51 protein-coding genes and 1 tRNA gene (2 of these 52 running past the window's edge) are annotated in these 56,217 nt (G+C 62.6%); 26 read left to right on the top strand and 26 right to left on the bottom strand.

Annotation, left to right across the window (positions count from 1 at the left end; all coding sequences use genetic code 11):
• A protein-coding gene (aroB, locus tag ACTJKM_RS03860; RefSeq protein WP_058325862.1) for a 3-dehydroquinate synthase crosses the window boundary here: on the bottom strand, positions 1-681 show its 5' portion. The gene continues 453 nt to the left of window position 1, outside the view; only the first 681 of its 1,134 coding nucleotides appear in the window; the start codon lies at positions 679-681; the stop codon falls past the left edge of the window.
• On the bottom strand, positions 674-1,264 hold the full coding sequence (locus ACTJKM_RS03855; protein WP_057254744.1) for a shikimate kinase: 591 nt from the start codon (positions 1,262-1,264) through the stop codon (positions 674-676). The genes aroB and ACTJKM_RS03855 overlap by 8 nt, the downstream gene beginning before the upstream one ends.
• 235 nt (positions 1,265-1,499) lie before the next feature.
• On the opposite strand from ACTJKM_RS03855, the gene ACTJKM_RS03850 reads away from it, so the two are divergent.
• From ACTJKM_RS03850 to ACTJKM_RS03830, 5 genes are all read left to right on the top strand, one after another.
• A complete protein-coding gene (locus tag ACTJKM_RS03850) occupies positions 1,500-1,649 on the top strand; it encodes a hypothetical protein (protein ID WP_113399023.1) in 150 nt (49 codons plus the stop codon).
• Positions 1,646-2,602 (top strand): site-specific tyrosine recombinase XerD, encoded by a 957-nt coding sequence (gene xerD, locus ACTJKM_RS03845; protein ID WP_058321072.1) that lies wholly within the window; start codon positions 1,646-1,648, stop codon positions 2,600-2,602. Before ACTJKM_RS03850 ends, xerD begins: the two co-directional genes overlap by 4 nt.
• 64 nt (positions 2,603-2,666) lie before the next feature.
• A complete protein-coding gene (locus ACTJKM_RS03840; protein ID WP_058325863.1) occupies positions 2,667-3,620 on the top strand; it encodes an acetyl-CoA carboxylase carboxyltransferase subunit alpha in 954 nt (317 codons plus the stop codon).
• 363 nt (positions 3,621-3,983) lie between these two features.
• On the top strand, positions 3,984-5,423 hold the full coding sequence (locus ACTJKM_RS03835) for a L,D-transpeptidase family protein (protein WP_058325864.1): 1,440 nt from the start codon (positions 3,984-3,986) through the stop codon (positions 5,421-5,423).
• Positions 5,423-5,659, top strand: coding sequence for a sulfurtransferase TusA family protein (locus ACTJKM_RS03830; protein WP_058325865.1), 237 nt, complete (start codon positions 5,423-5,425; stop codon positions 5,657-5,659). The genes ACTJKM_RS03835 and ACTJKM_RS03830 overlap by 1 nt, the downstream gene beginning before the upstream one ends.
• 45 nt (positions 5,660-5,704) lie before the next feature.
• Here the strand turns inward: ACTJKM_RS03830 and ACTJKM_RS03825 are convergent, their stop codons facing one another.
• Both ACTJKM_RS03825 and ACTJKM_RS03820 read right to left on the bottom strand, forming a co-directional pair.
• Positions 5,705-6,856 (bottom strand): CobW family GTP-binding protein, encoded by a 1,152-nt coding sequence (locus ACTJKM_RS03825; protein WP_113513195.1) that lies wholly within the window; start codon positions 6,854-6,856, stop codon positions 5,705-5,707.
• A 12-nt stretch (positions 6,857-6,868) separates the two neighbouring features.
• On the bottom strand, positions 6,869-7,954 hold the full coding sequence (locus tag ACTJKM_RS03820) for a D-alanyl-D-alanine carboxypeptidase family protein (RefSeq protein WP_058325866.1): 1,086 nt from the start codon (positions 7,952-7,954) through the stop codon (positions 6,869-6,871).
• A gap of 177 nt (positions 7,955-8,131) precedes the next feature.
• On the opposite strand from ACTJKM_RS03820, the gene ACTJKM_RS03815 reads away from it, so the two are divergent.
• Positions 8,132-9,295 (top strand): M20 aminoacylase family protein, encoded by a 1,164-nt coding sequence (locus ACTJKM_RS03815; RefSeq protein ID WP_058325867.1) that lies wholly within the window; start codon positions 8,132-8,134, stop codon positions 9,293-9,295.
• A gap of 19 nt (positions 9,296-9,314) precedes the next feature.
• Complete coding sequence (locus ACTJKM_RS03810; protein ID WP_057254736.1) at positions 9,315-9,779, top strand: Lrp/AsnC ligand binding domain-containing protein; 465 nt, start codon at positions 9,315-9,317, stop codon at positions 9,777-9,779.
• Between the two features lie 59 nt (positions 9,780-9,838).
• On the opposite strand, the gene ACTJKM_RS03805 is transcribed toward ACTJKM_RS03810, so the two are convergent.
• The gene (locus tag ACTJKM_RS03805; RefSeq protein WP_058325868.1) at positions 9,839-10,891 is read right to left on the bottom strand and encodes an NAD(P)-dependent alcohol dehydrogenase; all 1,053 of its coding nucleotides are present in this window, start codon (positions 10,889-10,891) and stop codon (positions 9,839-9,841) included.
• 218 nt (positions 10,892-11,109) lie between these two features.
• Here ACTJKM_RS03805 and ACTJKM_RS03800 point away from each other — a divergent pair, with 218 nt between their 5' ends.
• The gene (locus ACTJKM_RS03800) at positions 11,110-12,048 is read left to right on the top strand and encodes an AraC family transcriptional regulator (protein WP_057254734.1); all 939 of its coding nucleotides are present in this window, start codon (positions 11,110-11,112) and stop codon (positions 12,046-12,048) included.
• A gap of 10 nt (positions 12,049-12,058) precedes the next feature.
• On the opposite strand, the gene ACTJKM_RS03795 is transcribed toward ACTJKM_RS03800, so the two are convergent.
• The gene (locus ACTJKM_RS03795) at positions 12,059-12,541 is read right to left on the bottom strand and encodes an Lrp/AsnC family transcriptional regulator (RefSeq protein WP_057254733.1); all 483 of its coding nucleotides are present in this window, start codon (positions 12,539-12,541) and stop codon (positions 12,059-12,061) included.
• Positions 12,542-12,619: 78 nt separating this feature from the next.
• On the opposite strand from ACTJKM_RS03795, the gene ACTJKM_RS03790 reads away from it, so the two are divergent.
• On the top strand, positions 12,620-15,676 hold the full coding sequence (locus ACTJKM_RS03790; RefSeq protein WP_058325869.1) for an aminotransferase class III-fold pyridoxal phosphate-dependent enzyme: 3,057 nt from the start codon (positions 12,620-12,622) through the stop codon (positions 15,674-15,676).
• A gap of 107 nt (positions 15,677-15,783) precedes the next feature.
• Entirely contained in the window at positions 15,784-16,794 is a 1,011-nt protein-coding gene (locus ACTJKM_RS03785) for an amino acid ABC transporter substrate-binding protein (protein ID WP_058321066.1), read from the top strand.
• Positions 16,795-16,912: 118 nt separating this feature from the next.
• On the opposite strand, the gene ACTJKM_RS03780 is transcribed toward ACTJKM_RS03785, so the two are convergent.
• On the bottom strand, positions 16,913-19,837 hold the full coding sequence (locus ACTJKM_RS03780; RefSeq protein ID WP_058325870.1) for an aminotransferase: 2,925 nt from the start codon (positions 19,835-19,837) through the stop codon (positions 16,913-16,915).
• Between the two features lie 115 nt (positions 19,838-19,952).
• A complete protein-coding gene (gene hutC, locus ACTJKM_RS03775) occupies positions 19,953-20,696 on the bottom strand; it encodes a histidine utilization repressor (RefSeq protein WP_058321064.1) in 744 nt (247 codons plus the stop codon).
• Between the two features lie 138 nt (positions 20,697-20,834).
• Between hutC and hutF the strand changes: the two genes are divergently transcribed.
• From hutF to ACTJKM_RS03745, 6 genes are all read left to right on the top strand, one after another.
• Positions 20,835-22,211 carry a formimidoylglutamate deiminase gene (hutF, locus tag ACTJKM_RS03770; protein ID WP_058325871.1) on the top strand — a complete coding sequence of 459 codons (1,377 nt, stop codon included), beginning with the start codon at positions 20,835-20,837 and terminating at the stop codon, positions 22,209-22,211.
• 35 nt (positions 22,212-22,246) lie between these two features.
• Complete coding sequence (locus ACTJKM_RS03765; protein ID WP_058325872.1) at positions 22,247-23,281, top strand: ABC transporter substrate-binding protein; 1,035 nt, start codon at positions 22,247-22,249, stop codon at positions 23,279-23,281.
• A 141-nt stretch (positions 23,282-23,422) separates the two neighbouring features.
• Positions 23,423-24,280: an ABC transporter permease gene (locus tag ACTJKM_RS03760; RefSeq protein WP_058321061.1), complete on the top strand. Its 858-nt coding sequence runs from the start codon at positions 23,423-23,425 to the stop codon at positions 24,278-24,280.
• Entirely contained in the window at positions 24,273-25,100 is an 828-nt protein-coding gene (locus tag ACTJKM_RS03755) for a quaternary amine ABC transporter ATP-binding protein (RefSeq protein WP_058325873.1), read from the top strand. The genes ACTJKM_RS03760 and ACTJKM_RS03755 overlap by 8 nt, the downstream gene beginning before the upstream one ends.
• Positions 25,093-26,574: an HAL/PAL/TAL family ammonia-lyase gene (locus ACTJKM_RS03750; protein WP_058321059.1), complete on the top strand. Its 1,482-nt coding sequence runs from the start codon at positions 25,093-25,095 to the stop codon at positions 26,572-26,574. The genes ACTJKM_RS03755 and ACTJKM_RS03750 overlap by 8 nt, the downstream gene beginning before the upstream one ends.
• Positions 26,571-27,152 carry a HutD/Ves family protein gene (locus ACTJKM_RS03745; protein WP_058321058.1) on the top strand — a complete coding sequence of 194 codons (582 nt, stop codon included), beginning with the start codon at positions 26,571-26,573 and terminating at the stop codon, positions 27,150-27,152. The genes ACTJKM_RS03750 and ACTJKM_RS03745 overlap by 4 nt, the downstream gene beginning before the upstream one ends.
• Positions 27,153-27,173: 21 nt before the next feature.
• On the opposite strand, the gene ACTJKM_RS03740 is transcribed toward ACTJKM_RS03745, so the two are convergent.
• Positions 27,174-27,614 carry an acetyltransferase gene (locus tag ACTJKM_RS03740; protein WP_058325874.1) on the bottom strand — a complete coding sequence of 147 codons (441 nt, stop codon included), beginning with the start codon at positions 27,612-27,614 and terminating at the stop codon, positions 27,174-27,176.
• 315 nt (positions 27,615-27,929) lie between these two features.
• Here ACTJKM_RS03740 and ACTJKM_RS03735 point away from each other — a divergent pair, with 315 nt between their 5' ends.
• Together ACTJKM_RS03735 and ACTJKM_RS03730 are read left to right on the top strand one after the other, a co-directional pair.
• The gene (locus tag ACTJKM_RS03735) at positions 27,930-28,088 is read left to right on the top strand and encodes a hypothetical protein (RefSeq protein WP_156414732.1); all 159 of its coding nucleotides are present in this window, start codon (positions 27,930-27,932) and stop codon (positions 28,086-28,088) included.
• 233 nt (positions 28,089-28,321) lie between these two features.
• Positions 28,322-28,687 carry a hypothetical protein gene (locus ACTJKM_RS03730; protein WP_058325875.1) on the top strand — a complete coding sequence of 122 codons (366 nt, stop codon included), beginning with the start codon at positions 28,322-28,324 and terminating at the stop codon, positions 28,685-28,687.
• A gap of 210 nt (positions 28,688-28,897) precedes the next feature.
• Here ACTJKM_RS03730 and ACTJKM_RS03725 read toward each other — a convergent pair.
• From ACTJKM_RS03725 to ACTJKM_RS03715, 3 genes are all read right to left on the bottom strand, one after another.
• Positions 28,898-28,974, bottom strand: a tRNA-Met gene (locus ACTJKM_RS03725).
• 135 nt (positions 28,975-29,109) lie between these two features.
• Entirely contained in the window at positions 29,110-30,339 is a 1,230-nt protein-coding gene (gene mnmA / locus ACTJKM_RS03720) for a tRNA 2-thiouridine(34) synthase MnmA (RefSeq protein ID WP_058321056.1), read from the bottom strand.
• Positions 30,340-30,656: 317 nt separating this feature from the next.
• Complete coding sequence (locus ACTJKM_RS03715) at positions 30,657-31,406, bottom strand: helix-turn-helix transcriptional regulator (RefSeq protein ID WP_057254719.1); 750 nt, start codon at positions 31,404-31,406, stop codon at positions 30,657-30,659.
• A gap of 480 nt (positions 31,407-31,886) precedes the next feature.
• On the opposite strand from ACTJKM_RS03715, the gene sciP reads away from it, so the two are divergent.
• Positions 31,887-32,162 (top strand): CtrA inhibitor SciP, encoded by a 276-nt coding sequence (sciP, locus tag ACTJKM_RS03710; protein ID WP_003527546.1) that lies wholly within the window; start codon positions 31,887-31,889, stop codon positions 32,160-32,162.
• Positions 32,163-32,362: 200 nt separating this feature from the next.
• Positions 32,363-32,644, top strand: a complete 282-nt coding sequence (locus ACTJKM_RS03705; RefSeq protein ID WP_057254718.1) for a GNAT family N-acetyltransferase — start codon at positions 32,363-32,365, stop codon at positions 32,642-32,644.
• Positions 32,645-32,945: 301 nt separating this feature from the next.
• Here ACTJKM_RS03705 and ACTJKM_RS03700 read toward each other — a convergent pair whose 3' ends face one another.
• A complete protein-coding gene (locus ACTJKM_RS03700; protein WP_057254717.1) occupies positions 32,946-33,296 on the bottom strand; it encodes a flagellar export protein FliJ in 351 nt (116 codons plus the stop codon).
• A gap of 441 nt (positions 33,297-33,737) precedes the next feature.
• On the opposite strand from ACTJKM_RS03700, the gene ctrA reads away from it, so the two are divergent.
• Entirely contained in the window at positions 33,738-34,439 is a 702-nt protein-coding gene (ctrA, locus tag ACTJKM_RS03695) for a response regulator transcription factor CtrA (protein ID WP_025424706.1), read from the top strand.
• A 249-nt stretch (positions 34,440-34,688) separates the two neighbouring features.
• On the opposite strand, the gene ACTJKM_RS03690 is transcribed toward ctrA, so the two are convergent.
• Together ACTJKM_RS03690 and chpT are read right to left on the bottom strand one after the other, a co-directional pair.
• Positions 34,689-35,051: a response regulator gene (locus ACTJKM_RS03690; protein ID WP_057254716.1), complete on the bottom strand. Its 363-nt coding sequence runs from the start codon at positions 35,049-35,051 to the stop codon at positions 34,689-34,691.
• 259 nt (positions 35,052-35,310) lie between these two features.
• Positions 35,311-35,955, bottom strand: a complete 645-nt coding sequence (gene chpT, locus ACTJKM_RS03685; RefSeq protein WP_057254715.1) for a histidine phosphotransferase ChpT — start codon at positions 35,953-35,955, stop codon at positions 35,311-35,313.
• 276 nt (positions 35,956-36,231) lie between these two features.
• Here chpT and ACTJKM_RS03680 point away from each other — a divergent pair, with 276 nt between their 5' ends.
• Both ACTJKM_RS03680 and ACTJKM_RS03675 read left to right on the top strand, forming a co-directional pair.
• The gene (locus ACTJKM_RS03680; protein WP_057254714.1) at positions 36,232-36,822 is read left to right on the top strand and encodes a DUF1134 domain-containing protein; all 591 of its coding nucleotides are present in this window, start codon (positions 36,232-36,234) and stop codon (positions 36,820-36,822) included.
• 259 nt (positions 36,823-37,081) lie between these two features.
• Positions 37,082-38,251 (top strand): hypothetical protein, encoded by a 1,170-nt coding sequence (locus tag ACTJKM_RS03675; RefSeq protein WP_057254713.1) that lies wholly within the window; start codon positions 37,082-37,084, stop codon positions 38,249-38,251.
• Positions 38,252-38,358: 107 nt separating this feature from the next.
• Here ACTJKM_RS03675 and ACTJKM_RS03670 read toward each other — a convergent pair whose 3' ends face one another.
• Together ACTJKM_RS03670 and ACTJKM_RS03665 are read right to left on the bottom strand one after the other, a co-directional pair.
• Positions 38,359-39,195, bottom strand: a complete 837-nt coding sequence (locus ACTJKM_RS03670; protein ID WP_057254712.1) for a TrmH family RNA methyltransferase — start codon at positions 39,193-39,195, stop codon at positions 38,359-38,361.
• Between the two features lie 4 nt (positions 39,196-39,199).
• The gene (locus tag ACTJKM_RS03665; RefSeq protein WP_057254711.1) at positions 39,200-39,583 is read right to left on the bottom strand and encodes a hypothetical protein; all 384 of its coding nucleotides are present in this window, start codon (positions 39,581-39,583) and stop codon (positions 39,200-39,202) included.
• Between the two features lie 28 nt (positions 39,584-39,611).
• On the opposite strand from ACTJKM_RS03665, the gene ACTJKM_RS03660 reads away from it, so the two are divergent.
• Positions 39,612-40,640: an RluA family pseudouridine synthase gene (locus tag ACTJKM_RS03660; protein ID WP_440659921.1), complete on the top strand. Its 1,029-nt coding sequence runs from the start codon at positions 39,612-39,614 to the stop codon at positions 40,638-40,640.
• A gap of 212 nt (positions 40,641-40,852) precedes the next feature.
• Positions 40,853-41,758 (top strand): RNA polymerase sigma factor RpoH, encoded by a 906-nt coding sequence (gene rpoH, locus ACTJKM_RS03655; protein ID WP_057254710.1) that lies wholly within the window; start codon positions 40,853-40,855, stop codon positions 41,756-41,758.
• 116 nt (positions 41,759-41,874) lie between these two features.
• Here the strand turns inward: rpoH and ACTJKM_RS03650 are convergent, their stop codons facing one another.
• Positions 41,875-44,190 (bottom strand): hypothetical protein, encoded by a 2,316-nt coding sequence (locus tag ACTJKM_RS03650; RefSeq protein ID WP_058325876.1) that lies wholly within the window; start codon positions 44,188-44,190, stop codon positions 41,875-41,877.
• Between the two features lie 63 nt (positions 44,191-44,253).
• Positions 44,254-45,552, bottom strand: a complete 1,299-nt coding sequence (locus ACTJKM_RS03645; protein WP_057254708.1) for an adenylosuccinate synthase — start codon at positions 45,550-45,552, stop codon at positions 44,254-44,256.
• A gap of 205 nt (positions 45,553-45,757) precedes the next feature.
• On the opposite strand from ACTJKM_RS03645, the gene ACTJKM_RS03640 reads away from it, so the two are divergent.
• A complete protein-coding gene (locus ACTJKM_RS03640; RefSeq protein WP_058325877.1) occupies positions 45,758-46,639 on the top strand; it encodes a DMT family transporter in 882 nt (293 codons plus the stop codon).
• A 283-nt stretch (positions 46,640-46,922) separates the two neighbouring features.
• Here ACTJKM_RS03640 and ACTJKM_RS03635 read toward each other — a convergent pair whose 3' ends face one another.
• The 7 genes from ACTJKM_RS03635 to ftsH all read right to left on the bottom strand — a co-directional run.
• Positions 46,923-47,429 (bottom strand): GNAT family N-acetyltransferase, encoded by a 507-nt coding sequence (locus ACTJKM_RS03635; protein WP_058325878.1) that lies wholly within the window; start codon positions 47,427-47,429, stop codon positions 46,923-46,925.
• Between the two features lie 115 nt (positions 47,430-47,544).
• Entirely contained in the window at positions 47,545-49,140 is a 1,596-nt protein-coding gene (gene serA, locus ACTJKM_RS03630) for a phosphoglycerate dehydrogenase (RefSeq protein WP_058321051.1), read from the bottom strand.
• 133 nt (positions 49,141-49,273) lie between these two features.
• On the bottom strand, positions 49,274-50,452 hold the full coding sequence (locus ACTJKM_RS03625; RefSeq protein WP_058325879.1) for a phosphoserine transaminase: 1,179 nt from the start codon (positions 50,450-50,452) through the stop codon (positions 49,274-49,276).
• Between the two features lie 255 nt (positions 50,453-50,707).
• Positions 50,708-51,541 (bottom strand): outer membrane protein, encoded by an 834-nt coding sequence (locus ACTJKM_RS03620; RefSeq protein ID WP_058325880.1) that lies wholly within the window; start codon positions 51,539-51,541, stop codon positions 50,708-50,710.
• Positions 51,542-51,727: 186 nt separating this feature from the next.
• Positions 51,728-52,552, bottom strand: coding sequence for an outer membrane protein (locus ACTJKM_RS03615; RefSeq protein WP_058325881.1), 825 nt, complete (start codon positions 52,550-52,552; stop codon positions 51,728-51,730).
• Between the two features lie 363 nt (positions 52,553-52,915).
• The gene (glmM, locus tag ACTJKM_RS03610; RefSeq protein WP_057254701.1) at positions 52,916-54,268 is read right to left on the bottom strand and encodes a phosphoglucosamine mutase; all 1,353 of its coding nucleotides are present in this window, start codon (positions 54,266-54,268) and stop codon (positions 52,916-52,918) included.
• A 315-nt stretch (positions 54,269-54,583) separates the two neighbouring features.
• Positions 54,584-56,217, bottom strand: the 3' portion of a protein-coding gene (gene ftsH / locus ACTJKM_RS03605; protein WP_440659920.1) for an ATP-dependent zinc metalloprotease FtsH. Its footprint extends 307 nt past the window's final position; 1,634 of the gene's 1,941 nt are visible here — the last part of the coding sequence; its start codon lies beyond the right edge, outside the window; it ends in the stop codon at positions 54,584-54,586.

Here is a 56,217-nt window from a genome sequence, read left to right as displayed (position 1 = left end):
CGCCTCGATGCGAGCCGCGCCGCCGGCAAAGACCGCCTGCCAGTTCTTTTCGAGCCAGGTGAAGAAGTCCGGCTTGTCGATCAGCCCATACTTCGCGACCTCGGCATAGCCGGCGCGAAACTCGCGTGGACTCAGCGTGTCGAGCACGTCGGTATCGGCGAGCACCAGATCCGGCTGATGGAAGACGCCGATCAGGTTCTTGCCGTGCGGGGAATTGATGCCGGTCTTGCCGCCGACGGAGGAATCGACCTGTGCCAAGAGCGAGGTCGGGATCTGGATGAAACGCGAGCCACGGCGCACGATGCCAGCGGCAAAGCCGGTAAGATCGCCGATGACGCCCCCGCCAAGCGCGATCACCGCATCGTTGCGCTCGATCCGGGCGCCAAGCACGGTTTCACAGACCGGGATCAGTTGCTCGAAGCTCTTGGTCTTCTCGCCGGCGGGAAGCACGAGCGACACTGCGTCGATGTCACGCTCCTTCAGGCTCGCCATCAGGGGCTCGAGGTAGCGCGGCGCTACGTTCTCGTCAGTGATCACGGCCATCTTGCGCCCCTTGAGGCGGGCGGCGATCTCCTGGCCGGCGGCGGCAATCAGCCCGGGACCGATCAGGATATCATAGGAACGATCGCCGAGGTCGACGCGGACCTTGCGTTCGGCAGCGGGCGCAACATGGCTATTCATGGTTCTTCTTGTCCTGGTATTCGATAACGGCGGTGAGAACGTCCTCCACCATCGTCTCTTTCTTCACATCGCGCGACAGCACCGTCAGGTCGGCTTCCGAATAGATCGGGTAGCGCGCGTTCATCAGGTTTTCGAGCGTCTGCTTGGGATTTTCGGTCTTCAGCAGCGGCCGGGTATCGCGCTTGTTGACCCGCTCCCAGAGCACGTCGAGCTCGGCATTGAGCCAGACCGTCAGGCCGCCCTTCCTGATCTGGCGGCGCGAGCGCTCGTTGATGTAGGCGCCGCCGCCGGTCGAGACCACACGCGGACCACTTCTCAGAAGCCGTTTCAGCACCCGCGTTTCCAGTGCGCGGAACTCCTCCTCGCCGTAGCGGGCAAAGAGATCGCTGATCGTCATGCGCGAGACGCGTTCGATCTCGTGGTCGGAATCGACGAAGGGAATTCCGAGCGCCTGGGCGGTCAATCTTCCGATTGCCGACTTGCCGGCGCCCATGAGACCGATGAACACGAGATTGCGTTTACCGAGTACAAGCTTCGCCCGCTCGGCAAGCGTTGCGGAAACCGGTTCGATCACGTCGTTCATTGGACTTCTTATTCCCCATTCCCTTTCGGTATCGACAAATCGGGGTGTAGCGTCAAGTCGTCGCGCGCGTCCGCTCACGGTTCTTGAACTCGGCCGAAGCGGCGTTCATATAGGTCTGGCACCCGCCTTTGTGCCGCGCGTTCATCCGAACGCGCGATCACGCTGGCTGTTTGAACGCCTGCATGCATATCCTTTGGTCCGCTTCGGCCGAAGGCTTCATGCAGAGGAGATTGAAATGCCGACCCTCTTCCGGTTCCTGTTCTTTTGTCTGGTTGTCGCCGGGATAGTCTATGGCACGATGATCTCCCTCGTCACCTTTGTCGAACCGGTTGAGCGCGACGTGACCGTGAAAATCCCGTCCGAGCGGGTGAACAAGCCCCAATGAGCGACCTCTCCGCCGCCCATGTCGAGGCCTTCCTCGAAATGATGAGCGCCGAACGCGGCGCTGCGGTCAACACGCTGCAATCTTACGAGCGCGACCTGGAGGATGCCGCCTCGCACCTGCGCACGCTCGGAACCGGGCTGACGGCGGCAACCCCGGACGACCTTCGCACCTATCTCGCCCATCTCTCGGGCCAGGGCTTCAAGCCCTCCTCGCAGGCACGGCGGCTTTCGGCGCTCCGGCAGTTCTACAAATTCCTCTACGCCGAGGGTATGCGCGGCGACGATCCGACCGGCATTCTCGACGCCCCGAAGAAGGGGCGCAGCCTGCCAAAAACGCTGAGCGTCGAGGACGTCTCGCGGCTGATCGGGCAGGCCGAGAGCGAGGCCGCATCAGGAGGTCCGGACCACCTTGCGAAGTTGCGCATGCATGCGCTGATCGAACTGCTCTACGCCACCGGCATGCGCGTCAGCGAGCTGGTCTCCCTTCCGGCAAGCGTGCTGGCGCAGAACGGCCGCTTCCTCGTGATCCGCGGCAAGGGCAACAAGGACCGGCTCGTGCCGCTCTCGCAAGCGGCAATCCGGGCGATGCGGGCCTATGGCGAGGCGCTCGCCGAGGAAATGGCCAGGGAGGAAGCGGGCAACCGCGAGAGCCCGTGGCTCTTCCCCTCCTCCGGCAAGCAGGGCTTCCTGCCGCGCCAGGTTTTTGCGCGCGATCTGAAATCGCTCGCCGCACGCGCCGGCATAAGGGTCGCCACGATCTCCCCGCACGTGCTGCGGCACGCCTTCGCCAGCCACCTGCTTGCCAATGGCGCGGACCTTCGCGCCGTGCAGGAACTGCTCGGCCATTCGGACATTTCAACGACACAAATCTATACACATGTGCTGGAAGAACGGCTGCACAACCTCGTGCAAAACCATCACCCTCTTGCCAAACAGGCGAAAAAACAGGATTAGGACGGCCGGGCACGCTGGTTTCGGCCCGCTGGTCCTTGTCGCAAAATGATCGGAAACGCATCTCATGCACAACTATCTCGATTTCGAAAAGCCCATCTCCGACCTCGAAGGCAAGATTCTCGAATTGAAGAAGCTCGCCGGCGAAGACGAGAGCGTGAACACTTCGGATGAGATCGAACGCCTGGAGACGCGCGTCCGCGACGCGATGATCGAGATCTATTCCAAGCTGACGCCCTGGCAGAAGACCCAGGTCGCCCGTCACCCCTCGCGCCCGCACTTCCTGGATTACGCCGCCGAGCTCTTCACCGAGTTCACGCCGCTTGCGGGCGACCGCAACTATGCCAACGACGATGCCATCCAGGCCGGCCTTGCGCGTTTCCGCGGCATGCCGGTCGCCGTTCTCGGCCAGGAGAAGGGCAACGACACGAAGTCGCGCATCAAGCACAACTTCGGCAGCCCCCGTCCTGAAGGCTACCGCAAGGCGATCCGCGTCATGGAAATGGCCGATCGCTTCGGCCTGCCCCTGATCACGCTGGTCGATACCGCCGGTGCCTATCCAGGCGTCGGCGCAGAAGAACGCGGCCAGGCGGAAGCCATCGCCCGCTCCACCGAGATGTGCCTCAATGTCCGTGTGCCGATCGTCACCATCGTCATCGGCGAAGGCGGCTCCGGCGGCGCCATCGCGATCGCTACCGGCAACCGCGTCTACATGCTGGAGCATGCGATCTACAGCGTCATCTCGCCGGAAGGAGCTGCCTCGATCCTGTGGCGCGATTCCACCCGCGCCAAGGAAGCCGCCAGCAATATGAAGATCACCTCCGAGGACCTGAAGGCACTCGGCGTCATCGACGGCATCATTCAGGAGCCGGTCGGCGGCGCACACCGCGACCCGAACGCGGTCATCGGCCGCACCGGAACCGTGATCGCCGACGCGTTGAAGGAATTGTCCGGACGCAATGGCGACCAGTTGCGCACGGATCGCCGACAGAAGTACCTCAATATCGGCCGCAACCTCTAGGCAGGAACGGGATAGGGGCGGAAATCCCACGCCCTCTATCCGATCTGGTCCTGGTGGTTCGCGATTGCGCGAGCGGATTTCGCAACTGCAAAGCGGAGTATGGCCAAATCTTGGCCATATTCATGAGGTCATGAACAGCGCATCGGCAGGGCCACCCTGCAGGGTTAAGAATTCGTGAAGTATAATCGCTTAGTGATTCTCTAAAGAGCCCACCCTCGCGGACTTGGGCTTTCCTGCATAATTCCTTAAATCGGCATCGATTTAAGGGCAAAATTATGCAGCTATCTAAAGAGTCACAGCGTCCTTGGCGCGTCAAAGACGCGCGGCGCTGTAGTCGAGTTGGGTTTAAACGGGCCTCTGCTGATGCGTTTCAGAAACCTTGTAGCCTCCGCCGCCATTGTCGCCGCGCTTGCCGGCTGCACCAATGAAACGCTGGACACGACGACGTCGGTCGACCTCAGGTCCGTCAAGAACAAAACCGAGTACCAGGTCTCCGGACCCATGGTCAAAAAGATGACCGAACTCGGGATACAGAAGCAGGCCCCGATCTCGCTGCGCATCTTCAAGGAAGAAGGCACGCTCGAGGTCTGGAAGGCCAATACGGCCAATCGCTTCCAGCTGCTGAAAACCTATAAGATCTGCGCCTGGTCCGGCAAATTGGGCCCGAAGGTAAAGGAAGGCGATCGTCAGGCGCCGGAGGGCTTCTATCCGCTCTTCCCGCACCAGATGAACCCCAACTCGAATTATTACCTGGCGATCAACACCGGCTATCCCAACACCTACGACAAGGCGAACGGCCGTCAGGGAACGCACCTGATGATCCACGGCGCCTGCTCGTCGTCGGGCTGCTACTCGATGACCGACGAGCAGATGATCGAGATCTTCGCCCTCGCCCGGGATTCCTTCAAGGGCGGCCAGGAAAGTGTTCAGCTCCAGGCCTTCCCCTTCCGCATGACCGCGGAAAACATGGCGCGCCATCGCAACAACCCGAACATCGATTTCTGGAAGATGCTGAAGGTCGGCTACGACCAGTTCGAGATCACCAAGCGTCCGCCTGAAGTGAACGTCTGCGAGAAGAAGTACGTCTTCAACCAGCAGGCCTCCGGCCCGTTCAATCCGAGCGGCCAGTGCCCGGCCATGTCGACCCCGCCGGCGCTGCAAGTGGCGATGGCAGGCTTCGAGAAGACCTACCAGACCGACTACGACAAGGCCATGAAGAAGTATGACGGCATGGTCTGGTACGAGCCGAGCGAAGCCGAGCGCAAGGCGATCGTCGCCAAGCAGCGCGTCGGCCGCGAACTCGCCTATGCGCCAACCGGCAACTCCTTCGACGCCGGCAAGCTGATGAAGGCCAGCGACCTCGAGAAGAAGCTCGCCGACCAGAAGGAAGCGGAAGAGACCAAGCAGGCCGTCGAGATCCAGAAGAAGGAACTCGAAAAGGCGACCGACGGCGGCAAGCACGTCCCGGTTCCAGCCGCCAACCCCGTACCGCAGCCGGTGATGCAGGCAGCCGTCGAGCAGCCGGCGAAGAAATCCTTCTGGAGCCTGTTCTCGAAGAGCGAGCCGGAGGCAGAAGCACCCGCTCCGGCGGTTCAGACACCCGAACAGCAGGCAGCCGTCGCACCGCAAGCGCAGGAACCGGCGAAGACGACCAAGCAGGCACGCACGACGGCGCCAGCTGCGACCGAGCAGCAGACGGCCGCCGTTGCAACGGCACCTGCCCCCGAGGCGGTGGCGGAAACACCTGTGCTCACCGAAGAGCCGCCGAAGAAGCGCCCCTTCTGGAAAATCTGGGGCAATTGATGCCGGGCGAGACCAAGATCGTCTACGACCTCAGGGGGCTTAAATGCCCCCTTCCCGTTTTGAAGACGCGCAAGCGCATGTCCTCACTAGCCCCGGGCGCATTGCTGGAGATCGAGACGACCGATCCTCTGGCGGTGATCGATATCCCGCACTTCTGCAACGAAGACGGCCACACGCTCGAAGAGTCCGCTGCTGCCGACGGCGGCCACCGGTTTCTGATCCGCAAGGGCGCCTGAGACGCCGCGACGGGCCGCGGCATCACAATGCTATCTGAATGATGATTAAAACCGCATGCCGGGAACGGCGAGCGGATTGTCGGAAAGCGCCTGCGCGTCCGGCCGGTCGATGCGCGGCTTGCCGGTAAAGGCGTCGAACAGGTCGCGGACAAAGCCTTCCGTCAATCCCTTGGTGATCAGCACCATGCGGGTGCGCCGGTCGTTCGGGTCCGGCCATGCCGCCAGACGCTCCGGCGTGTGAAAGACATTCTGCACGCCATGCAACACCAGCGGCCGGTCCGGTCTGTCGGCCACCGCTACGATTGCTTTCATCCTGAGCAGCTTCTCGCCATGCGCCGAACGCAGGAGGTCGATGAACATATCGAGTGCCATCGGCTCGATCGGCCGGTCGTGCACGATGCTGAACGAGCGGATGTCGCCACCATGCCGGTTCACATCATGATGATGATCGTGGTCATGGTGGTGATCATGATCGTGATGGTGGTCACCATGATCGTGGTGATGATGGTTGTGCTCGTGATGGGCTTCATCCTGCAGCCAGCGGCCGACATCGGCGATCTTCGAGGATGGATCATAAAGGCCGCAGGCGAAAAGCGCTGAGCGTCCCGCCTCCTCGCTGTCGCCATCGATGAGCGGCGCACGCGGATTGAGCGCCCGGATCCGTGCCGTCAGCTCGTCGCGCTGGGCTGCATCGGCAAGACCGGTCTTGCTGACGACGATGCGGTCGGCGACCGCGATCTGCTTCAGGGCTTCCTCGTGATTGGCGATCGTCTGCAGGCCGTTGACGGCATCGACGACCGTGACGACGCCATCCAGCCGGAAGCTCTGCGCGATAATGGGATTGCCGATCACCGATTGCAGCACCGGCGCGGGGTCGGCAAGGCCGGTTGTTTCGATGACGATGCGCTTCAGCGGCTTGATCTTGCCCGTCTGCATCCGGTCCATGAGATCGGCAAGCGTGTCGACCAGTTCGCCGCGCACCGTGCAGCAGAGGCAGCCGTCGGAAAGCTCGATAACCCCGTCGCTGGAGGCCTCCACCAGCAGGTGGTCGATCGAGACATCGCCGAACTCGTTGATGATGACTGCCGTGTCCGAGAGATCGGGATCCTTCAGCAACCGGTTCAGCAACGTTGTCTTGCCCGCACCGAGAAAGCCGGTGAGGATCGAGACCGGCACCGCCGGCAAGGGACTAGCCATCATGAACTCCGATCAGAAAGTCGGCCGCGGCACGGGGATCGGCACATTGGCGGCGTCTCCCTGGCCAGCCTGGTCGGCGACGACTTTCGGCGCCTTCTCACCGCTGCCGGCGATAAGACCGGCGAAGGCGAGATTCAGCGGCCGGTTGATTTCGTGGATATAGGGCGAGAGCAGCTTCTGGCGGCCGCCCTCGTCGCGGCCTTCGCTGCGGACCTTGGCCGCCGCCTTCGAGCAGATCTGTTTGCTGACATCGGCCACCATGTCGCGTGTCTCGCCATAGGGCGGGATCTGCACGAGGGAAGGTTTGCCATTGCCGCTCGTCGTCAGCGCCATCTGCATGAGCCGCGCAGATTCGTCGGCACGCGCGCCGAGGCTATCCTCGCCGAGTACGACAGAGACGACGCTACGCCCGTCACGGGTGGCAGACGAAACCTGGTTGAAGCCGGAGGCGCAGATGAAGCCGGTCTTCATGCCATCGGCGCCTTCGAAGCGTCCGATCAGCATGTTGTAGTTCGGATAGTTCTTCTTGCCGGTGGTGAAGCCTTCCAGCGAGAAATAGGAAGCATATTGCGGGAACTCGCGCTTGAGCGTAATCGCCAGCACCGCAAGGTCGCGCGCCGTCGTATACTGGCCCGGACCCGGCAGGCCGTTGGGATTGATGAAGTTGGACGAGGTCATGCCGATGCGGCGCGCCTCGGCGTTCATCCGCTCGATGAAGGCGGGCTCCGAACCGCCGACCGTCTCGGCGATGGCCACTGCGACGTCGTTCGCGGACTTGACCAGCATCATCTTCAGCGCGCTGTCGAGCGTCATCGCCTGCCCGGGCTTGTAGAACATCTTGCTCGGCGGCTCGGAGGCCGCATTCTTGGTCATGATGACCGGGCTCTCGAGCGTAAGCTGCCCCGACTTGATCGCGCGGAAGGCCGTATAGGCCGTCATCAGTTTGGTCAGCGATGCCGGATACCATTTCTGGAAGATGTCCTGATGTTCGTAGACCTTCAGCGAATTGACGTCGACGACGAGCCGCGGATTGGCTGCAGCCGGCAATGCCGCAAGAAGCGTCGCGCACGTCACTGCCGTGACACCAAGCGCCCTCATCTTGCCACGTGTGAAAATTCCTGCTGTCACCACGATAGAACCTCGAAATTCCGCTGTTGCCTCGTCTCGTCCGGCTATTTAGCCTATATGGCGAGGAGATGGCAAAGCCCATTCACGGGCACCCCTGCCAATCCACCGCAGATACACAGTGATCGAACAGACCGACAGGACGAACCGATGCCGATACTCAACCGTGCCGCCGAGCTCCAGAACGAAGTCGCCGAATGGCGGCGCCACCTGCACAGGAACCCGGAGCTCCTGTTTGCGGTCGAAAATACGGCATCCTTCGTCGAAAAGAAACTCAAGGAGTTCGGCGTTGACGAAGTCGTGACGGGCCTCGGCCGCACCGGCGTCGTCGGCCTGATCCGCGGCAATCTCGGCTCGGGCCGCACGATCGGCCTGCGCGCCGACATGGATGCGCTGCCGATTACCGAGACGAGCGGCAAGCCCTGGGCTTCGGAAACGTCTGGCAAGATGCATGCCTGTGGCCACGACGGCCATACGGCGATGCTTCTCGGAGCGGCCAAGTATCTCGCCGAAACCCGCAACTTCGCCGGCAGTGTCGCAGTCATCTTCCAGCCCGCCGAAGAAGGCGGCGGTGGCGGCAACGAGATGGTCAAGGACGGCATGATGGAGCGTTTCGCCATTGAGGAAGTCTATGGCATGCACAACATGCCGGGCATGCCCATTGGTCACTTCGGCAGCCGTGTCGGCCCCATCATGGCTTCGACCGACGAGTTCACCATCACCATCAAGGGCCGCGGCGGCCATGCGGCCCAGCCGCACAAGACGATCGACCCGATCATCGTCGGCACCCAGATTGTCACCGCTCTGCAGACGATCGCCTCGCGCACGGTCGATCCCCTCGCCTCCGTCGTCGTCTCGGTGACCAAGTTCAACGCCGGCTTCGCCCACAACGTCATTCCGGAAGAAGCCGTTCTCGGGGGCACGGTGCGCACTCTCGTGCCTGAGGTACGCGATATCGGCGAGGGCCGCATCCGCACGATCGCCGAAGGAGTGGCGGCCCTATACGGCGCGACCGTCAACGTCGCCTACAATCGCAACTATCCGGTGACCGTGAACCATGCGGAAGAGACCGGCTACGCTTTGAGGGCCGCGGCCGAGATCGCGGGGACAAGCAACGTCAAGCCGTCGCTCGACCCGATGATGGGCGGAGAGGATTTCTCCTACATGCTGATTGCCCGTCCCGGCGCCTTCGTATTCATGGGCAACGGCGACACCGCCGGGCTGCATCACCCGGCTTACGATTTCAATGACGAGGCGATCCCGCACGGCATCTCCTACTGGGTGAAGCTCGCGGAAACGCGACTTGCCGCCTGAGGCATCGGCGGGAGGCACCATGCATCAGATCGACAAGATTGACCGTAGAATTCTCAACATCCTCCAGGCGGATGGGCGGATCACCAACCTTGAGCTTGCCGATCGCATCGGCCTGTCGCCGACGGCGACCAGCGAGCGGCTGCGCCGGCTGTTGAAGGAAGGCTACGTCTCGGGCTTCGGCGCGCGGCTTGACCCGCACAAGCTCGGCTTCGGCCTGCTGGTTTTCATCGAGGTCATGCTCGACAAGACGACGCCCGACGTCTTCGACCAGTTCGCCGCCGCCGTCAAACAGGCGCCGGCCGTGCTCGAATGTCACATGGTGGCGGGGGGCTTCGACTATCTCGTCAAGACGCGGTTCGAGGACATGGCGGCCTACCGCAACTTCCTCGGCCAAGTGCTCTGGACGCTTCCGGGCGTCAAGGAGACCCGAACTTACGCAGTGATGGAAGAGATCAAGAACGACGGACCGCTGCCGCTCGTTTGAGCCGCAGTCAGAAAAAAGGCCCGGAAACCCCATCGGATTCCGGGCCGTTCCATTTCAGTTTAGGCGGCGTCCTGCAGCGACGCCATGTCGATGACGAAGCGGTAGCGCACATCGCTCTTGACGACGCGTTCATAGGCTTCGTTGATCTGTTGGATCCGGATCGTTTCGATTTCCGAGACGATATTGTGCTCGCCGCAGAAGTCGAGCATCTCCTGGGTTTCCTTGATCGAGCCGATCATCGAACCGGAAATGCTCCGGCGGGCGGGCACCAGCGAGAAAGCATGTACCGGCACCGCATTCTCAGGAATGCCGACCAGCACGAAATCGCCGTCGACCTTCAGAAGGTTGACGTAGGCATTCCAGTCGATCTCGGCGGCCACCGTGCAGATGATCAGATCGAACGTGCCTGCCAGTGCCGTGAAGGTCTCCGGATCGTTGGTGGCGTAGTAGCGATCGGCGCCGAGCTTCAGCCCGTCTTCCTTCTTGGAAAGCGTCTGGCTGAGAACGGTCACCTCCGCGCCCATGGCGTGCGCCAGCTTGACGCCCATGTGGCCGAGGCCGCCCATGCCGACGATCGCGACCTTCTTGCCGGGACCGGCCTTCCAGTGGCGCAGCGGCGAATAAAGCGTGATGCCGGCGCAAAGCAGCGGTGCTGCGGCGTCGAGCGGCAGGTTCTCCGGGATCGACAGCACATAGCCTTCCTTGACGACGATACTGTCGGAATAGCCGCCCTGGGTCGGCGTCTTACCGTCGGCTTCCACGCCGTTATAGGTCACGATCAGACCGGGCATGTAATGTTCCAGATCCACATCGCGCGTGGCGCAGGTGGTGCAGGAATCGACGAAGCAGCCGACGCCGGCGCGGTCACCGACTTTGAACTTGGTGACCTTGGAGCCAACCGCCGTCACGATGCCGACGATCTCGTGGCCGGGAACCATCGGGAAGGCCGAATTGCCCCATTCGTTGCGGGCCTGGTGGATGTCGGAGTGGCAGACGCCGCAATATTTGATCTCGATCACCACGTCGTCGTCGCGCGGTTCGCGGCGCTCGAAGGTGAAGGGCGTCAGCGGCTTCGACGCATCGGTCGCCGCATATCCTCTTGCAATGGCCATCAGTCTGTCCTCATTTTGGGAAAGGGTGCAGGTCCGGAGGGAACCCGGCCTGACGCACCTCGAACTATGGGGGCGCAGACACGGTGAGCGTTAGAGCGATCCTGCAAAATTCTTGCACGATCCTACAAGATTGACAGTGAGATCCTGGAGATGGCACGTCGATGCCCTACCTGAGCGTTGCCTCACACAATGCTAAGCCGCTGGAAAGACCGCAGATTATGACAGCCACAAGACAGACTGCCCGCCACCAGATGATCGATGTCATTGCCCGGTTTGCCGAGCGGGACGGCGACCACCTGACCGGGATTTCCGGCCTGACCCTGCATCGCCATGGCGGCGACGCTCCGGTCAATTGCTCGGCCTATCGGCCAAGCCTGGCAATCATCGTGCAAGGGGCCAAACGTGTGGTTCTCGGCGACGAGACACTGATCTACGGCGCGTCGGACTATCTGCTGACGTCAATCGACCTGCCCGTTCTCTCCCAGGTCTGCAAGGCCTCCGCAGAAGAACCTTATCTCAGCATGGCCTTCACGCTCGATCCCGGCAAGATCCAGGCGCTGCTTGCGTCCTTGTCGCAATTGCCGCAGCCGGCCGCTTCGGCGCGCGGCATGAGCGTCAGCAAGATCACTGTCGATCTCGAAGACGCGGCCCTGCGCCTGCTGCGCCTGCTCGAACGGCCGGACGATATCCCCGCCCTCTTGCCACTGATCGAACAGGAGATCCTCTACCGGCTTTTGACCGGCCCGCACGGCCACCGCCTGCGGCAGATGGCGACGACCGACAGCCAGCCTCATCAGGTCGGCCGCGCCGTCGCCTGGCTGAAAGAGCACTATTCGCGGCCGCTGCGGATCGACGATCTCGCCAACCGTGTCTCCATGAGCGTGTCGTCGCTGCACCATCACTTCAAGGCGATCACCGCGATGAGCCCGCTGCAATACCAGAAGCAGCTCCGGCTGCAGGAGGCGCGACGGCTGATGCTGGAGGAGCAGCTCGACGCCGGCGACGCCGGCCATCAGGTGGGCTACGAAAGCCAGTCGCAGTTCAGCCGCGAGTATGCCCGCCACTTCGGCGAGCCACCGATGCGCGACATCGGCCGGGTGCGCCGCTCGCTGCTCGAACGGCTGGCTCCGCAGGCGGAGATGTTGAGCGAGGGCTGAGGAGCACGCCTCAACTCCGCTCGATATCCCTTCGCAGCACGATCGACGTCGTCAAATCCTCGACATTGTCCATCGTCGCCACCTCGTTGCGCAACTCGTTGAGCGCATTGATCGAGCCGACCTCGACCTCGACGACGAGATCGAGCTGGCCGCTGACGGATGACACCTTGCGCACCGAGGAAAAGCCGGCGAGCCGGTCGAGCACGCCGATCGACGGCGTGCGCTTCAAAGTCACCAGCAGGAAAGCCTGGATCGTGCCCTCCTCCAATTGCCCGATATCGGCGCGATAGCCGCGAATGACACCGGCCTTTTCAAGCCGGCTGACCCGCTCGGTGGTCGCACTTCTGGAGAGGCCGATGCGGCCCGCCAGCGACTTCATCGGGATGCGCGCCTCTTGCGACAGGATGCTGAGGATCGTGCGGTCGATCGCGTCTATGTCCTGCATCTCTGCTCCTCCGCGGTCCGCCGACAAGATGACGGTTATTATAAACATAGTGCCGGTGCAACCGGCATATTGCCGGATGCATCACGGCACGGCTCATGTAACTCTCGCCGACAGATGAGGGTCCCCATGAACGATATGCTGACGACGACGCCTGACTTTTCGACCGATGCGGCAGCGGCGCTGCTGAAGGAGCATTACGGCCTCGAAGGCTTGCTCTCGCTGCTTGCCAGCGAACGCGACCAGAACTTCAAGGTCGAGACAAAGGGTGGCGACACCTACATCCTCAAGATCATCAACGGTGCCGAACCCGCAGTCGAAAGCGATTTCCAGACGGCATTGCTCGGCCACGTCGGAGCCCATGCCGTCGATCTGCCGGTGCCGCATATCCGCCCGACGCTCAAAGGCGCGAGCCTTGCTTCGACCACGAGTGCGCGCGGCGTCACCCACAGCCTGCGCCTCGTCAGCTGGGTCGAGGGCCTGCCGCTTGCCGAGACGGGGCGCAGCGACGCAGCACTTCAGTCGCTCGGGCAGATGCTCGGCCGCTTCGACGCATCGCTTAAAGGCTTCATGCATCCGGGGGCGCTGCGCGATCTCGACTGGGACATCCGTCACGCCGGCCGCTCGGCCGACCGGCTGCACCACGTCGCCTCCGCTGAAGACCGCGCTTTGCTCGAGCGGTTCCTCACCCGCTTCGAAAAATCCGTCGCGCCGCGGCTCGCGACCCTTCGCGCCGCCGTCATTCACAACGACGCCAACGACTGGAACGTGCTGGTCGCCAAGGCCGACCACGACCAGATCTCCGGCCTGATCGATTTCGGTGATGCACTGCACGCGCCCGTCATTGCCGAAGTGGCGATCGCCGCCGCCTATGCCGGGCTCGATCATCCCGATCCGATCGGCGCCGCCGCTGCAATCGTCCGCGGCTTCCATCAGGAATATCCGCTGGCGGAAGAAGAGGTCGACCTTCTGTTCGATCTCATCGCCATGCGCCTCGTCACTTCAGTCACCATCTCGGCCTCGCGCCGGGCTCACACCGACGACAACCCCTATCTCGCGATCAGCGAGCGGCCGGCCTGGACGCTGCTGCGCAAGCTCGACCGGATGAACCCGCGTTTCGCCACCGCCATCCTGCGCAAGGCCTGCGGCTTCGAAGCAAGCCCCGGCGCCAGCCGCGTCACCACCTGGATCAACGCCAACCGCAAGACGTTGAAGCCCTTGCTCGCGCGCCCGGCTGCGACCTACCCGGCGGCGCTCGTGCCCTATGGCGACCCCTTACATCCGATGACCGTGAAATCGGCCGGTGAACAGCCGGGCGAAGCCCAGGCGATCTGGGAAGTCTATTGCCGCGAGCATGGCGTTGAACTCGGCATCGGTCCCTTCGGCGAGGAGCGCACCGTCTATGCCGGCGAGATGTTCGTCTCGCGCTTCATCGACCACACCCGCCGCACCCGCCATCTCGGCCTCGACCTGTTCATGGCCGCCGGCACCAAACTCTATACCCCCCTTGCCGCCACCGTCGTCAGCGTCGAGATCGAAGAAGATCCGCTGGGCTATGGCTGCCTGATCGCGCTTCGCCACGAGCCCGACGGCTGCCCGCCCTTCGTCACACTCTGGGGTCACCTGGCACATGAAGCGGTGGGACGGATCAGGGCCGGCGACCAGCTTGAGGCCGGGGCGCTCGTCGGCGAAATGGGGGCTCCAAAGGAAAACGGCGGCTGGGCGCCGCATCTGCATCTGCAGCTTTCGACCGACACCAGCCTGACCGCGACCGAGATCCTCGGCGTCGGCGAGCCGCAGTTTCTCGACGTCTGGGCCGAGTTGTTCCCCGATGCCCGCACCTTTGCCGGCATCGCCGAAGAATTCTACGAGAAAAAGGGCCGCTCGCACGAGGAGATCGTCAGACGGCGCAAGGAACTGCTCCTGCCGAACCTCTCGATCTCCTACGACAAGCCGATCAAGTTCGTGCGCGGCGAAGGCGTCTGGCTGATCGACGACAGCGGCCGCGCCTATCTCGACTGCTTCAACAATGTCTGCCACATCGGCCACGCCCACCCGGCGGTGGTCGAGGCGATGGCGAAGCAGGCGGCAATCCTCAACACCAACACCCGGTATCTGCACGACAACATCGTCGCCTATGCCGAGCGGCTCACGGCGACGCTACCGAAAGAATTGACCGTTGCCGGCTTCGTTAACAGCGGTTCGGAGGCGAACAGCCTGGCGCTCAGGCTGATGCGCGCCCATACCGGCCGCGAGAATGCGATCACGCTCGACTGGTCCTATCACGGCACCACGCAGGAGCTGATCGACATCAGCCCCTACAAATTCCGCCGCAGGGGCGGCAAGGGACCGAAGTCGCATGTGCATGTGGCGACCATTCCCGACAGCTACCATGCGCCGGCGGACTGGCCGGCTGAGGAACACGGCAAGCGCTTTGCCGAAAGCGTCGCCGAACTCATCGCCGCGATGAAGGCCAAGGGCGAAGGCCCCGGCTTCTTCATCGCGGAATCGATCCCGAGCGTCGCCGGCCAGGTGTTCCTGCCTGAAGGTTATCTAAAGGAAGTCTATCGGCTCGTGCGCGAGGCGGGCGGCGTCTGCATCGCCGACGAGGTGCAGGTCGGTTTCGGCCGCGTCGGCAGCCATTGGTGGGCCTTCGAAACGCAAGGGGTCGTGCCCGATATCGTCACCATGGGCAAGCCGATCGGTGACGGCCATCCGCTGGCAGCTGTCGTCACGACCCGCGAGGTCACCGACAGCTTCAACAACGGCATGGAGTATTTCAACACCTTCGGCGGCAACCCGGTCTCCTGTGCCGTCGGCCTTGCGGTGCTCGACGTGATCGAGGGACAGGATCTGCGCGGCAACGCCCTTTCGATCGGCAACTATCTGATCGACGCCTTCCGAGCAATGCAGGCCCGTTACGAAGTGATCGGCGACGTGCGCGGCATGGGCCTCTTCCTCGGCATCGAGCTTGTGACCGACCGCAAGACCAAGGCGCCGGCGACCGAGTTTGCCCGGGCCGTTTCCAACGGCGCGCGCCGCCGGGGCGTGCTGATGGGCACCGAAGGTCCGCATGACAACATCCTGAAAATGCGCCCACCGATGATCTTCTCGAAACGCGATGCCGATCATTTGATCGCCGTGCTCGAAGAGACTTTCGCAGACGTATCGAAAACGCTCGGCTGAGGCCGGGCGCAATACCGCCGAAACCAGAGCCAATCGGCCGGGATGCGACGCGCATCCCGGCGGCGAAGACGCATGCCCTAAAACATGAAAAAGAGGAGAACAGGACAATGAAACTTGGAGTTCTAGCACTGGCGAGCGCGGCGTTCCTTGCCGGCACCGCCGCCAACGCCGGCATGCTCGACGTCATCAAGGAACGCGGCGAGCTTCGCTGCGGCGTCAGCCAAGGCGTGCTCGGCTTTTCCGCCCCCAACGACAAGGGCGAATGGACCGGCTTCGACATCGATTTCTGCCGCGCAGTCGCAGCCGCAGCGCTTGGCAATCCCGACAAGGTGAAATACGTGCCGCTCTCGACCAAGGAGCGCTTCACCGCCCTGCAGTCGGGCGAGGCCGATCTCCTCTCGCGCCAAACCACCTGGACCCTGTCGCGTGACACCGATCTCGGCATGAGCTTCGTCGGCGTCAACTACTATGACGGCCAGGCCTTCATGGTGCGCAACGATCTCGGCGTGAAGAGCGTCAAGGAACTCTCGGGCGCCTCCGTCTGCACCGAGACCGGCACGACGACCGAGCAGAACATGGCCGACTATTTCGGCGCCAACAACATCCAGTACCAGGTGGTCGCCTTCGAAAAGGCCGACCAGACGATCCAAGCGTTCAACACCGCACGCTGCGACGTCTATTCGACCGATGCCTCGGCGCTCTACGCCCAGCGCCTGACGCTCAACGATCCGGATCGTTTCGTCGTGCTGCCAGAAGTGATCTCCAAGGAGCCGCTCGGCCCGGCCGTCCGCCAGGGCGACGATCAGTGGTTCAAGATCGTGCGCTGGACACTGTTTGCGCTGACCGAGGCCGAAGAACTCGGCATCACCAAGGACAATGCCGCCAAGCTGCTCGAAAGCGGCACGACCGCGCAGAAGCGCTTCCTTGGCATCGAGAACGAAGCCGGTAAGTCGCTCGGGCTCGATCCGAAGTGGGCCTACCAGGCGGTTTCGGCGGTCGGCAATTACGGCGAGGTCTTCGAACGCCACCTCGGCAAGGACAGCCCGCTGAAGATCGACCGCGGCCTCAACAAGCTCTGGAGCAACGGCGGCCTGATGTACGCTCCGCCGGCACGCTGATCCGCTCGCCCAGTTCCGGCAAAGTCTCCAGTCCGGAATTGTTCGACAAAGGAAAAGCGCCAACGAGACGCCGCGGCCCTCCCCGCGGCGTTTTCGTTTTGAGAAGGTGCCAGCCAGCCTACCAGCCTTCCTCCAGCACCCGCGCCAGCATGTCAGCGAAAAAGTCGGCGCTCTCGCGGCTGAGGCAGAGCGGCGGCTTGATCTTCAGCACGTTCAGGTGATCGCCCGTCGGCTGCATGATGACACCGAGATCGAGCAGGCGGTCGCAAATCGCCGCCGTCTCCTCCGTCGCCGGCAACAAGCTCTCCCGGTCGCGCACGAATTCGACACCGAGATAGAGCCCCATGCCGTGCACCGCGCCGATCAGCGGAAAGCGTTGCCCCAGCGCTTCGAGCCGCGCCTTCAGATAACCGCCGACGACACGCGCATTCTCCGGCAATCGTTCTTCGGTCAGGATATCGAGCACGGTCTGGCCGACGACCGAGCTGACGGGACTGCCGCCGGCGGATGAGAAGAAATACCCTTCCTTCTCCAGCGCGTCGGCAATCTCGCGCCGCGTGATGACGGCGCCGAGCGGGTGGCCGTTGCCCATACCCTTGGCGACGGTGATGATGTCAGGCACGACACCCTGCTCTTCGAAGCCCCAGAAATAGTCGCCGAGACGGCCATAACCGACCTGCACCTCGTCGGCGATGCAGACACCGCCACGCGACCGCACCATGGCATAGACGGCGTCGAGATAGCCCTTCGGCAAGGGGATGCCGCCGGCATTGCCATAGACTGGTTCGCAAATGAAGCCGGCAAGCTTCTCGTCCGCGGCGTCCAGTTCGGTAAGCTTCTTGACGACGGAGCGGACATAGCTGTCCGCCGTATCGGCGCCACGGAACTCGCCGCGATAGGTGTTGGGCGCCGGCACCGGATGCACCCAGCCAGGGCGGGTCTCCAGCGCCTGCGGATTGTCGGCGATCGAGGTGGAGATCGCGTCACTGGCGACGGTCCAGCCATGATAGGCTTCGAGCAGGGTCACGATATTACGCGCACCGGAATAGGCCCAGGCGAGCCTGAGCGCCAGGTCGTTCGCCTCCGAGCCGCTATTGACCAGGAACACCGTGTCGAGCCCGTCAGGCGCAAGCGCCGCCAGCCGCGTCGAGAACTCGGCGACGGAGGCATAGTGGAAGCGCGAATTGGTGTTGAGCAGCGACCATTGCCGCCCGACGGCGGACGCCAGTCGGGGGTGCCCGTGGCCGAGGATGGTCACGTTGTTGACCATGTCGAGATAGCTGCGGCCCTCGACATCGAAGAGATATTCCTTCCAGCCGCGCTCGATCTGCGGCGGGTGCTTGTAGTAGTTCTTCTGCGGCTTGGCGAAGTGCTGCTGTCGTCGGCTTAGCAACGCTTCGCTGTGCAGTTCCGGCGCATCGCATTCGAAGCCGAGGACGCCGGCCGGTGACGGGCACAGATGCTTCCAGGCCTCTGCCTGATGCGGCATGGCAAAGAGCGGCGGAACGAGGCCATGCTCGCGGCAAAGCTGGACGCGGATCAGGCCATAGGACTGCTGTTCGCCGGAGACGACGCCCAGCACCGCGCCGGCGGCGGCCGTCTCCTCAAGATCGCCGCTGACTTCCACCCCTTCAAGGAAAAGACTCCCCTCGGCTCCCTCCAGAACCAGCAGCCCGTCCTGCCGGATGACGCGCCCCGCAAACGGGGCAACGATCTCGCGGCCCGCTTCCAGGCAGATGTCGACATGCAGCGCCAGCGTCGCGTCGGGCTTCGGCGAACGCAGTTGCGTCTCGGTCATCCGGTACTCGCCGTAGCGCGTGGTCGCGACACCGATCGCGTGCGCCGCGTGCTGCAACAGCGAAATCGGCAGCCCCTGGTGCTGCCAGCGCTCCTCCGGCAACAGCGGGCTCAGGATCGACAGGTCGATCTGGCGCACGTCGGTCGGCCCGAGCCCCTGGATCAGGCTCTCCCCGGTCACCGGCTGCGATGCCGGCGCAAGCCCCGCCGCCGCCAGGATGGCGTGCTCCATCAGCGCCGAAGGGACCGAAGTCGCCACGTCGAAGATCTCCCGCTCATGCGCGGCATTGCCCTCGACGTAAGTGTTGTCAGGTTCGCGCGAAAGCTGGTGCTCTGAGCTTGCGACCAGCACGGCGGCGCGGGCGACGATCAGCGGCCAGAGCGCCTTCAGCTCCACCTCGGTCAGCGGGCACGCGGCGTGAAACGCCTTGACCGCCGGCAGGATGAACCAGGGGTCGCCGTCAGCATGATGCAGCAAAGAGGCGCAGGTCACGGCAAGCTCGGCGACCAGCCACCCCTTGAGGATATCGCCGAAATCGATGACTCCGTCAGGGATCGGCCGGCCGGATGCATCGGGCTGGCTCACCACATTGTCGTCTGTGACATCATGATGGATCGCCTGGATGCGCAGTTCCGCCGTGATGGGCTGCAGACGCCGCATGGCTCCGACCATGATCTCGGCGATCCGCTTCTTGCGCTGCTGGTCCGGCATGTCGGCGAGAAGATGAAGCACGACGGGACCGGCGCGGCGCAGGTCCCATTGCAGTTCCCGTTCAAGCCCGGGATGTTCGAAGTCCTGCAGCGCCGCGGCCAGCCGCCCGGCCAGCGCGCCGAGCGCGGAAACGGCTTCACGCGAGAGATGCTTGCGCCGGGTCAGCGGCTCGCCATCGAGAAAATTCAGCAGGCGAATCCGGTAGTCCTGGTCGCGGACGGCAACGCTCTCGATCGCCTCGCCCCTGAGCGAGGGCACCACTTCCGCAACACGCGCCAAAGTCAGACGCTCGGAAAGATGCCGCAAGGCCGCATTCTGGGCCTCCAGTTCGAGCGCCCCATATTCCGCGCGGCAGATCTTCAGCACATAGCGTCGCTCGCCGGTATCGATGCGATAGTTGCGGTCCTGCTGGCTGCCGAGTTCGCTGATCGTGCCTGAGAGACCGTAGTGCTCCGCCAGCAATGCCTGCGCCTCCTCGGCACTGACATCGGGCCTGGGCAACTCGGTGCGAAGCTTCAGCGCGTCCTCAACCATGGTCTCGTCATCCTCCCACTCGGCGGTCGATCCTCCGAATCGACCGGAATATTGTCGAGATTAGAGCGGGATGAGGAAAAGATGTGCGGTTTTCTGCGGAAGCCCCAATCCCGATCTACTGCGACATGCCCTCAAGGCGATAGCGCGTGCCGGGATAAAGCAGGCGCGCCGTCGTCACATTGGCTGTCTCCGACCAGGTACGGCGTCGGATCATCAGGCAGGGCTCGTTGCGGTCGATGCCGAGCAGCTTGCATTCCCAGGCCTGCGGCGACACCGCCTCGACGATCTGCTCCGTGCGCGTGATTGGCGCGACCGCAGTCAGATAGGCGTTCGGCGTCATCGTCTGGAAATCCTGCTCCATATAACGTGGGCAGATCGCCGGATTGACGAAACGATCTTCGATCTGGATCGGCAGCCCGTTTTCCGAATGCACCATGATCGAATGGAAGACGCGCGCACCGGTCACGAGCCCGAGCGCATAGCCAATGTCCGACGGCGCGACCTCTTCCTGCATCAGCGTCATGCGCGAGGTGTGCGCGTGGCCGCGCTCGCGGATTTCGTCGGCGATATTGCGCACTTCAAGCAGCGCGGTACTGCCCTTGTGAGCCGCAACGAACGACCCTACGCCCTGAACACGGGTGATCGCGCCCTCGCTTGCCAACTCTCGAAGCGCCCGGTTGGCGGTCATGCGGCTGACGCGGAGATCGGCGACGATCTCGTTTTCCGAGGGAATGCGATGGTGAGCCGGCCACTCGCCGCTCTCGATGCGGCTGCGGATGAACTGCTTGACCGCTTCGTAGCGCGGCACCGGTCCGTCTTCGAATGCGGTCATTTCGTTCCTTCTTCCAAGCGCTGTCATCAACTCAAACCCCGCCTTTCCAGGATGCCGAACAAATCATGCGTATTCGACAATGATTCTTTTCGTTCATTTCGCGCTTGCGCGCCACCGTAAAATATCTATAGTTCCATATACAACTACGTACAGGAAAATCGCACCATGGCAACTTTTCCCGTCAACCGGCTCTTCGCCGACCATGCGCTTCTGCCGACAGGCTGGGCGCAGAATGTCGCCATTGCGCTTGACGCATCAGGCGGGATCGTCTCCATCGAGATCGATCAGTCGATCGCCGATGGCGACGAACGCGTCGCTGGTCCGCTGGTTCCCGCCGTCGCCAACCTGCATTCCCACGCCTTCCAGCGCGCCATGGCGGGCCTCGCCGAGGTCGCCGGCAGCGGCGACGACAGCTTCTGGACCTGGCGGGAAGAAATGTACCGTACCGTCGGGCTGGTGAACCCTGATGATGTCGAGGCGATCGCCGCCAAGCTCTACATGGAGATGCTGAAGGGCGGTTTCGGCCACGTCGCCGAGTTCCACTACCTGCACCATCAGGCTGATGGCACGCCCTATGCCGACGCAGCAGAAATGTCGCTGCGTATTCTCTCTGCCGCCCGCACGACCGGCATCGGCCTCACCCATCTGCCGGTTTTCTACGCGCATGCCAATTTCGGCGGCGTTGCGCCGAATGCCGGGCAGCGGCCCTTCCTGCATGATCCGGATCGTTTCCTTTCGCTTCTGCAGCGCCTCGAGCCGCTCTGCCGCGAGGCCGGTAACACGCTCGGCTATGCCATTCATTCGCTGCGTGCGGCGACGCCCGAGGAGATGCGCACGATCCTCGATGCAGCGCCTGTAAGTGGTCCGATCCATATCCATGTCGCCGAACAGACCAAGGAAGTCGACGACAGCCTCGCCTGGAGTGGCCGTCGTCCGGTTCAGTGGCTGCTTGACGAAATGCCCGTCGACGAGCGCTGGTGCGCAATCCACGCCACGCATCTGACCGACGACGAACGGCAGCGTCTGGCGCGCTCCGGTGCGGTCGCCGGTCTCTGCCCGGCGACCGAGGCCAATCTCGGCGACGGCATCTTCCCGGCGGTCGACTTCATGGCCGAAGGCGGCATCTTCGGCGTCGGCACCGATAGCCATGTGGCGACCAGCGTCGCCGAGGAACTGCGCCTGCTCGAATACGGCCAGCGGCTGCGCGACCGCCGCCGCAACCGGCTGGCCTCCGGCCCCGGCGCCTCGATCGGCCGGACCATCTTCGACGCTGCCCACAAGGGCGGCGCCCAGGCGGCCGGCCAGAAGACGGCGGGCATCGCCGTTGGCGCACGCGCCGATTTCGTCGTGCTCGACGGCGACAATCCCTACATCGCTGCCGCCAGCGACAACCAGATCCTCGACCGCTGGCTCTTTGCGCTCGGCGGCGAGAGCGTCCGCGACGTCATGGTCGCGGGCGAGTGGAAGATCCGGAACGGACGCCACGACCGGGAGGACGATATCGACCGCGCCTTCGCGCGGGTGCTGATGAAACTGAAATAGTAACAGAAGCCAAAATCAAAACAGGGAACAGCTTAATGTCGATCAGCAAATTGAAACTCACCCTTGCCGCCACCGGCCTCGTGCTCGCGGCTTCCACCGGCAGCGCCAGCGCCTCCTATTGCGGCGACGGCAAGACCGTCATGTTCGCCGGCATCGACTGGGAAAGCGGCGCCTTCATCACCGAAGTGATGAAGACCATTCTTGCCAAGGGCTACGACTGCCAGGTGGATTCGATCCCCGGCAACTCGGTGACGCTCGAGCAGGCGACCGCCAATAACGACGTGCAGATCTTTGCCGAGGAATGGCTCGGCCGCTCCGACATCTGGAACAAGGCCGTGGAAGAAAAGAAGGTCGTTGCCGTCGGCAAGACCTTCGTCGGCGCCAGCGAAGGCTGGTTCGTGCCGGAATACGTGATCAAGGGCGATGCCTCCCGCAATCTCGAAGCCAAGGCTCCGGACCTGAAGAATGTGTCGCAGCTCTCCGACCCCAAGATCGTCGAGCTCTTCGCCGATCCGGAAGAGCCGACCAAGGGCCGCTTCCTGAACTGCCCGTCGGGCTGGACCTGCGAGGGCGTGAGCTCCGCCAAGCTTGAAGCCTACAAGCTCGGCGAGACCTATGTGAACTTCCGTCCGGGCACCGGCACCGCGCTCGATTCCGCCATCACGTCCGCCTATCTCCAGGGCGAGCCGATCCTCTTCTACTACTGGTCGCCGACCGCGATCATGGGCAAGTTCAAGCTCGTCCAGCTCGAAGAGCCGGCCTATAGCGAAGCCTGCTGGAAGGAGCTTTCGAGCGCCAACGGCAAGCGCGATGAAGGCTGCGCCTTCCCGTCGGTCGACGTCTCCTACGGCGTCAACAGCACCTTCGCTCAGGAAGCGCCGGAGATCGTCGCGATCCTCGAAAAGGCGACCTTCCCGCTCGAAGCCGTCAACGGCAGCCTCGCCTACATGGCCGACAACAAGGTCGACGCGACGGCAGCCGCCGCCGAATTCCTGAAGACCAAGGCCGACGTCTGGGGCAAGTGGGTTTCGGACGAAGCCCGCGGCAAGATCGAAGCCAGCCTGAAGTAATCGCGACCCATCGCCGGCTCGGGCTCGTCGCTGCATCCAATGCGCGCGTGAGCCTGAGCTGGCGGTTGGCCACAATACCCGAGGCAAGCGCCGTCGGCGGCTCACCGTGTCCGCTGGCAGCCCGAGCAAGGAACGCGTCCGATGTTTCCGGATTCTCTCAATCTCTCCATTCGCGGACCCGTGAATGATTTCATCCAGGCGCTGGTCAGCGGCTATGGCTGGGTCTTCAAGGCGATCAGCGCCGTCATTCTGAAAGCCGTTCTGTTCATTGAATGGATCCTGCGCGGCCTGCCCTGGTGGGTCGTCATCCTCATTTTCATGGCGCTCGCCTGGCAGAGCTCCAAGCGCTGGGGCCTGACGGTCGTCGTCGGCGTCCTTCTGTTCTTCGTCGGTGTGCTCGGCCTCTGGGACCTGACGATGCAGACGCTGGCGCTGATGCTGATGGCGACGATCGTCTCGGTCGTCATCGGCATACCCATGGGCATTCTCGTCGCCAAGAGCCGGGTGGTGCGCAACATCACCCTGCCGGTGCTCGACGTCATGCAGACGATGCCGAGCTTCGTCTACCTGATCCCGGCGCTGATGCTCTTCGGCCTCGGCAAGGTTCCGGCGATCCTCGCCACCATCATCTACGCCGTGCCACCGCTCATTCGCCTTACCGATCTCGGCATCCGCCAGGTCGACCATGAGGTGGTGGAAGCGGCAACCGCCTTTGGCGGCAGTCCCAACCAGATCCTCTTTGGCGTCGAGCTGCCGCTCGCCACGCCGACGATCATGGCTGGCCTCAACCAGACGATCATGATGGCGCTGTCGATGGTGGTCGTCGCCTCGATGATCGGCGCCCGCGGCCTCGGCGAGCAGGTGCTGAACGGCATTCAGACGCTCGACGTCGGCAAGGGCCTGGAAGCCGGCATCGGCATCGTCATTCTCGCGATCGTACTCGACCGCATCACACAAGGCTTCGGCAAGAGCCAGACGGAGGATCCCCGCAATGGCTGATATCGAGATCCGCAACGTCTACAAGATCTTCGGACAGGACTCCAAGGCCGCGCTCGCCATGGCCAAGGAAGGGCTCAACAAGTCCGAAATCCTCGCCCGCTCCGGCTGCAGCGTCGGCCTCAACAATGTCAGCCTGACGATCGGCGCCGGCAAGATCTTCGTGATCATGGGGCTTTCCGGCTCCGGTAAGTCGACGCTGGTGCGCCACATCAACCGGCTGATCGAGCCGACCAGCGGCGAAGTGGCGTTCGACGGTAGCAACATCTTGGACCTCGACACCAAGGCGCTGCGCACCTTCCGCATGCACCGCGTCAGCATGGTGTTCCAGAGTTTTGCGCTGATGCCGCACCGCACGGTGTTGCAGAACGTCGTCTACGGTCAGCGCGTGCGCGGCCTGCCCAAGGCCGAGGCCCGCGATATCGGCATGAAGTGGATCGAGACGGTCGGGCTTGCCGGCTACGACGCCAAGTTCCCACACCAGCTTTCGGGCGGCATGAAACAGCGCGTTGGTCTTGCCCGGGCGCTTGCCGCCGATACCGACGTGATCCTGATGGACGAGGCCTTCTCGGCCCTCGACCCGCTGATCCGCGCCGACATGCAGGACCAACTGCTGCAACTGCAGCAGAACCTGTCGAAGACAATCGTCTTCATCACCCACGATCTCGACGAGGCGCTGCGCATCGGTTCGGAAATCGCCATCCTCAAGGACGGACAGGTGGTGCAGGTCGGCACGCCGGACGATATCTTGGAGCGGCCGGCCAACGACTATGTCGCCCGGTTCGTGCAACGCCGACAGGGACGACCGGAAGCCCATGAGTGAGAGCATAATCCTCGACGCGCCTTTGACCTGGCAGGAAATCGCGGCGGTCGCCAATGGCGCACCGCTCGCGCTTTCCGATGCCGCGCGGCGACGCATCGTCAATGCGCGCCGCATTGTCGACGCGCTGGTCGAGCGCGGCATCCGCGGCTACGGCATCAACACCGGCGTCGGCGCGCTCTGCGATGTCATCATCGACCGCGAAAACCAGCAGGCGCTCTCGCGCAACATCATCCTCAGCCACGCCTGCGGCGTCGGCGAACCGCTCGGCCGACCCGAAGCGCGTGCCGTCATGGCCGCACAGATCGCAAATTTCGCCCACGGCTATTCCGGCGTGCGCGTCGAAACTGTCGAGGCGCTTTTGGGTCTGCTCAACGCCAACCTTATCCCCGACATCCCCTCGCGCGGCTCGGTCGGTTATCTCACCCATGCAGCCGCAATCGGCCTCGTGCTGATCGGCCACGGAACCGTCGACGACGGCAAGGGCAAGATCGGCGGCGCCGAGGCCCTTGCCCGCATCGGTCTCAAGCCGCTCAAGCTCGAAGCCAAGGAGGGTCTGAGCCTCGTCAACGGCACGCCGTGCGCCACCGGTCTCGCGGCGCTGGCGCTTTCCCGCGCCGCACGCCTGTTTGACTGGGCGGATGCGGCTGCCGCCATGACCTACGAAAACCTCGGCAGCCAGGCCAACGCCTTTGCCGCCGTGCCGCTTGCGCTTCGCCGCTCCAAGGGTCTCGAAGCAGTCGGCGCGTCGCTGCGCACCTATCTTGCCGATAGCCCGATGCTTGCGGAAACCGCAGGCACCCGGACGCAGGACCCCTTGAGCCTTCGCGCCGTGCCGCATGTGCATGGCGCTGCCCGCGATGTGTTGAAGCAGGTTGCCGAAGTCGTCGACCGGGAGCTTGCAAGCCTCACCGACAACCCGGCTGTCTCAGGCACGCCTGATGCGCCGGAAGTGCATTCGCAGGCCCATGCGGTTGGTGCTGCCCTCGGCCTTGCCATGGACAGCCTGGCGGTCGCGGTCGCCGAAGTCGCCGCCATCTCCGAGCGCCGCATCGACCGGCTCGTCAATCCGCTGGTGAGCGGCCTCCCGGCCTTCCTCGCCGGCGACAGCGGCGTCTCCTCGGGCTTCATGATCGCGCAGTATACGGCCGCCGCTCTTGCCGCCGAAAACCGACGCCTCGCCGCCCCCGCCAGCCTCGATGGCGGCATCACCTCGGCGCTGCAGGAAGACATCCTCACCCATGCGACGCCGGCCGCCTGGAAGGCGCTGTCGATTGCCGACAACCTTGAGACGATCCTCGCGATCGAACTGCTCGCCGCATCCCAGGCCTATGACCTCCAGCCGCGCGGTCGCGCCACCCGCACCGACGGGCTCTACCGCCGTATCCGCGCGGCGATCCCGACCTATGCCGACGACCGGCCACTGAATGGCGATTTCGCACGCATGCGCGCACTCATGGAAGAGAGCACGCCATGAAGATTCTGCGCGCAGAGAACTACAAGCGCATGCCGTGGAAGAACGGCGGCGGCGAGACGGTGGAGATCGCCATCTTCCCGGAAAACGCCTCGCTCGGCGATTTCGACTGGCGCGTGAGCATGGCGACCGTCGCCAGCGACGGCCCCTTCTCCAGCTTCCCCGGCATCGACCGCACGCTTTCGATCCTTCAGGGCAAAGGCATGCGGCTGACGATCGAAGGGCGCGAGCCCGCCTTGATGACCGGTGAGACGGCACCGCTCCCCTTCCCCGCCGACGTCGCGACCTCGGCAACGCTGGTGGACGGTCCGATCGTCGACCTCAACGTCATGACCCGGCGCGGCAAGCTTATGCATACGGTCCAGCGCCTGACGATCGGCCATCCGCAGACAGTGGACGGCACAGCGGACACGACCATCGTCCTTTGCCATGGCGGTGCTGTGCGCTTGGCAGCGGCAGAGGGACAAGCCGACCTCGCAACAGGCGACACGGCGATCCTCAAAGGCTCAGCCTCTGTCACGATCGAGCCTACGACCTCTGCCGTTGTTTTCCTGATCACCATCGACAGGCCGGCCGCCTGATCGGGCGCCCGCCTGCGCTGATCACCCCCGCAGCAAATGCAACAACGGATACGGACGTCCGGCATCGTCGACCGGCGAACGCCCGACCGTCTCGAAACCCAGGCACTGATAAAACCCCGCCCCGGAGGCATTCTGCTCGTTGACGTCTACCGTCAAGACCGGATGCAGCGTCATCGCATGCTCGACGAGCCGCCGGCCGACGCCACTGCTGCGCGCCTCCGCGTGAACGAAGAGCGAGTCGATCTGCGCCCCGCTCATGCCCATGAAGGCGAGCGCCTGATCGTTTTCGTCAGCCGCAATCCAGAACTCGGCTGCCGGCAGATACTGGTCGCGAACCATCCTCTCAATGGCAGCGAAGTCCTCCGGCGTCAGGAAGTCGTGCGTGGCGACCACGGCGCCGCGCCAGATCTCGAAGGTGCGCGGATAATCGTCAGGACGGGAGGGGCGAATGGAAATGGTCATGCAACAATCACTTTGAAAAACGAGGCGCCGATGGGATTGCCGCGCTCGGGCCCGGGCCAAAGCAGCGCACAGGACGCCAGATGGTGAAGATGTCCGGTCCCGAATCCGATCCGGCACGACGCGCGCACTCTAGTTGAGGGCGCCCCGATCGCAAGCCGTTCGGCCAGGTGCGCTTTTCAGGCAACGACGATTAAGTTTCCAGTAACCATATCTCATGTTCCCCGGGGAACAGCGCAGCTGACGCCACACGATAGTCTCTATGTCACGGTTTCTACCGACACACGTCAACAAACGCAGGGCTTGGAGGACACGGACATGATCAAAACCGCTTTCGGCGTCAACGTCACCGTACTGGTCTTCTCGATCACCGTGATCGCCATCATGCACTTCGCCCTGTCCCAATATCGGGCGGCCGAAATCGCCGATATCAACCTGCCTGACTACTCGACCATCACTTCGTCGATCCACTACTAAGGCCCTCGTTCCGGACGCGAAAGTCAGGCAGCGTGTCGAACTGGCTTTCCTCCGTCTGCACCTCCTTCGAGCAAAACGATCTGTAGGCGCTACCATTGATGATGGCGGCGCCTTTTTGCATCGATCAGCCGCCCCATGAACGGCCGGAGAGATTATGATAGGCAACGCCGATCGAGCGAATCGAGCGCTCGAAACAGACGTCTATCAATGTTCCCAAAGGGGCCGAGGCAAATATGGCAGATCCGCAAAACGAGCTGAAGCTCAGCACCTTCAAGCTGCACGAACAGGCGGTCCGCGCATCCGTCGGCGGGAAGCAGCTGGCATTGGACGCACTCGAACTCGGCGGCGAAATCCTCGTCGTCCTGACATGGCTGGGCAACTCCGAGAAGGGCCTGCGCAAGCCGGAATATGTCCTGCCCTTGAGCGCGATCATGCACCAGAAGCTGAGCAACGATTCGGACGCGAAGTACAAATGGGCTATCGGTGCACCGCTGCCGCAGTCGCTTTTCGACGGCAGCGCGTCGAGGCAATTCAGAAGGCAGTTCGGTGTCAGAAGCGGGCCGGCACTGACGTTGCCATTGAATCCAACGCGTCATTGAGGGCGGCGTTCCCTCCCTGACAGGGCTCCGTTACATACGAAAACCACGGTATATCGCACCACGTGGCGAATGCCGTGGCCTTGCTTCAACAAGGAGAATAGAAAAGGCGGCAAGCGGCGGCCGCGCCAATCTAGCCCGAAAACTCCGCCACAGGGGGTGCGTTTTCCGCGCTGGGATTACCTATGTCTCAGGTATGGACAATTGGAGAAATGGTAGCGGAGGAGGGATTCGAACCCCCGACACAAGGATTATGATTCCTCTGCTCTAACCTACTGAGCTACTCCGCCGGGTACCGCGTCAGGGCTTCGAAGGAGAAGCCGTCTTGACTGGACGGGCGGCTTATACGGCCCGCTTCCGGGCAGTGTCAAGCCAAGTCTCCGGGAAAATGTGAAGTTTTCACAACAGCCCGGAAATCAAGGGCTTCAGGCGGCCGCAGGCGCCGAAAGAAGCACCTTCAACGCCGCTTCGGCACTCGCTTCGCGCTCCGATTTGCGAATGAAACCGCCGCCATAGACGCGTGCATCCTCGCCGACGCCGGAATAGAGCGCGCAGGCCTGGCCGGGCGCGATGCCGGCTTCGCCTTCGGCGAGCTCCACATAGATGCCCTCCTCGTCCATCGCCAGCACGGCAGGCGCCGGCTGGCGGGTGGAGCGCACCTTGGCGAAACAGTCAAAGCCGCGCGCAGCCGCCACTTCGACGTCCTCGTCGCCCAGCCAGTTGACGTCGCGCAGATAGACGCGGCGGGTTTCGAGCGCCTCCTTGGGGCCGACGATGACGCGGCGCGAGCGCGCGTCGAGATAGACCACGTAAAGCGGCTCGCCGGTGGCGATGCCGATGCCGCGGCGCTGGCCGATGGTGAAGTGCAGGATACCTTCGTGCGTGCCGAGCACGCGGCCGTCGAGATGAACGATCTCGCCGGAAAGGGCTGCATTCGGCTTCAGCTTGGAGACGATGTCGCTGTATTTGCCCTGCGGCACGAAACAGATGTCCTGGCTGTCGGCCTTCTGGGCGACGACGAGGCCCATCTCCTCGGCGAACTTGCGCGTTTCGGCCTTGGAATAGCCGCCGAGCGGAAAGCGCAGATAGTCGATCTGTTCCTGGGTCGTGGCAAACAGGAAGTAGCTCTGGTCGCGCTCGGCATCGGTCGGCCGGTAAAGCGCCCGCTGGCCGGCATAGCGCGGGCTTGGGCTCGGGCGCGAGCGGATATAGTGGCCGGTCGCCAGCGCATCGGCGCCGAGCTCCTTGGCGGTCGCAAGCAGGTCGGCGAACTTGACCGTCTGGTTGCAGGCAACGCAGGGGATCGGCGTCTCGCCGGCGATATAGCTTTCGGCAAACGGATTGATCACCGTTTCACGGAAGCGCGCTTCGTAGTCGAGCACATAGTGCGGAATGCCGAGGGTTTCGCAGACGCGGCGGGCATCGTCGATGTCCTGGCCGGCGCAGCAAGAGCCGGCGCGGTGCACGGCAGCGCCGTGATCGTAAAGCTGCAGCGTGATGCCGAGAACGTCGTAGCCCTCGCGTTTGAGCAGGCCAGCAACGACGGAACTGTCGACGCCGCCGGACATGGCGACGACGACACGCGTATCTTCGGGCTTGCGGTCAAAATCGAGACTGTTCACGGGATCCAATCCGGCCTTCGGGCGGCAATCCATGCGCCGGCCCTGTTTCACGCTTCATGCGATGCTTGGCCGAGGAACTCTCGGCTCACGGTATGCTCGGCTTCTACAGCGACCCTTGCGCGTCTGATCNCGCGCAAGGGTCGCTGTAGCACTTTGTTGCTGCATGTTTTTGTCCTTTAATCGGCTACGATTAAAGGAAACATGCGGTAGGCGCCGCGCGTCCAATGAGACGCGCAAAGGTCGCCGCAGCACTTTCATTTCCGCGACATATAGAAACTTGTCCGTCCGGCGGCAAGGCCGGCCGCCATACCCGACAGCGCCGCGCGTCCATTGGGACGCGTCATGCCAGCTCAGATCAGCTTCAGCCGCATGGCGCGGGCGATCGCCTGCATGCGGTTGACGGCGTCGAGCTTGCGGGTCGCGCTCTTGAAGTAGCTGCTGACGGTGTAGGTCGAGATGCCCAAGATGATGGCGATCTCGTCGCTGCTTTTGCCCGCAGCCGCCCAGCGCAGGCATTCCACCTCGCGGCTCGAGAGCTTCTCGCGCGCCGAATTGCCGGTGTCGAAGGTACGCTCGAGGCATTCGAAAAGCTGGACCAGCGTCAGATAGAGTGTCGCGCATTCGACGCCGACCGGTGCCTCGCGGCGGCCGGACAGCATGGCGATGAAGGGATCACCATTGCTCGTGTGAAGGAGCACGGCGAAATGGCGGGCCATCTCCGGGTGAGCGAGCAGCCGGTGCACCATGGCCTCGTCCACCGGCTTTGCGGCGATATCGAGGAGCTCGGGTCCGCCGGTTACCGGCAGCTTCGTAAACCGCAGCCGCTCGACCAATGTGCTCGACTGGAAGCTTTCGCAGGCGTCGTATTGGCGGACGAGCTCCGACGGCCAGTTGCTGAGCACCAGCCGCTCGGAGAAGCGCTGCTGTTCGGCGAGCGGCATGCGCGCGATCATGAAATGGCCAAAACCATAGCGGGCGATCAGTCGCCGCATGAGATGCAGAAGTTCGTATTCGGTGCGGACGGCAGCCGTATCGACGTCCGAAAAAATATCCGCCGCTTCAGCCTCGCGCAGCAAGGCCGGTTCATTCGATTCCTTCATCTGCGATCACCACATCCCCAGGCGCCACCGCGCCCGGTCGAGAGAATACAAAAAACGCCTCAGATCACCTGAGGCATGAAGTTCACCCCGGCGAACAAATACAGCCGCCGCTCCCGGCCTGTCCGCGCAAGAAACGCGTCCGGTTGTGAAAACTATGACGATGCACCAAGAATGATTGCGGGAGCGCGCATACGACGCTCATCCTTATTTCGGCGCCTCGTTACCAAGAATTTTAGTTAAAGTGAAATGTGGTAATTGCATGGCTCCCATGACAATTCCGGGATAATCCAGGCTCTTCTCAAAGCAATTCACAAGCATAGGGCGCGCAGCCCCATGAATTGAGTGGGGCGGGCGGTCGAAATGGCGCCCCGCCGAAGTGTCTCAAATTATGAGTAAATTGTTACTTCCTGCTTAGGCAAATGTTAAATGTGGCAGGCTAAGGTCACGGTCATATGGTCTTGAGTTTGTGTAGAGAGTCCCATGACCGAAATGATGCGACCACGTGTAAAATATGTCATCGGCCCCGATGGCAGCCCTCTGACGATTGCGGATCTGCCGCCGGCGAATACCCGGCGCTGGGTGATACGCCGCAAGGCAGAGGTTGTTGCCGCCGTGCGCGGTGGCCTTTTGAGCCTTGAGGAGGCGTGCGAACGCTATACCCTCACGGTCGAAGAATTCCTGTCCTGGCAGTCCTCGATCAACGATCATGGTCTTGCCGGCCTGCGCACCACTCGCATCCAGCAGTATCGCCACTAGTTCGCCCATTACAGGGCCATAGGTCGAGCGGNCGGGTTCCCCGGAGCCGCCGCCGTCGTTTCAGCCTCGCGGTGAAAGGCGGATTGGTGCTGTTTCGGGAACAGTCTGTGTACCGGCGGCACGGGTTTGGTGGATTTCGATTTCCGGATTTCTGCGCTAGCTTTCGGACAAGGAAACCCGGTTCGCCAAGGAAGGCTGTCATGGAAATCTTACACGAGGAAACTGGATCGCACGGCCGCTACTCGACCGTTGTCGAGGGGCATACCGGGGAAATGACCTATTCGCGCACGTCGCCGCAATTGATCATCGTCGATCACACCCTTGTTCCGGATGCCTTGCGCGGCAAGGGCGTCGGCCAGGCGCTCGCCAAACACGCTATCGAGGAAGCCCGCAAAGGCGGCTGGAAGATCATTCCGCTCTGCCCTTTCATGAAGGCGCAGACGATGCGGCACCCCGAATGGCAGGATGTCATCCAGGCATGAGACACGGCTGCGCGCCGGCAAGCCTCTCCTGATCTCAACAGACTTGCGCTGATCTCAAAATGAGAAGACCCGCCCGAACGCCAAGGCATCGGGCGGGTCTCTTCGTCTTGTCACGATCGTGCCGGATCGGGTCATGCCAGACGCATGCCCCGACAAGGCTGGAAATATCTGCCCCGAAACGGGCTACCTGCCTGACCAGCGCACAAATTCCCCGGACCGGAATCGACCTGGAGATCAAATCGTCCGCTAGATCAAAGGCTTGCGGTTCGGCTGCGCCCGATCGGGGCGCAAGAGCCGCAGCTTATGCCCGCAGGCGGGTCGATGTGTCCCGCTCTTCGAGGGCCGCCGCCTTCGCGTATTCAGCCTGCACTTCTTCGAGCGCGAGCTCGGCAGCATCCTGCTGCGCCTTCAGTTCGCGAATGGAAACCTGAAGATTGTCGGCTCTCTGACGTGCGGCCTTGGCGAAGGTGGGATAGGCGAAGTGCTGGGGATCGGAGATGCCCGACTTCTTTTCCTCGAAAATAATCTGATTTTCCAGATCCTTGGTCATCCGTTCGAACTCAGCCATCATCATCTGAAGCTGGTTCAGTTGACGCTGCTTCTCGCGGACCTGAAATTCCTTCAGGCGGACAAGGCTCTCACGTGCTTTCATACGCAATACTCCCGTGGATAACGAGACCCCGGTTACTGATTTGCCCGCGAGCCGGCCCGAACGGGGCCGGAAACGAAAAATCTTCAGCGATATTAACAAAAGCCTACCGCTGGTAACCTTTCGTTTACGGGCATCGTTAATCATAGGCGTGATGATTTAAGGCTCCGTAAATGCTGAGGCACGAAATGTGACCGCCCTGGCATTAACGAGTCGGAAGAGTCAGATAGTGGCATTTCCTCATGTTTCACATGAGATTAGCCGTTCTGGATTCACGTTTGAAATCAGGAGACTGGTAAAAATATTTAACAAACTCGATACACCTTGCCAGAGGGAATCAGAATTTGTTAACCATTTGGTGGCAGCCTCCAAATCAGGCAACGACTGGATCCGTATCGCGTAAGGGTGCCACGACGACCTTGGGCGGCGGAAAAGGGGAAGAATATGCGGGTTCTATTAATCGAAGACGATAGTGCAACGGCTCAGAGCATTGAGCTGATGCTCAAGTCCGAGAGTTTCAATGTCTACACCACCGACCTCGGTGAAGAAGGCGTCGATCTCGGCAAACTTTATGACTATGACATCATCCTTCTCGACCTCAACCTGCCGGATATGTCCGGCTATGAAGTCTTGAGAACGCTGCGTCTTTCCAAGGTGAAGACCCCGATCCTGATTCTCTCGGGTATGGCCGGCATCGAAGACAAGGTCCGCGGCCTGGGCTTCGGCGCCGACGACTACATGACCAAGCCCTTCCACAAGGATGAGCTGGTCGCCCGTATTCACGCCATCGTCCGTCGTTCCAAGGGTCATGCCCAGTCGGTCATTTCCACCGGCGAGCTGATCGTCAACCTGGATGCCAAGACGGTCGAAGTCGGCGGACAGCGTGTCCACCTGACCGGCAAGGAATACCAGATGCTCGAGCTGCTTTCGCTGCGCAAGGGCACGACGCTGACCAAGGAAATGTTCCTGAACCACCTTTATGGCGGCATGGACGAGCCGGAACTGAAGATCATCGACGTCTTCATCTGCAAGCTGCGCAAGAAGCTTGCAAACGCTGCCGGCGGCGCCAACTACATCGAGACCGTCTGGGGCCGCGGCTACGTGCTGCGCGAGCCGGATGGCGCCGAGTACGCCGAAACCGCCTGATACCCGCAAGGGCCTGCATGACCCCCGCATGATGCGGGCCCAGAGTGTTCACAAAACCCGCCACGAGCGGGTTTTGTCGTTTCTACAGCGCCGCGCGTCTTATCAGGCGCGCAAAGGTCGCTGTAGCACTTAAATTTGCATATCTCACGCCGCTTCCCCTCAATAGGCGCAGCGGCCGGCGGCAAACACGCAAAAGCCGCGGCAGTGGCCACGGCTTTCATCTCATCCGGAATATGTGCGCGTGACGGCTCAGGCCGCCATCGACTGGCTGGCGAAAACGCTGGTCAGGATCTTGCGGTCGAAAGGCTTCAGCAGGAAGTCGTCGGCGCCGGCCCGCTTGCCGGCCATCATCTTCTTCAGATCCGCCTCGACGACGCAGTAATAGATCCGCACCGAAGGGCCGTTCGGGAGCCGCCGGATGTTGCCGATGAGTTCGAGCGCGCCTTCCAGCCCGGCGTCGATGACCAGGATGTTCGGGAGTTCAGCTTCGCAGCGGACAAGCGCCTCGAGGCTGTTCGATGCCTCGTAAACCATGAAGCCCATGCCGGACAGGATACGTTTCCCAACTTTCCGGACGACATCCGAGCCGTCGGCAATCATCAAGCGCCGCATGTCCAACTCCCTTCGCAACTTACCTATACGCGTACTCGCAGGCTTGAAACAACTCTATACAAATTTGGGAAAGAATTCGTTACGGAGTTTGCTTAATAGCGCCTTTCTTCGCCGCATCAACCATCTGAAAACATTAAGTTTTCCAGAAATGGACGCAAGCAGAAAGAAACAGGACGCACATGTGCGGCCCCGCGCCAGGGCGCGGAACCGCACATTTTAAGGACTTTGAATAGAATGATTGCAGCCGGAGAATGAAACCTCAGGCTGCAACGCGGGTGGTGAAGATGATCTCTTCACCGGTCGATGCAACCTCGATCGTCATGCCGGCTTCCTCGCCGAGCAGCACCGTGTAGTACGGCTGGATCGAATGCGCGTCGACCGCTTCCTCCGGCGTACCGGACAGCAATTCCGTCAGCCTCGGCGGTACGCGCATCATGCGGCCCTTGGCGACCAGGGTGAAGACGGCGTCGAATTCCGGGTTCTCCAGCGTGACGTCGATCGAACCGCCGCGCGGGATCGCCCCATAGGCGATGAGGAAGAGGTTCAGGAGCAGCTTGACCCGGTTCTTGGCGATGATCGCGCGCGGGCCGTGCCAGTTGACCTCGGTCTTCTTTTCGGCAGCCGCGAAATCCTTGGCCGCCTTCTCCGCTTCGCCGGTGTCGATCGAGGCACCGACCGAGCCGGATGCGCCGAAAGCGAGACGGGCGAATTTCAGGCGGACCGAGGCGTTGAGTGCGCTCGTCCGGATCAGGTCCATCGCGTCGGCGTCGGCGCCGCCCTCATCCAGCAGTTCCAGGCCGTTGTTGATGGCACCGACCGGCGAGATGATGTCGTGGCAGACCCGGCTGCACAGAAGCGCGGCCAGATCGGGTCCCGTCAATGTCAGGTTCGGATTCGTTGCCATCGTGTATCCTTGTTGGTTCCGCCGGCCCGCCGCTTGGGGGCACGCGCCATCGTGACGCCGGTAAAGCCTCACGCGAAAAGACGCAAGTCATGGGCTGCCCGGCGCAGCCGTTCATCAGTGGATCATAATGACACCACATTTGGTAAACCGATTGTTAAGACCATCGGTTCAAATTGCATGGAAATGGTCCAGCCCCCTCACTGGTCGCACAGTGGTCTGACTGGCGGCCGCTGCAAACCCGCAAGCGAGCAATTTTCGCGCCTGACGGAGGAAACGATGCATCAGATCATGAAGGCAGCCACACAGGCCTGCCGTGTTGTCCTGGCCACGCTGTTCCTGGTCGCTGCTGCCCAAACGACGGCGCATGCCCAGTCTGCGAACAACAGCCAATACACGATGCAGGAAATCGTCGATGCCGGTCACGGTTTCTTCGGCGAAACTTCGGGCGGCTTGGCGAAGGTCGTCGAACGCGCCTTCGAGCGCTACGGCCTGCCGAACGGCTACATTCTCGGCCAGGAAGGCTCCGGCGCATTCATCGCCGGTCTCACCTATGGCGAAGGCGAACTCAACACCAAGAACGCCGGCCAGCACAGCGTCTTCTGGCAGGGTCCGTCACTCGGCATCGACTGGGGCGGCCAGGGCAGCCGCGCCATGATGCTCGTCTACAATCTGCCGAGCGTGCCGGCACTCTACAAGCGCTTCGGCGGCGTCTCCGGTTCGGCCTACGTCGTCGCTGGCGTCGGCATGACGGTGCTGACCGACGAACAGATCGTCGTCGTTCCGATCCGCACCGGCATCGGCGCGCGGCTCGGCGTCAATGTCGGCTACCTCAAGATGACCCAAACACCCACCTGGAACCCCTTCTGAGGTCAGCTGCATTATTCCTTAAATCGGCATCGATATAAGGGCAAAATTATGCAGCAGATCTGCTACAGCGACCTTCGCGCGTCTAAAGAGCGCGCGAAGGTCGCTGTAGTCGGGTCGGCGCAGGCAAAATCCCGCGCCGGAGACTTGCAGCGCACGAAACGTCATGTTTAGTGCAAGAATGCGGAATTAAGGAGTGCCTGCCGCACCGCGAGGTCCGGCAGCCACTCCGGTTCCGGTACAGTTTTGAAACGGCCAGCTCGTGATCCAATTCGCGCTTCTCTTTGCCCTGGGCTTTCTGACGGCGATCATCATCGGTCTGCTGGTCGCACCGGCGATCCACCGCCGCATCGTGCGCTTTGCCGAAGACCGACTGAAGGCGACCATGCCGCTCAGCCCGCAGGAGGTGCGCGCACAGAAGGACGCTGCCCGGGCCGCTTACGCCGCTGAAAACGCCCGCACGCAGCAAGCCCTGAAGCGCGAACGCGACAAGGGCGTGTCGCTGATGCTTGCCAACGAGAAGAGTTTGCACGAGGCGCGGCGCCTTGGCGGCGAGAATGCCGACCTGCATGCGCAGCTTGCCGACATGAACGTCGAAGCGGCGGACATGCGCTCTGCCATCCGGCAATTCGAGCAGCGCCTGGAACGGATGAAGGCAACGCTCGACAGCGTCGAGCGCGACAATGCCGGAAAATCCGACGAGATACAGAAGCTCGGCGTCCACCTCGCCCAGCATGCCGCCGAAATCGACAATCTCAGGATCACCCTGGTGGCGCGCGAGACCGAGGTCGAGCATCTGAAGAGCCGGATAGCCACGCTGCGCGACGAGCGCGAAGCCCTGCGTGGCGATCTCAAGGCCGAGACGACCCATGCCAAGGAAATGGAGATTCGCCTCTCTCGCGACGAAACGCGGCTACACCGGCTGGAAGACAAGCTGGCGCGCGAGATGGCAACCAGCGCCGACCGCGAAAGCGCACTCGAGCGGCGCGCGGGAGAAATCGAACGGTTGAAGACCAAGGTGAAGGATACCAATCAGGAAATGCGCGATGCAGCCAAGGCCCTGCGCGCCGCGGGCATCGCCTTCCCGCTGAGGAAGGAACGCCGGCCGGCCACCGAACAGGCTGCCAACGGTTCCGTATCCCCGCCCGATCAGCCGGCCAGCGAGATTGCTGGTTCTGCAGCCGCCGATGATCTGCGCAACCGCGCCACCGCGCTTTCGGAACGCCTGACCAATTCGAAATCCGCCGCCCATGACGACGCTCTGCGCGACGAGGTTGCGGCAATTGCCGCCGGCATGGTTGCGTTGACGGCGACGAACGAAGGCCCCTCCTCCCCCATCCTCAATCTGCTGGCAGGTGAAGAGCAAGAGCAAGGCGCAGCCAAGCGGGAGAGTTTGGCGAAGCGGGCGAAGGACATTCTGCCGCGCGAATAGAGCCGTTGGCCGGGCAGACCATTGACGCCTTTGGCGCACGCGCCGGTCACCAGGTCACGGGATCGAGCCATTTCCTGCTGTCACCGGAAAGCTGGGAACCTTGAGTGTCAGATGCGGCCGTTGATCAGCGCCACCTGGTGCAGGGCAATGCCGGCCGCCGTCGAGACGTTGAGGCTATCGAGGCCCGGACGCTGGCGGATTCGCGCCGTGCGGATCGAGGTCAGCACGGATTGCGGCAACCCCTCCCCTTCGGTCCCCATGAGAAGTGCCGTACGCGCCGCCGGGGGGATCGCGCCAAGATCGGTTTCTCCGGCGGGAGAGAGCCCCCAGATCGCAAAGCCCGTCTGCTGCAGCCGCTCCAGCATCGCGGCCACCGAGCCTTCGCGCACAAAGGGCACCGTCAGCACCGAGCCGACGGAGACGCGGATCGCCTTGCGATACATCGGGTCGCAGCTCGTCTCGTCCATCAGCACGGCATCGACCCCGAAGGCCGCAGCGTTGCGGAAAAGCGCCCCCATGTTGTCGTGATTGGAGATGCCGCAGGCCGCCAGCACGAGGCTCGACGCCGGCAGCGACGCGATCAAGGCGTCGCGGCCGGGCGCGCCTTCGCGGCGACCGAGCGCAAGCACGCCCCGGTGCATGTTGAAGCCGGCGATCGCATCGAACACCTGCGCGTTCGCCACATAGACGGGCACCGTCGACGGAAATCGTTCGAGGATTTCCTGAACGCCGGCGAGACGGTTTTCGAGCAGCAGGATCGCCTCGGCGGCAAAGCCGCGCCCGCTTTGATGCGCAGCCGCCAGCATGCGCAGCACGACCGTGCCTTCGGCGATGAAGCGGCCCTGCCGTCCCGTCAGGTCGCGCTCCTTGATCGAAACGAAGCCGGCAATCCTGGGATCGGCGGCGTCGTCGATGCGCTGGACGGGCGGGAGGGCGCTCGCCATGCCGTCAGTTGGTCCTGACGGTGATGTCGGCGACGATGCGGCCGGCGCCGATATCGAACACGATGGCGCGCGGCTCCGATCCCGGCAGGTTGCCGTAGAAGAGCACCTGGGAGCCGGAGAGCGCCACGTTCGTGACGGTGAAGCCGGCGGGCAGTGCTGCGACCGCATTGACCGGCGCTTCGCTCGGAACGACGGCAGTGGCGGCCTGAACGGGCGCCTTCGCGTCCGTGCGCGTCAGCTTGTAGACAATCGTCCCAAGGACGGCCATAAGCATGACCAACATGACGCCGGCCGAGACGAGCTGAAGCTTCACCATCTTGCGGCGGACATTTTCCATGGCCGGATCTAGCGGCTTGTCTTCCTGGTCATCGGGCTCGATTGCGGTCATGGTTGGCCTTTTTTCGGATTTGAACGGAATGAACGACCCCTTTAAACAAGCGACGGCCAATAGGAAAGTCCTGACGGCGGGCGAGGATGCCGCGGGACGCCTGGATTCCTTCCTGACGGACGCACTTTCGGGTGAATTCTCCCGCAACCGGATCAAGGGCCTGATCGCACAGGGAGCGGTGTCGATCAACGGCAAGGCGGTGACCGAAGCGAAGAAGAAGGTCCGTCCCGGCGATGTCTTCGAGATCGACCTGCCCGAACCGGAAGATCCGGAGCCGAAGGGCGAAGACATCCCGCTCGACGTGCTCTACGAAGACGACGACCTGATCGTGCTTTGCAAGCCAGCCGGCCTCGTCGTTCATCCCGGCGCCGGCAACTGGACCGGTACGCTGGTCAATGCGCTCATCCATCATTGCGGCAGCAGCCTGTCGGGCATCGGCGGCGTCAAGCGCCCGGGCATCGTCCATCGCCTCGACAAGGAGACGAGCGGCGTCATGGTTGTCGCCAAGAACGATGCCGCGCACCGCCACCTCTCGGAGCAGTTTGCCGACCACGGCCGCACCGGCCCGCTCGAACGCGCCTATCGGGCCGTCGTCTGGGGCCGCCCGCGGCAGCTGAAGGGAACGATCGACGCCCCACTCGGGCGTGCCGTCGACCGGACGAAACGCGCGGTCAAGCGCGAAGACAGCGACGACGCCCGCGAAGCCATCACCCACTACGAGGTCGTCGAGCGTTATCTCGAAAAGCCCGATGGCACCTGCCTGGCGTCGACGGTGGAATGCCACCTCGAAACGGGGCGCACGCACCAGATCCGCGTGCACATGGCCCATATCGGCCATCCGCTGATCGGCGATCCGGAATACGGCGCCGCCTTCCGCACAAAGGCGAACTTGTTGCCGGATGCGGCCAGGGTCGTCGTCAATCAATTTCACCGCCAGGCCCTGCACGCCTTCATGCTGCAGTTCGAACATCCGGCGACCGGCGAGACCATGCATTTCGAATCACCGGTGCCTGTCGACATGGAGCAACTGATCGAGGCCCTGCGGAGCGAAGAGTGATCGTGCCCTTGAATTCCGGTGTCGGGATTCCAATTTAAGGCTCAGTCTTTGTTCGTGACATTTCTGTCGCCCGGCGTCACAGATTGGTGAAACCGGACTCCTTGAATCATGCTTTCGCCGTACTTATTTTCTAGGCTCGTGGGGTCTTGACGAAGACCCACATGCCCGGCTTGCCGACCGGAGGCCGGAGACGACAAAGGGGGGTGCTTCATATGGCCCGAAACAATTTGCCGACCATTGCCGCTGGAGAAGGCGGCCTCAATCGCTATCTCGACGAAATCCGCAAGTTTCCGATGCTGGAACCGCAGGAAGAGTACATGCTCGCCAAGCGGTACCAGGAGCATGACGACCGCAAAGCAGCGCACAAGCTGGTCACCAGCCACCTTCGCCTCGTCGCCAAGATCGCGATGGGCTATCGCGGCTACGGCCTGCCGATCGGCGAAGTCGTATCCGAAGGCAATGTCGGCTTGATGCAGGCCGTCAAGAAGTTCGAACCCGATCGCGGCTTCCGCCTTGCCACCTACGCGATGTGGTGGATCAAGGCGGCGATCCAGGAATATATCCTGCGCTCGTGGTCGCTGGTGAAAATGGGCACGACCGCCAACCAGAAGCGGCTGTTCTTCAACCTGCGTCGCCTCAAGGGCAAAATCCAGGCGCTCGACGAGGGCGATCTGAAGCCCGAACAAGTCAAGGAAATCGCCACCACGCTCAAGGTGAGCGAGGATGAAGTGGTTTCGATGAACCGCCGCCTCTCCGGCGACGCTTCGCTCAACGCGCCCATCAAGGCGAGCGAAGGCGACTCCGGCCAATGGCAGGATTGGCTTGTCGACGATCACGACAACCAGGAAGAAATCCTGATCGAACAGGACGAGCTTGAAAACCGCAGGGCGTTGCTCGCCAATGCGATGAAAGTGCTGAACGACCGCGAGCGCCGCATCTTCGAGGCACGCCGCCTGACCGAAGAGCCGCTGACGCTCGAGGATCTTTCGGCCGAGTTCGACATCAGCCGCGAGCGCGTGCGGCAGATCGAGGTCCGTGCCTTCGAGAAGGTCCAGGACGCCGTGCGCAAGGCCGCTCTCGAGCGCGCCAATGCATTGCGGGTCGTCGAGGGCGCATAATAAACGCTCTTCGCGGTTTCCGGGCGCTACGGTTGCCCGTCATCGATAAAAGCCAAATGAAAAACCCGGCGGATCGCTCCTGCCGGGTTTTCTTTGTCCTGTCCGACCGCGCTTGCTTACTGGCTGTTGGTCGCCGCGTCCGTTGCCGGTGCGGCCGTCCAAGCGCGCATCGCCTGGTTGAAGGCGTCGGTTCCGCTCGGCCCCTTCTCCAGCGTCAGCAGTGCGCGGCGCCCGTTCCTGTAGGTCAGCGGAATGTCGATCCAGCTCCGGCTGCGCAGCAGTTCGGTGTTGTTGCCGATCGCGTCCTTCGAATCGTTGAGCGCGATCATATGGAAATCGTCGGTGATCTTGGCCGGAACCGCAATCAGCGCATCGCCGCGATCCTGCTCCGTACGCTTCATCGAAACGCGCTGAACGCTGTCGATCGCGCCGCCTTCGAAGTTCGGCGGCAGCGAGAAGACGAATTCGACGACATGGCTGGCCGGCAAGGACTCGTCGGCGTTGCGCTTGATCGTCATCAACGCGGTCAGACCCCGGTCCGGAATGGTGATCTGCGCCTGGATGGCCGGTTCAGGCTTGGCGTCGCCACCAGGCGATTCTTCCTTTACCGACCACGCAACGGTTCCCGGAATGGCCGTCGGCGAAGACTGGCCGAGACGCTCTTCGTAGAGGAACATCTTCTCGCCATTGGCGATCGCAATCTCCGGCGTCGTCGGCTGACCACCGGTCTGCTGGCCCGCAGGCGGCGTGCCTGCAGCCTGTCCGGCCGTTCCACCTTGGGCAGTGGCCGTTTCGACGGGCTTGCTCGCCTCTGTCTGCTGTGCCACGGACTTGCCTTCCTGCGCGGCGCTCTCGCCGCTTGCGGTGGCAGGTCCATTGTCGACTTCCGAGCCGTCACCAAGAAGGCGTTGGGTGAACTTGGTCGAGCTGTTGTCCGGGACCGCCGTGTCGTCGTGCCGTGCCGGTTCCTGCTGCGTCGATTCTCCCTGGGTTTCCGCCGGCGGAGCGCCCTCTTGTGCCGGCGATCCACCGATGTTTGAAATGGCCGAGGTGACCGATGCCACGATGCCCGAAAGCCAGGCATTGCCGGCTTCCCGGTTCTGCCAGTAGGCGAAGCCGCCGCCACCAAGCGCCAGCAAAATGACTGCAGCGACGGCGAGGCGCTTGATGCTGAAGCGCGATGGCTTCGGGGTGGCCCGGTAAGATGCCGGCCGCGATGCCGCGGGCGCCGGTGCCTCAGCGCCACGCTCCGGCTCACGCGCAGCCGTCGATGCTGCTGCACCCGCCGTCGCCGCAGCAGTGGCACCTTCGAAACCGAGCAGGTCGTCGATGTGATCCCAAGCCGTGCCTGCACGATCTTGCTGGCTCTGAGGGGTATCGGTCGAGGCCGTCTGTCCGGTCTTCTCGACCGGCCAGGACCAATCGGCAATCTCCGGCTCAGCGCTCTTTTCGGTTCGCCGTTCCTCCAAAGGCGCAAAGGGATCGTTGTCGTCGAACGACCAGTTGCGCGCGGTGTCAACCTTGGGAAGCTCTGCTTCGGCCCTCGGGGTCTCCGCCGGCGCATGCTGCTGCAGCTCTTCCACCGGATGCATGCCAAGAAGCTCGGGGGTATGGGCCGGCTCTTCTTCGCCGACCTGCTGGTCCGTGGGAGCGGCGTGCTTTGCTACGGGAGAGGCGGTCTCCCATTCCGGCAGCTCCCATTCCGAGGCGGCCGACTTTTCTTCGGCGGCCACTGCCGGAACATCATCCCATGTCGGTTCTTCGACAGACCGGGCTTCCTCGTCTATCGACGGGGGAGCGACGGTCTCTTCATAGCTCTCGACCGGAGCTGGCTCCGAATATTCCGCGGCCTCGTAAACCGGGGCATCCGCCTGCGGCTCTTCGACGACGGGGGCTCTCGGCTCCTCTACCGGAGCCTCGGTCGCTTCGACATGTTCGGCAACCGGCTCTTCCGCAACCCGCTCTGCCGGCGCTACCTCTGCGGCTTCGACGTAGTGTTCCGTATACGGTGCCGGTACTTCGTGAACCGCAGCATCGTGGTCAGGTGCCGCAGTGCTTTCCGCCTCCGGAGCCGCTTCCTCGGCAACCGCAATCGGCTGGCTTTCACCAACCGGCTCGGGCTGCGCTTCGGGCTCAGAAACGACGTCCTCGACAGGCGACTCGGCGGCTACGGCTTCGGTCGCTTCCTCCACCACCTCCGTCTCTTCGAGCGCGGGCAAGGCTTCGGCGTATTCGCTGTCAACCTCGACGATGGCGTTTTCGAGTTTCGCCAACTGGCGATTGATCATGTCGTCCGACGGACGCGGGTTCATGTTTTCGAGTTGGCGGCGCACGGCCGCGCGCGCCTTCTCGTATACCCTGTCCCGCATTTCAGGGGTGTTTTCCGACAGGCCGTCAACGGTCCTGCGAATAACTGCAACAAAATCCGCCATTAGTACTTTCTCATACGCCCAGGTATGTCGTTGCGATCGCGACGCAATGTCATTTCGCCGACACTAGTCCTCAAAGGGGTCCGTCACAAGTATTGTGTCGTCCCGCTCGGGGCTGGTCGAAAGAAGAGCAACCGGCGCACCGATCAGTTCTTCCACCTGGCGAACGTATTTGATCGCTTGCGCCGGAAGCTCCGCCCAGCTGCGTGCGCCGACCGTCGATTCCTTCCAGCCTTCGAGTGTAATATAGACTGGCTTTGCCGAAGCTTGCTGCGCCTGGCTCGCCGGCAGATGGTCGATCTGCTGTCCGTCCAGAGTATAACCGACGCAGATCTTCAGTTCGTCGAGACCATCGAGCACGTCGAGCTTGGTGAGCGCGATGCCGGTGATGCCGTTGGCGGCGACCGACTGGCGAACCAGCGCCGCGTCGAACCAGCCGCAGCGGCGCTTGCGGCCTGTGACCGTGCCGAACTCATGACCCTTTTCGCCGAGGAACTGGCCGATTTCATCGGTGAGTTCGGTCGGGAACGGGCCCTCGCCGACGCGCGTCGTGTAGGCCTTGGTGATGCCGAGGATATAGCCGAGAGAACCCGGGCCCATGCCCGAGCCGGCAGCAGCCTGGCCGGCAACCGTGTTCGACGAGGTGACGAACGGATAGGTGCCGTGGTCGATGTCGAGCAGCGTGCCCTGCGCACCTTCGAACAGGATTCGCGCGCCCTTGCGGCGGGCCTTGTCGAGCAGCACCCAGACGGTGTCCATGAACGGCAGCACCTTGGCGGCAACAGAAGAAAGCTCCTGCATGATCGCCTCGTGGCTGATCTCCGCTTCACCGAGACCACGGCGCAGCGCATTGTGGTGGGTCAGCAGGCGATCGACCTTGGCCGGCAGGGTATCGAGATCGGCGAGGTCCATCACACGGATCGCGCGGCGGCCGACCTTGTCCTCATAGGCCGGGCCGATGCCGCGGCGCGTGGTGCCGATCTTCGTGCCGCTGTTGGAGGCCGCATCTTCGCGGATGCCATCGAGCTCGCGGTGCAGCGACAGGATCAGCGTGGCATTGTCGGCGATGCGCAGGTTGTCCGGCGTGATCGCGATGCCCTGCTTGCCGAGCTTGTCGATTTCGGCGATCAGCGCGTGCGGGTCGATGACGACGCCATTGCCGATGACGGCGAGCTTGCCGGGACGCACGACGCCGGAAGGCAGGAGCGACAGCTTGTAGCTGACGCCGTCGATTACCAGCGTATGGCCGGCATTGTGTCCGCCCTGAAAGCGCACGACGATATCCGCGCGCTCGGAGAGCCAATCCACAATCTTGCCTTTGCCTTCGTCACCCCATTGGGAGCCGACCACTACGACATTCGTCATAATTCTCTTCCTGTGCAGGCGCGCAAACGAAGCTGCGCTGTTCTCAAACCCGCGCATCTATACTGTGTTGTCATCTGGAAAGCGACCCCGTTATATCCGGCGTTCCGCCCTTTTTGCATGACAAGGGCGGGATTTAGCGCCTATATCTTCGTCTCTCCCGCCATCGCGGCAACAGGTCGCCCATCCCCGCACAGGTCTGAGCATCGTGAATTCCAGGGCCTACTTCTATCTCTGCGTCACCGCGCTCTTCTGGGGCGGCAATTCCGTCGCCGGCAAGATGGCGGTCGGACACGTAAGCCCGATGATGCTGACGACCTTGCGCTGGGTCTTCGCGCTGGTCGTCATCCTGGTGCTGATGACGCCGCAGATCCGACGCGACTGGGACAAGATCCGCAAGCACTGGCTGCAGCTTCTCGCCTATGGCGCGATCGGTTTCACCACCTTCAACGCGCTGCTCTATTCGGCGCTGAAATACACGAGCGCCATCAACGCCGTCATTCTCCAGGCCGGCATTCCGATGTTGATCTTCCTGTTCAACTTCGTGCTGTTTCGCACGCGGGCGTCGATCGCCCAGGTGATCGGCTTTACCGTCACCCTGATCGGCGTATTGGTAACTGCAGCCCATGGCGACATTTCGAGCCTGTTGACACTCGAGTTCAATTTCGGCGACGCGTTGATGATCATCGCCTGCGTCGTCTATGCCGGCTATACCGTCGCACTGCGCTACAAGCCGACGATGCACTGGCAAAGCTTCATCGCCGCGCCTGCCTTCGGCGCGCTTCTAAGCGCCTTGCCGCTGCTCTTCTGGGAAATCGGCACCGGCACGGCGATCGCGCCAGATGCCACCGGCTGGATCATCGTTCTCTATGCGGCGATCTTCCCCTCGCTGATGTCGCAGGTGCTCTATGTCCGCGGCGTCGAGATGATTGGCGCTAACCGCGCCGGCCTGTTCATCAACGCCATTCCGGTCTTCGGGACTTTGCTCTCGGTGCTCCTGATCGGCGAGACCTTCCATCTCTTCCATCTCGTCGCGCTCCTGCTGGTGCTTGGCGGCATCGCGATCGCCGAAAAGGGCCGTCCGCGCTGACGGCCCCTCGCGTCTGCCGGGCAGGCGTCGCCTCTTTTCATTGAAAGCTCGCTGGGGAGGCTTGGCGCCACCCAAAACCTCCGTCATTCCTGTGCTTGTCACAGGAATCTCTAGCAGTTCCGCTGGAACTGCGGCACCAGCCCAAGTCCTTGGAGCCGACGGACGTCGGGTTGCTGGATCCCCGCCACAAGGCCGAGGATGAGGGACGCCCCTCGCGGCAGAAAGCCATCTTTGGGGTTTGCCAGCAGTCTGAATGGCGCCGGCCAGGCGCCATTTTCATTTATCAGGCAAGAAACCGCTCCATATAGAGCGCTTCCTCGCCGTAGCTTGAGAGCTTTAGCGCCAGCCGCTCGTCCATCCGGACTTCAAAACCCTGCCTCTCCCAGAAACCGCGGGATCCGTTGACGGAGACGAGCGACATCGACCGCAACCCTTCCGTTCTGGCGGCATCCTCCAGAACAGGAAGAATTCCGCCGCCCGCTCCGGAACCACGCATCTCGGGCAGAAGGGCGAGATCATGGATATACCATGTGTCGGCGGCATCAGGGATTTCGCCAAGCATGCTGTTCAGCGATGGTGGCACGCCTCTGAGCCAAGGATGGCTCAGCACGTAGCCACGCGACTGCCCCTTCGCGTCCAGCATGAAGCAACCGGCAGGGCTCAAGGCGATGCGGTCAGCAAGTACGGCGTCGTCCTCGGGAAAGGCCTGGTGAACCACAAGCTGGATCTCCGATACGGAGGCGAGATCGGGCAGGCTTGCCTCGCGCCAGCGGAATGTCATTTCGGTCATTTCTCGTCACATGCGTTCGAAACAGGAAAACGCACCGGCGGCCACCGGTGCGTCTATATGTCCCGTGATTGGGTCGGCAAAGCGGCAGATCACACCGCCGCTTGCAGCGCCGGCGTCAATCGATGTTGAAGACCAGCGGCTTTGCCTGGCGGATTGCCTGATTGGCCCGCAGCTTGTCAAGCACGGCTTCGGAAACGGCACCATCGACATAAAGCAGCGCAATCGCGTCGCCGCCTTCCTTCTCGCGGCCGAGCTGGAAGTTGGCGATGTTCACGCCGGCGTCACCAAGCGTCATACCGATGAAGCCGATCATGCCGGGAACGTCGGTGTTGGTGATGTAGACCATGTGGCTGCCGACATCCGCATCAAGGTTGATGCCCTTGATCTGGATGAAGCGCGGCTTGCCGTCCGAAAACACCGTGCCGGCCACCGAGCGCGTCTGGTTGGCGGTTTTCACCGTCAGCTTGATGTAGCCGTCGAAGACGCCGGTCTTGTCGCGCTTGACCTCGGAGAGGATGATGCCCTTTTCCTTGATCATCACCGGCGCCGAAACCATGTTGACGTCGGCGACCTGCGGCCGGATCAGACCGGCGAGAACCGCGCTTGTCAGCGCCTTGGTGTTCATGCCGGCGGTCGAGCCGTCATAGAGGATCTCGATTTCCTTGATCGCGCTTTCGGTCACCTGGCCGACAAAGGCGCCGAGAACGTCGGCAAGCCGGATGAACGGCTTCAGGATCGGCGCTTCCTCAGCAGTGATCGACGGCATGTTGATGGCGTTGGAGACGGCACCCTTGACCAGGTAGTCCGACATCTGCTCGGCCACTTGCAGCGCGACGTTCTCCTGGGCTTCCGTGGTCGACGCGCCGAGATGCGGCGTGCAGACGACATTCGGCAGGCCGAAGAGCGGGCTTTCGGTGGCGGGCTCGACCTCGAAGACGTCGAAGCCGGCGCCGGCAACATGGCCGGACTTGATCGCTTCGGCGAGCGCTTTCTCGTCGACGAGGCCGCCACGAGCGCAGTTGACGATGCGCACGCCCGGCTTCGTCTTGGCCAGCGCTTCGGCACTCAGGATGTTGCGGGTCTTGTCGGTCAGCGGCACGTGCAGGGTGATGAAGTCGGCCTGCGCGAGCAGTTCGTCGAGTTCGACCTTGGTGACGCCCATTTCCTCGGCGCGCTCCTTGGAGAGGAACGGGTCGTAGGCGAGAACGTGCATCTTCAGGCCGATGGCGCGCGAGCAGACGATCGAGCCGATGTTGCCGGCACCGATGACGCCGAGCGTCTTGCCGGTGATCTCGACACCCATGAAGCGCGACTTCTCCCACTTGCCGGCCTGCGTCGAGTTATCGGCGGCCGGAAGCTGGCGGGCAACGGCGAAGAGCAGCGCGATCGCGTGTTCGGCGGTCGTGATCGAGTTGCCGAAGGGCGTGTTCATCACGATGATACCGCGGCGCGACGCAGCCGGGATATCGACATTGTCGACGCCGATGCCGGCGCGGCCGATGACCTTGAGATTGGTCGCAGCTGCAATCAGCTTTTCCGTCGCCTTGGTGGCCGAGCGGATGGCAAGGCCGTCATAGTTGCCGATGATCTCGGCGAGCTTGTCCTTGTCCTTGCCGAGCTTCGGCTGGAAATCGACTTCGACGCCGCGGTCGCGGAAGATCTGGACGGCGGTTTCCGACAGTTCGTCGGATACGAGAACGCGAGGTGCCATGAGAGGCCTCCTTAAAGATCAGGTCTGAATGGGAATGCGGTTAGCCAAGCCTCGCTCCCATGAGGAGCGAAGCGGATCACTCAAATCAGTGTGAGATGCGGGCGAAGTCCATTGTTCCTCACCCCTTGTCTGATCAGGCCGCGGCCTGCGTCAGTGTTGCCTTCTGGGTCTCGAAGGCCCAGGTCAGCCACGGCATCAACGCTTTCATGTCGGCGGTCTCGATCGTGGCACCCGCCCAGATGCGAAGGCCCGACGGCGCATCGCGATAGTGGCCGATGTCGAAGGCGACGCCTTCCTTTTCGAGAAGCGCAACCACGCCCTTGGCGAAGGCCGCCTGTCCGTCGGCGTCGAGCGCCAATACGTCCTTGTCGACGATCTTCAGGCAGACCGAGGTGTTGGAGCGGGTCTCGTCCTTGACCGCCAGGTTGGCGATCCAGTCATTGGCGGCGACGAAGTCGAAGATCGCTTGCGCGTTGGCATCTGCGCGGGCCATCAGGCCCTTGAGCCCGCCGACCTGCTGCGCCCAGAGGAGCGCATCGATATAGTCCTCGACGCAGAGCATCGACGGCGTGTTGATCGTCTCGCCGGTGAAGATGCCCTCGATCAGCTTGCCGCCCGAGGTCATGCGGAAGATCTTCGGCAACGGCCAGGCCGGAACGTAGGTCAAGAGACGCTCGACGGCACGCGGCGACAGGATGATGACGCCGTGTGCGCCCTCACCGCCGAGAACCTTCTGCCAGGAGAAGGTGACGACGTCGAGCTTGGCGAAATCGAGATTCTGCGCGAAAGCGGCAGAGGTCGCGTCGCAGATCGTCAGACCCTTGCGGTCGGCCGGGATGAAGTCGGCGTTCGGGACGCGCACGCCGGAGGTCGTACCGTTCCAGGTGAAGACCACGTCGCGGTCGAAATCGACCTTGGCAAGATCAGGCAGTTCGCCGTAGCCGGCTTCGAACTTGCGCACGTCGGCAAGCTTCAGCTGCTTGACCACATCGGTCACCCAGCCGGCGCCAAAGCTTTCCCAGGCGACCATGTCGACGCCACGCTGACCGAGCAGCGACCACAGCGCCATTTCGACGGCGCCGGTATCGGAAGCGGGCACGATACCGATGCGATAATCGGCCGGCACTTCAAGAATGTCACGGGTAAGATCGATGGCCTGCTTCAGCTTCGTCTTGCCGATCTTGGCGCGGTGCGAACGACCGAGCGGAGCATCGGAGAGAGCGTCGAGCGACCAACCGGGGCGCTTCGAGCAAGGGCCAGAAGAGAAATGGGTATTGTTCGGACGGAGGTCCGGCTGTGCAGGCTTTGCCATGTGCTATCCTTCCAGATAGATAGCCCTTCGTTGGGGAAGGGTGTCCCGCCGTCGTCGATATTGTGGACGGGACCGGAAGTCAAGCGCTTTGTCGCAATCGAGAAAATTTATGGCGCCACGGGCAAGATCTGCAAAAGCAGAACGATGTGTGCCGACCGATTGTTGCCGGCCGGCACTTTCGTCCTGGCAATAGGCTGAGGCGATCGGCGGAACGATATGACCCGGTTGTCGCCGAAACTGTGGCGCTTCAAGGCGTTAGAAGGAGAAGCGCAGGCCGGCGCGGATCTCGTGACGGGACAGTCCGTCGTCGAAGCCCTTGTCGCCGGCAGCACCCACCAGCGCTTCGGCGCCGAAGCCGAACATCTCGCCATCGGCGATATGGGAATAGCGATAGCCGACATCGAGCTTCAGCTGCTCGCTAAGGTCATAGGAGACACCCGCCATCAGCGCATAGGTGAAGCGCCAACTGTCGCGCCCCTCGTAGGAGGTCGAGGTGGGCGAACCGCCACAAGCACCGCCGCCGGCCACACAAGTGGCGCGTTCGATAGCCGTGTCCCAGTTGAGGCGCGTCGCGCCGATGCCGCCGCCGACATAGGGCGTGAAGCCGGCAAGCGTACCGAAATCCACATAGGCGTTCGCCATCAGTCCAAGGGCCGAGTAATCGGCTCCGGTCGAGAAGGCGCAGGACGTGCCCGCCCCTTGCCCGACGCAAGGACTAGCAGACGAGGACGACCCGCTGAACCGACCCTCGAAATAGTCGGCCGTCAGATCGGCGCGGAACGTATCGGTGAACTGGTAACCGACACCAAGCGAACCGGAGAAGGGCTTGTCAAAGCGGGCATTGTCGAAGGAGACGCTGTCATAGGTCAGCGTCCCCGCATCGAAGGTCCGGTAATAGGGATCGCCTTCGCCGCGCCAGGGCGCATAGCCGATATCTCCGCGCACGTAGATCGCGCTTGTGCCGACAGTTTCTTTCTCGATGGTGATCTCCGGGGCATTCAGGAGATCCTCGTCGGCCGCCAGCGCAGCGCCAGAGAGAAGCAGGCCGGCACCAAAAGCGGCTCCGCAGAACCCGTTTCGCCAATCCATGCCATGCCCTTTCACCGCTGCTATCCGTGCGGGATGGAGCCATGCCGTCGCCGCTTCGTTCAGCGTTAACTATTGCAGCGACTGGTTAACCCGCGGTTAACCATGCCTGTTAGGAAACGGCAAAGATTTGCGGCAACGAAAAAGGCCACCCGAAGGTGGCCTTGGTACGTGTCGGATACTTTCCGATTACTTGTAGACGACCGGCGGCGGCTCGTAAGGCACTTCGCAGACATTGCCGAAGGAGTAGCGCAGACCGGCGCGCGCCTCGTGGATGTAGAAGCCATCATCGAAGCCCGGACCGCCACCGTTGGCGTAGCCGAACATGTCGCCATCATCGACCTGGCGGAAGCGATAGCCGATGTCGGCCTTCAGGTTGCAGGTCAGGTCGATCGCGGTGCCGGCCATGAGGGCGTAGGTGAAGCGCCAGCTGTCCTTGCCGCCATGATTGGTCGTCGGGTCGCAGGCTGTCGGATCGCTGACACTGCAGCTGGTGTTCCGGAGTCCGTCCCAACTCACGCGCGTCGCACCGACACCGGCACCGACATAAGGGGTGAAGGCGCCGTAGGTGCCGATGTCCACATAGGCGTTGGCCATGAGACTCCAGGCGGAAACCGAGCTTATGTCACGCGACACGCAAGGGCCTGCAACCGTCCCGCAGCCGCCGCTGGTCGAGCCGGTGAAGTCGCCATTGCCCCAGTAGTCGGCCGTGATGTCGGCGCGCAGGTAATTGTTGAACTGATAACCGACACCGCCGCCGATTACCCAGGAATCATCGATATCAGCGGAATCGAAATCCGCGATCGAGCCGCTCGGCCCACCCTGGTAGAAATTTGCGCCGCGCAGATGGTTCCAGGCGTAACCGACGTCGCCGCGCAGGTACCAGCCGCTGGTCTGGATGACCTCGACGGGCTGCTCCGGCACCGGCTCCATAGGCGGTTGGTAGACATCCGCAGCAAAAGCCGCCGTGCCGCTGAGCAACACAGCAACAACGCCACTCAAAATTCTCTTCATGGCCCACTCCAATACATTCCGTTGCTTGGTTCACCATGAAACCGGTGCCCAAATCCCGATGTTGGTTATGGATAATGAGGAGGAAAGGTTAAGTTCCGATTAACTACAAACGTTTACAGCGATTGTTAAGAAAGCAGCCTATTCTTGCGGTTGCTGTTCCGCTTTACTGTCAGCCTACTGTTCCCATAAGGTGCAGCTAAATAATCGTCAGGACAACGCGCTCTAAAAGCCAGCAACGCTTTCAGATCGGAATTCCAAGGATGGAACGATCTCGTCCCGGGCACCGCTTTCAAGCCACAGCAGGACAAAAAAAGAGGCCGATGCGTCGCACCGGCCCTGGAGGGAAATCAGTCGCTGGGTGTCTCAGGCGGCGTTGCGAACGCTGCCGATGACATTGATCAGCTCGTCGACGATGCGCTCGACCTGGCCACGATCGTCGCCTTCCGCCATCACGCGAATGAGCGGCTCGGTGCCGGAGGGCCGGATCAGCAGGCGGCCGGACTTGGCGAGCTCCGCTTCGGCATCGGCGATCGCCTGGCGCACAGTGGCGTCTTCGAGCGGCTTGCCGGCGGAAACACGAACGTTCTTCAGCACCTGCGGCACCGGCTCGAAGCGGTGGCACACCTCGCTCACCGTCTTGCCCTGGCGCTTGATCACCGCGAGGATCTGCAGAGCAGCGACAAGGCCATCACCGGTTGTGCCAAAATCGGAGAGTACGATATGGCCGGACTGTTCGCCGCCGACGTTCAGGCCGTCCTGGCGCATCTGCTCGACGACATAACGGTCGCCGACCTTCGTGCGCCGCAGATCGATGCCGCGTCCCTTGAGATAGCGCTCGAGGCCGAGGTTTGACATGACGGTGGCGGCAACAGCACCCCCGCGCAGCATGCCGTCTTCGGCCCAGCTGTCGGCGATCACCGCCATCAGCTGGTCGCCATCGATGACTGTGCCGTTCTCATCGACGATCAGCACACGGTCGGCATCACCATCGAGCGCAATGCCGATGTCGGCGCGCACTTCGTGGACCTTTTTCGACAATGTGGCGGGATGGGTGGAGCCGCAATCGAGATTAATGTTGAGACCGTTCGGTTCGGTGCCGATGGTGACGACTTCCGCACCAAGCTCCCAAAGCGCCGTCGGCGCCACCTTGTAGGCTGCACCATTGGCGCAGTCGACGGCGATCCTGAGACCTTGAAGCGTGACGTCGCGCGGCAAGGTGCGCTTGGCATGTTCCAGATAGCGATAGATGTCGCCATCGACGCGCTTCGCGCGACCGATGTCTTCCGACTTCGCCAGCTGCCCCGAGAGGTCCTGGTCGAGCAACGCTTCGATCTTCGCTTCGATATCGTCGGAAAGCTTGTAGCCGTCTGGGCCGAAAAGCTTGATGCCGTTGTCCTGGAAGGGATTGTGCGAGGCAGAGATCATCACGCCGATATCGGCCCGCAGCGAGCGAGTGAGCATGGCAACACCCGGCGTCGGAATCGGCCCGAGCAGGAAGACGTCAAGACCAGCGGCCGTAAAGCCCGCCACCATGGCGTTCTCGAGCATATAGCCCGAAAGGCGCGTATCCTTGCCGATCACCACGCGGTGGCGGTGAGCGCCGTTGCGAAAGATCGTACCGACCGCAATGCCGACCCGCATCGCCAGATCCGGTGTCATCGGAAACAAGTTGGACTGGCCGCGGATACCGTCGGTGCCGAAATACTTTCGCTTCATAAGAACTCCATCGTTCTGCCGGGTCAGGGCTGGCTTGGCCACCTCCGCCTGTCTGCGTTTTCCGCGACTGGGTTTCATTGACCGGACCTCATTCATACTTCTTGGATGCCGTCTGCCTGGCGATCAGCATTCCGTTCAAGGACAGCCATCGCAAACACGTCATGTCTTCTTTGACACAAAAGCGCAGCAAACGGCAGCGAGCCTAACATCAGAAATCGTTACATCCCGTTACCAAATGCCAGAGGCCGCGTGGCAACGAAAAGCCGCCGCTCCACTTGAGGAGCGGCGGCTCGGATATACTGCCAACCGTGGCAATTATTGCGGCTGTGGCTCGAACCCACCTTCGGATTCTTCGCCCTTGCCCGCCGGACCTTCCTTCTTGGAACCTGCCGAAGGAACGGCCGAGCCGCGATGCGGCGGCGTGTCGTCGCCAAGGTCGCGCGCCGGCTTTTCGCCGCGGATCAGCGCCTTGATCTCTTCGCCCGTCAAGGTTTCGTATTCCAGCAGCCCTTCCGCCAGCGCCACGAATTCGTGGTTCTTCTCGGTGAGGATCTTGCGGGCGGTCTCGTAGGCCTCATCGATCAGACGACGGATTTCGTTGTCGATCTTCTGCGCGGTCGCCTCAGAAACGTTCTTCTGCTGGGCAACGGAGTGGCCAAGGAAGACTTCCTGCTGGTTCTCACCATAGGAAACCTGGCCGAGCTGGTCGGAGAAGCCCCACTGCGTCACCATCGCACGGGCAAGCTTGGTTGCCTGCTCGATATCCGACGATGCGCCCGAGGTGATGTTCTCCTTGCCGAAGGTCAGTTCCTCGGCAACGCGTCCGCCCATCATGATGGCAAGGCGCGAGACCATCCACTTGTAGCTCATCGAATAGCGGTCGCCTTCCGGCAGCTGCATGACCATGCCAAGCGCCCGTCCACGCGGAATGATCGTCGCCTTGTGCAGCGGATCGGCCGAGGGAACGTTGAGCGCCAGGATCGCGTGACCGGCTTCGTGATAGGCGGTCAGCTTCTTCTCGGCTTCGGTCATGGCCGACGAGCGACGCTCCGCACCCATCATGATCTTGTCCTTGGCATCCTCGAATTCGAGCATGGTGACAAGACGCTTGTTTCGGCGGGCGGCCATCAGCGCCGCCTCGTTGACGAGGTTCATGAGGTCAGCACCGGAGAAGCCGGGCGTACCGCGTGCAAGCACCTTGAGGTCGACGTTCGGCGCCAGCGGCACGTTGCGCACATGCACCTTGAGGATGCGTTCGCGGCCGTTGATATCCGGGTTCGGCACGACGACCTGGCGGTCGAAACGGCCCGGACGCAGCAGTGCCGGATCGAGAACATCAGGACGGTTGGTCGCCGCGATCAGGATGATGCCTTCGTTTGCCTCGAAGCCGTCCATTTCGACCAGCAACTGGTTGAGCGTCTGTTCGCGCTCGTCATTGCCGCCGCCGAGACCGGCGCCACGATGGCGACCGACAGCGTCGATTTCGTCGATGAAGATGATGCAGGGCGCATTCTTCTTTGCCTGCTCGAACATGTCGCGCACACGGCTGGCGCCGACACCGACGAACATTTCGACGAAGTCGGAACCGGAGATCGTGAAGAACGGCACGTTGGCTTCGCCTGCGACGGAGCGGGCAAGCAGCGTCTTACCGGTACCGGGAGGGCCGACGAGCAGCACGCCGCGCGGAATGCGTCCGCCGAGGCGCTGGAACTTCTGCGGATCGCGCAGGAATTCGACGATTTCTTCCAGATCCTGCTTGGCTTCGTCTACGCCGGCAACGTCGTCAAAGGTGACGCGGCCATGCGCTTCGGTCAGAAGCTTGGCCTTGGACTTGCCAAAGCCCATGGCGCCGCGCGACCCGCCCTGCATCTGGCGCATGAAGAACAGCCAGACGCCGAGGATCAGAAGCATCGGAAGAAGCGTGCCGATGTAGCTCAGGAAGCTGGACG

Source organism: Ensifer sp. 22460 (assembly GCF_052044935.1).
Taxonomy (GTDB): domain Bacteria; phylum Pseudomonadota; class Alphaproteobacteria; order Rhizobiales; family Rhizobiaceae; genus Ensifer.
This window is presented reverse-complemented; position numbering and strand designations above follow the sequence as displayed.

Excerpts from the sequence above, each read along its gene's own strand:
- ACTJKM_RS03855 (WP_057254744.1), bottom strand. The coding sequence starts at position 1,264 with ATGAACGACGTGATCGAACCGGTTTCCGCAACGCTTGCCGAGCGGGCG.
- ACTJKM_RS03850 (WP_113399023.1), top strand. The coding sequence starts at position 1,500 with ATGCCGACCCTCTTCCGGTTCCTGTTCTTTTGTCTGGTTGTCGCCGGG.
- xerD (WP_058321072.1), top strand. The coding sequence starts at position 1,646 with ATGAGCGACCTCTCCGCCGCCCATGTCGAGGCCTTCCTCGAAATGATG.
- ACTJKM_RS03840 (WP_058325863.1), top strand. The coding sequence starts at position 2,667 with ATGCACAACTATCTCGATTTCGAAAAGCCCATCTCCGACCTCGAAGGC.
- ACTJKM_RS03835 (WP_058325864.1), top strand. The coding sequence starts at position 3,984 with ATGCGTTTCAGAAACCTTGTAGCCTCCGCCGCCATTGTCGCCGCGCTT.
- ACTJKM_RS03830 (WP_058325865.1), top strand. The coding sequence starts at position 5,423 with ATGCCGGGCGAGACCAAGATCGTCTACGACCTCAGGGGGCTTAAATGC.
- ACTJKM_RS03825 (WP_113513195.1), bottom strand. The coding sequence starts at position 6,856 with ATGGCTAGTCCCTTGCCGGCGGTGCCGGTCTCGATCCTCACCGGCTTT.
- ACTJKM_RS03820 (WP_058325866.1), bottom strand. The coding sequence starts at position 7,954 with ATGAGGGCGCTTGGTGTCACGGCAGTGACGTGCGCGACGCTTCTTGCG.
- ACTJKM_RS03815 (WP_058325867.1), top strand. The coding sequence starts at position 8,132 with ATGCCGATACTCAACCGTGCCGCCGAGCTCCAGAACGAAGTCGCCGAA.
- ACTJKM_RS03810 (WP_057254736.1), top strand. The coding sequence starts at position 9,315 with ATGCATCAGATCGACAAGATTGACCGTAGAATTCTCAACATCCTCCAG.
- ACTJKM_RS03805 (WP_058325868.1), bottom strand. The coding sequence starts at position 10,891 with ATGGCCATTGCAAGAGGATATGCGGCGACCGATGCGTCGAAGCCGCTG.
- ACTJKM_RS03800 (WP_057254734.1), top strand. The coding sequence starts at position 11,110 with ATGACAGCCACAAGACAGACTGCCCGCCACCAGATGATCGATGTCATT.
- ACTJKM_RS03795 (WP_057254733.1), bottom strand. The coding sequence starts at position 12,541 with ATGTTTATAATAACCGTCATCTTGTCGGCGGACCGCGGAGGAGCAGAG.
- ACTJKM_RS03790 (WP_058325869.1), top strand. The coding sequence starts at position 12,620 with ATGAACGATATGCTGACGACGACGCCTGACTTTTCGACCGATGCGGCA.
- ACTJKM_RS03785 (WP_058321066.1), top strand. The coding sequence starts at position 15,784 with ATGAAACTTGGAGTTCTAGCACTGGCGAGCGCGGCGTTCCTTGCCGGC.
- ACTJKM_RS03780 (WP_058325870.1), bottom strand. The coding sequence starts at position 19,837 with ATGGTTGAGGACGCGCTGAAGCTTCGCACCGAGTTGCCCAGGCCCGAT.
- hutC (WP_058321064.1), bottom strand. The coding sequence starts at position 20,696 with ATGACAGCGCTTGGAAGAAGGAACGAAATGACCGCATTCGAAGACGGA.
- hutF (WP_058325871.1), top strand. The coding sequence starts at position 20,835 with ATGGCAACTTTTCCCGTCAACCGGCTCTTCGCCGACCATGCGCTTCTG.
- ACTJKM_RS03765 (WP_058325872.1), top strand. The coding sequence starts at position 22,247 with ATGTCGATCAGCAAATTGAAACTCACCCTTGCCGCCACCGGCCTCGTG.
- ACTJKM_RS03760 (WP_058321061.1), top strand. The coding sequence starts at position 23,423 with ATGTTTCCGGATTCTCTCAATCTCTCCATTCGCGGACCCGTGAATGAT.
- ACTJKM_RS03755 (WP_058325873.1), top strand. The coding sequence starts at position 24,273 with ATGGCTGATATCGAGATCCGCAACGTCTACAAGATCTTCGGACAGGAC.
- ACTJKM_RS03750 (WP_058321059.1), top strand. The coding sequence starts at position 25,093 with ATGAGTGAGAGCATAATCCTCGACGCGCCTTTGACCTGGCAGGAAATC.
- ACTJKM_RS03745 (WP_058321058.1), top strand. The coding sequence starts at position 26,571 with ATGAAGATTCTGCGCGCAGAGAACTACAAGCGCATGCCGTGGAAGAAC.
- ACTJKM_RS03740 (WP_058325874.1), bottom strand. The coding sequence starts at position 27,614 with ATGACCATTTCCATTCGCCCCTCCCGTCCTGACGATTATCCGCGCACC.
- ACTJKM_RS03735 (WP_156414732.1), top strand. The coding sequence starts at position 27,930 with ATGATCAAAACCGCTTTCGGCGTCAACGTCACCGTACTGGTCTTCTCG.
- ACTJKM_RS03730 (WP_058325875.1), top strand. The coding sequence starts at position 28,322 with ATGGCAGATCCGCAAAACGAGCTGAAGCTCAGCACCTTCAAGCTGCAC.
- mnmA (WP_058321056.1), bottom strand. The coding sequence starts at position 30,339 with ATGGATTGCCGCCCGAAGGCCGGATTGGATCCCGTGAACAGTCTCGAT.
- ACTJKM_RS03715 (WP_057254719.1), bottom strand. The coding sequence starts at position 31,406 with ATGAAGGAATCGAATGAACCGGCCTTGCTGCGCGAGGCTGAAGCGGCG.
- sciP (WP_003527546.1), top strand. The coding sequence starts at position 31,887 with ATGACCGAAATGATGCGACCACGTGTAAAATATGTCATCGGCCCCGAT.
- ACTJKM_RS03705 (WP_057254718.1), top strand. The coding sequence starts at position 32,363 with ATGGAAATCTTACACGAGGAAACTGGATCGCACGGCCGCTACTCGACC.
- ACTJKM_RS03700 (WP_057254717.1), bottom strand. The coding sequence starts at position 33,296 with ATGAAAGCACGTGAGAGCCTTGTCCGCCTGAAGGAATTTCAGGTCCGC.
- ctrA (WP_025424706.1), top strand. The coding sequence starts at position 33,738 with ATGCGGGTTCTATTAATCGAAGACGATAGTGCAACGGCTCAGAGCATT.
- ACTJKM_RS03690 (WP_057254716.1), bottom strand. The coding sequence starts at position 35,051 with ATGCGGCGCTTGATGATTGCCGACGGCTCGGATGTCGTCCGGAAAGTT.
- chpT (WP_057254715.1), bottom strand. The coding sequence starts at position 35,955 with ATGGCAACGAATCCGAACCTGACATTGACGGGACCCGATCTGGCCGCG.
- ACTJKM_RS03680 (WP_057254714.1), top strand. The coding sequence starts at position 36,232 with ATGCATCAGATCATGAAGGCAGCCACACAGGCCTGCCGTGTTGTCCTG.
- ACTJKM_RS03670 (WP_057254712.1), bottom strand. The coding sequence starts at position 39,195 with ATGGCGAGCGCCCTCCCGCCCGTCCAGCGCATCGACGACGCCGCCGAT.
- ACTJKM_RS03665 (WP_057254711.1), bottom strand. The coding sequence starts at position 39,583 with ATGACCGCAATCGAGCCCGATGACCAGGAAGACAAGCCGCTAGATCCG.
- ACTJKM_RS03660 (WP_440659921.1), top strand. The coding sequence starts at position 39,612 with ATGAACGACCCCTTTAAACAAGCGACGGCCAATAGGAAAGTCCTGACG.
- rpoH (WP_057254710.1), top strand. The coding sequence starts at position 40,853 with ATGGCCCGAAACAATTTGCCGACCATTGCCGCTGGAGAAGGCGGCCTC.
- ACTJKM_RS03650 (WP_058325876.1), bottom strand. The coding sequence starts at position 44,190 with ATGGCGGATTTTGTTGCAGTTATTCGCAGGACCGTTGACGGCCTGTCG.
- ACTJKM_RS03645 (WP_057254708.1), bottom strand. The coding sequence starts at position 45,552 with ATGACGAATGTCGTAGTGGTCGGCTCCCAATGGGGTGACGAAGGCAAA.
- ACTJKM_RS03635 (WP_058325878.1), bottom strand. The coding sequence starts at position 47,429 with ATGACCGAAATGACATTCCGCTGGCGCGAGGCAAGCCTGCCCGATCTC.
- serA (WP_058321051.1), bottom strand. The coding sequence starts at position 49,140 with ATGGCACCTCGCGTTCTCGTATCCGACGAACTGTCGGAAACCGCCGTC.
- ACTJKM_RS03625 (WP_058325879.1), bottom strand. The coding sequence starts at position 50,452 with ATGGCAAAGCCTGCACAGCCGGACCTCCGTCCGAACAATACCCATTTC.
- ACTJKM_RS03620 (WP_058325880.1), bottom strand. The coding sequence starts at position 51,541 with ATGGATTGGCGAAACGGGTTCTGCGGAGCCGCTTTTGGTGCCGGCCTG.
- ACTJKM_RS03615 (WP_058325881.1), bottom strand. The coding sequence starts at position 52,552 with ATGAAGAGAATTTTGAGTGGCGTTGTTGCTGTGTTGCTCAGCGGCACG.
- glmM (WP_057254701.1), bottom strand. The coding sequence starts at position 54,268 with ATGAAGCGAAAGTATTTCGGCACCGACGGTATCCGCGGCCAGTCCAAC.